At 65.4% G+C, this 53,200-nt stretch carries 59 protein-coding genes (2 of these 59 only partly in view); 32 read left to right on the forward strand and 27 right to left on the reverse strand.

Features of this window, described 5'->3' with window-relative positions; translation table 11 throughout:
• The 5 genes from ACFMBG_RS03320 to ACFMBG_RS03340 form a co-directional block, all read left to right on the forward strand.
• Window positions 1-720, forward strand: partial view of a formate dehydrogenase accessory sulfurtransferase FdhD gene (locus ACFMBG_RS03320; protein ID WP_421053367.1) — the 3' portion only. Its footprint begins 156 nt before the window's first position; 720 of the gene's 876 nt are visible here — the last part of the coding sequence; its start codon lies off the left edge, out of view; the stop codon is at window positions 718-720.
• Between the two features lie 61 nt (window positions 721-781).
• Entirely contained in the window at window positions 782-1,426 is a 645-nt protein-coding gene (mobA, locus tag ACFMBG_RS03325) for a molybdenum cofactor guanylyltransferase MobA (protein WP_421053307.1), read from the forward strand.
• On the forward strand, window positions 1,423-1,914 hold the full coding sequence (gene mobB / locus ACFMBG_RS03330) for a molybdopterin-guanine dinucleotide biosynthesis protein B (protein ID WP_421053308.1): 492 nt from the start codon (window positions 1,423-1,425) through the stop codon (window positions 1,912-1,914). The genes mobA and mobB overlap by 4 nt, the downstream gene beginning before the upstream one ends.
• Window positions 1,911-2,723: a molybdopterin guanine dinucleotide synthesis gene (locus ACFMBG_RS03335; RefSeq protein ID WP_421053309.1), complete on the forward strand. Its 813-nt coding sequence runs from the start codon at window positions 1,911-1,913 to the stop codon at window positions 2,721-2,723. Before mobB ends, ACFMBG_RS03335 begins: the two co-directional genes overlap by 4 nt.
• A complete protein-coding gene (locus ACFMBG_RS03340; RefSeq protein ID WP_421053310.1) occupies window positions 2,720-3,976 on the forward strand; it encodes a molybdopterin-binding protein in 1,257 nt (418 codons plus the stop codon). The genes ACFMBG_RS03335 and ACFMBG_RS03340 overlap by 4 nt, the downstream gene beginning before the upstream one ends.
• 151 nt (window positions 3,977-4,127) lie before the next feature.
• On the opposite strand, the gene ACFMBG_RS03345 is transcribed toward ACFMBG_RS03340, so the two are convergent.
• From ACFMBG_RS03345 to ACFMBG_RS03355, 3 genes are all read right to left on the reverse strand, one after another.
• Window positions 4,128-5,162 (reverse strand): hypothetical protein, encoded by a 1,035-nt coding sequence (locus ACFMBG_RS03345; protein WP_421053311.1) that lies wholly within the window; start codon window positions 5,160-5,162, stop codon window positions 4,128-4,130.
• A 20-nt stretch (window positions 5,163-5,182) separates the two neighbouring features.
• A complete protein-coding gene (gene greA, locus ACFMBG_RS03350; RefSeq protein ID WP_421053312.1) occupies window positions 5,183-5,653 on the reverse strand; it encodes a transcription elongation factor GreA in 471 nt (156 codons plus the stop codon).
• A gap of 250 nt (window positions 5,654-5,903) precedes the next feature.
• Complete coding sequence (locus ACFMBG_RS03355) at window positions 5,904-6,284, reverse strand: VOC family protein (RefSeq protein WP_421053313.1); 381 nt, start codon at window positions 6,282-6,284, stop codon at window positions 5,904-5,906.
• 96 nt (window positions 6,285-6,380) lie between these two features.
• Between ACFMBG_RS03355 and soxR the strand changes: the two genes are divergently transcribed.
• From soxR to ACFMBG_RS03375, 4 genes are all read left to right on the forward strand, one after another.
• Entirely contained in the window at window positions 6,381-6,848 is a 468-nt protein-coding gene (gene soxR, locus ACFMBG_RS03360) for a redox-sensitive transcriptional activator SoxR (RefSeq protein ID WP_421053314.1), read from the forward strand.
• Between the two features lie 160 nt (window positions 6,849-7,008).
• A complete protein-coding gene (locus tag ACFMBG_RS03365; RefSeq protein WP_421053315.1) occupies window positions 7,009-8,658 on the forward strand; it encodes an electron transfer flavoprotein-ubiquinone oxidoreductase in 1,650 nt (549 codons plus the stop codon).
• 135 nt (window positions 8,659-8,793) lie between these two features.
• Entirely contained in the window at window positions 8,794-10,506 is a 1,713-nt protein-coding gene (locus tag ACFMBG_RS03370; RefSeq protein WP_421053316.1) for a tetratricopeptide repeat protein, read from the forward strand.
• Complete coding sequence (locus ACFMBG_RS03375; RefSeq protein WP_421053317.1) at window positions 10,496-11,317, forward strand: 4-(cytidine 5'-diphospho)-2-C-methyl-D-erythritol kinase; 822 nt, start codon at window positions 10,496-10,498, stop codon at window positions 11,315-11,317. Before ACFMBG_RS03370 ends, ACFMBG_RS03375 begins: the two co-directional genes overlap by 11 nt.
• Window positions 11,318-11,461: 144 nt before the next feature.
• Here ACFMBG_RS03375 and ACFMBG_RS03380 read toward each other — a convergent pair whose 3' ends face one another.
• Complete coding sequence (locus ACFMBG_RS03380; protein ID WP_421053318.1) at window positions 11,462-12,460, reverse strand: polyprenyl synthetase family protein; 999 nt, start codon at window positions 12,458-12,460, stop codon at window positions 11,462-11,464.
• A 57-nt stretch (window positions 12,461-12,517) separates the two neighbouring features.
• Between ACFMBG_RS03380 and ACFMBG_RS03385 the strand changes: the two genes are divergently transcribed.
• The 3 genes from ACFMBG_RS03385 (at window position 12,518) to ACFMBG_RS03395 (ending at window position 13,905) form a co-directional block, all read left to right on the forward strand.
• Window positions 12,518-12,733, forward strand: coding sequence for a putative signal transducing protein (locus ACFMBG_RS03385; protein WP_421053319.1), 216 nt, complete (start codon window positions 12,518-12,520; stop codon window positions 12,731-12,733).
• Window positions 12,730-13,497 carry a tRNA1(Val) (adenine(37)-N6)-methyltransferase gene (locus ACFMBG_RS03390; protein WP_421053320.1) on the forward strand — a complete coding sequence of 256 codons (768 nt, stop codon included), beginning with the start codon at window positions 12,730-12,732 and terminating at the stop codon, window positions 13,495-13,497. The genes ACFMBG_RS03385 and ACFMBG_RS03390 overlap by 4 nt, the downstream gene beginning before the upstream one ends.
• Before the next feature lie 234 nt (window positions 13,498-13,731).
• A complete protein-coding gene (locus tag ACFMBG_RS03395) occupies window positions 13,732-13,905 on the forward strand; it encodes a YdcH family protein (RefSeq protein ID WP_421053321.1) in 174 nt (57 codons plus the stop codon).
• Between the two features lie 80 nt (window positions 13,906-13,985).
• Here the strand turns inward: ACFMBG_RS03395 and yddG are convergent, their stop codons facing one another.
• A complete protein-coding gene (gene yddG / locus ACFMBG_RS03400) occupies window positions 13,986-14,849 on the reverse strand; it encodes an aromatic amino acid exporter YddG (RefSeq protein ID WP_421053322.1) in 864 nt (287 codons plus the stop codon).
• Entirely contained in the window at window positions 14,846-15,793 is a 948-nt protein-coding gene (locus ACFMBG_RS03405) for a transcriptional regulator GcvA (RefSeq protein ID WP_421053323.1), read from the reverse strand. Before ACFMBG_RS03405 ends, yddG begins: the two co-directional genes overlap by 4 nt.
• Window positions 15,794-15,905: 112 nt before the next feature.
• On the opposite strand from ACFMBG_RS03405, the gene ACFMBG_RS03410 reads away from it, so the two are divergent.
• Complete coding sequence (locus ACFMBG_RS03410; RefSeq protein WP_421053324.1) at window positions 15,906-16,055, forward strand: hypothetical protein; 150 nt, start codon at window positions 15,906-15,908, stop codon at window positions 16,053-16,055.
• Between the two features lie 92 nt (window positions 16,056-16,147).
• Here ACFMBG_RS03410 and phbB read toward each other — a convergent pair whose 3' ends face one another.
• From phbB to ACFMBG_RS03450, 8 genes are all read right to left on the reverse strand, one after another.
• A complete protein-coding gene (phbB, locus tag ACFMBG_RS03415) occupies window positions 16,148-16,870 on the reverse strand; it encodes an acetoacetyl-CoA reductase (RefSeq protein WP_421053325.1) in 723 nt (240 codons plus the stop codon).
• A gap of 192 nt (window positions 16,871-17,062) precedes the next feature.
• Entirely contained in the window at window positions 17,063-18,238 is a 1,176-nt protein-coding gene (locus ACFMBG_RS03420) for an acetyl-CoA C-acetyltransferase (protein WP_421053326.1), read from the reverse strand.
• 408 nt (window positions 18,239-18,646) lie between these two features.
• A complete protein-coding gene (locus ACFMBG_RS03425) occupies window positions 18,647-19,486 on the reverse strand; it encodes an EAL domain-containing protein (protein WP_421053327.1) in 840 nt (279 codons plus the stop codon).
• A gap of 126 nt (window positions 19,487-19,612) precedes the next feature.
• Window positions 19,613-20,545, reverse strand: coding sequence for a sterol desaturase family protein (locus ACFMBG_RS03430; RefSeq protein WP_421053328.1), 933 nt, complete (start codon window positions 20,543-20,545; stop codon window positions 19,613-19,615).
• The gene (locus ACFMBG_RS03435; RefSeq protein ID WP_421053329.1) at window positions 20,542-20,940 is read right to left on the reverse strand and encodes a hypothetical protein; all 399 of its coding nucleotides are present in this window, start codon (window positions 20,938-20,940) and stop codon (window positions 20,542-20,544) included. The genes ACFMBG_RS03430 and ACFMBG_RS03435 overlap by 4 nt, the downstream gene beginning before the upstream one ends.
• A 123-nt stretch (window positions 20,941-21,063) precedes the next feature.
• Window positions 21,064-21,405 (reverse strand): hypothetical protein, encoded by a 342-nt coding sequence (locus ACFMBG_RS03440; RefSeq protein ID WP_421053330.1) that lies wholly within the window; start codon window positions 21,403-21,405, stop codon window positions 21,064-21,066.
• A gap of 94 nt (window positions 21,406-21,499) precedes the next feature.
• The gene (locus tag ACFMBG_RS03445; protein ID WP_421053331.1) at window positions 21,500-21,856 is read right to left on the reverse strand and encodes a hypothetical protein; all 357 of its coding nucleotides are present in this window, start codon (window positions 21,854-21,856) and stop codon (window positions 21,500-21,502) included.
• Between the two features lie 65 nt (window positions 21,857-21,921).
• Window positions 21,922-22,509 (reverse strand): TlpA disulfide reductase family protein, encoded by a 588-nt coding sequence (locus ACFMBG_RS03450; protein WP_421053332.1) that lies wholly within the window; start codon window positions 22,507-22,509, stop codon window positions 21,922-21,924.
• 22 nt (window positions 22,510-22,531) lie between these two features.
• On the opposite strand from ACFMBG_RS03450, the gene argH reads away from it, so the two are divergent.
• From argH to ACFMBG_RS03475, 5 genes are all read left to right on the forward strand, one after another.
• On the forward strand, window positions 22,532-23,926 hold the full coding sequence (gene argH / locus ACFMBG_RS03455) for an argininosuccinate lyase (RefSeq protein ID WP_421053333.1): 1,395 nt from the start codon (window positions 22,532-22,534) through the stop codon (window positions 23,924-23,926).
• Window positions 23,927-23,962: 36 nt separating this feature from the next.
• Window positions 23,963-24,142 (forward strand): hypothetical protein, encoded by a 180-nt coding sequence (locus tag ACFMBG_RS03460; RefSeq protein WP_421053334.1) that lies wholly within the window; start codon window positions 23,963-23,965, stop codon window positions 24,140-24,142.
• A 92-nt stretch (window positions 24,143-24,234) separates the two neighbouring features.
• Window positions 24,235-24,387 (forward strand): hypothetical protein, encoded by a 153-nt coding sequence (locus ACFMBG_RS03465; RefSeq protein ID WP_421053335.1) that lies wholly within the window; start codon window positions 24,235-24,237, stop codon window positions 24,385-24,387.
• A 549-nt stretch (window positions 24,388-24,936) separates the two neighbouring features.
• Window positions 24,937-26,202, forward strand: coding sequence for a diaminopimelate decarboxylase (gene lysA, locus ACFMBG_RS03470; protein WP_421053336.1), 1,266 nt, complete (start codon window positions 24,937-24,939; stop codon window positions 26,200-26,202).
• A 48-nt stretch (window positions 26,203-26,250) separates the two neighbouring features.
• Window positions 26,251-28,854, forward strand: coding sequence for a TIGR02302 family protein (locus ACFMBG_RS03475; protein ID WP_421053337.1), 2,604 nt, complete (start codon window positions 26,251-26,253; stop codon window positions 28,852-28,854).
• Window positions 28,855-28,922: 68 nt separating this feature from the next.
• On the opposite strand, the gene ACFMBG_RS03480 is transcribed toward ACFMBG_RS03475, so the two are convergent.
• The gene (locus ACFMBG_RS03480; protein ID WP_421053338.1) at window positions 28,923-29,864 is read right to left on the reverse strand and encodes a zinc-ribbon domain-containing protein; all 942 of its coding nucleotides are present in this window, start codon (window positions 29,862-29,864) and stop codon (window positions 28,923-28,925) included.
• Window positions 29,865-30,083: 219 nt separating this feature from the next.
• Between ACFMBG_RS03480 and ACFMBG_RS03485 the strand changes: the two genes are divergently transcribed.
• From ACFMBG_RS03485 to ACFMBG_RS03500, 4 genes are read left to right on the forward strand one after another with little or no spacing between them, the layout of a single operon-like run.
• Window positions 30,084-30,761, forward strand: a complete 678-nt coding sequence (locus ACFMBG_RS03485; protein ID WP_421053339.1) for a cell division ATP-binding protein FtsE — start codon at window positions 30,084-30,086, stop codon at window positions 30,759-30,761.
• Complete coding sequence (locus ACFMBG_RS03490; RefSeq protein ID WP_421053340.1) at window positions 30,758-31,657, forward strand: cell division protein FtsX; 900 nt, start codon at window positions 30,758-30,760, stop codon at window positions 31,655-31,657. Before ACFMBG_RS03485 ends, ACFMBG_RS03490 begins: the two co-directional genes overlap by 4 nt.
• A complete protein-coding gene (locus ACFMBG_RS03495) occupies window positions 31,654-32,403 on the forward strand; it encodes a lysophospholipid acyltransferase family protein (RefSeq protein WP_421053341.1) in 750 nt (249 codons plus the stop codon). Before ACFMBG_RS03490 ends, ACFMBG_RS03495 begins: the two co-directional genes overlap by 4 nt.
• A complete protein-coding gene (locus ACFMBG_RS03500; protein WP_421053342.1) occupies window positions 32,381-32,986 on the forward strand; it encodes a pyridoxamine 5'-phosphate oxidase family protein in 606 nt (201 codons plus the stop codon). Before ACFMBG_RS03495 ends, ACFMBG_RS03500 begins: the two co-directional genes overlap by 23 nt.
• A 117-nt stretch (window positions 32,987-33,103) precedes the next feature.
• On the opposite strand, the gene ACFMBG_RS03505 is transcribed toward ACFMBG_RS03500, so the two are convergent.
• From ACFMBG_RS03505 to mdh, 11 genes are all read right to left on the reverse strand, one after another.
• Window positions 33,104-33,412, reverse strand: coding sequence for an EthD family reductase (locus tag ACFMBG_RS03505; RefSeq protein ID WP_421053343.1), 309 nt, complete (start codon window positions 33,410-33,412; stop codon window positions 33,104-33,106).
• 117 nt (window positions 33,413-33,529) lie between these two features.
• On the reverse strand, window positions 33,530-34,921 hold the full coding sequence (gene lpdA, locus ACFMBG_RS03510; protein ID WP_421053344.1) for a dihydrolipoyl dehydrogenase: 1,392 nt from the start codon (window positions 34,919-34,921) through the stop codon (window positions 33,530-33,532).
• Between the two features lie 69 nt (window positions 34,922-34,990).
• Entirely contained in the window at window positions 34,991-35,260 is a 270-nt protein-coding gene (locus tag ACFMBG_RS03515) for a hypothetical protein (RefSeq protein WP_421053345.1), read from the reverse strand.
• A gap of 166 nt (window positions 35,261-35,426) precedes the next feature.
• A complete protein-coding gene (locus ACFMBG_RS03520) occupies window positions 35,427-35,819 on the reverse strand; it encodes an MAPEG family protein (RefSeq protein WP_421053346.1) in 393 nt (130 codons plus the stop codon).
• A gap of 70 nt (window positions 35,820-35,889) precedes the next feature.
• Window positions 35,890-36,114, reverse strand: coding sequence for a hypothetical protein (locus tag ACFMBG_RS03525; RefSeq protein ID WP_421053347.1), 225 nt, complete (start codon window positions 36,112-36,114; stop codon window positions 35,890-35,892).
• An 83-nt stretch (window positions 36,115-36,197) separates the two neighbouring features.
• Window positions 36,198-37,709 carry a 2-oxoglutarate dehydrogenase complex dihydrolipoyllysine-residue succinyltransferase gene (gene odhB / locus ACFMBG_RS03530; RefSeq protein WP_421053348.1) on the reverse strand — a complete coding sequence of 504 codons (1,512 nt, stop codon included), beginning with the start codon at window positions 37,707-37,709 and terminating at the stop codon, window positions 36,198-36,200.
• A gap of 12 nt (window positions 37,710-37,721) precedes the next feature.
• On the reverse strand, window positions 37,722-40,673 hold the full coding sequence (locus ACFMBG_RS03535; protein ID WP_421053349.1) for a 2-oxoglutarate dehydrogenase E1 component: 2,952 nt from the start codon (window positions 40,671-40,673) through the stop codon (window positions 37,722-37,724).
• Between the two features lie 238 nt (window positions 40,674-40,911).
• Window positions 40,912-41,796 carry a succinate--CoA ligase subunit alpha gene (sucD, locus tag ACFMBG_RS03540; protein WP_222503489.1) on the reverse strand — a complete coding sequence of 295 codons (885 nt, stop codon included), beginning with the start codon at window positions 41,794-41,796 and terminating at the stop codon, window positions 40,912-40,914.
• A 13-nt stretch (window positions 41,797-41,809) separates the two neighbouring features.
• Window positions 41,810-42,637, reverse strand: a complete 828-nt coding sequence (locus ACFMBG_RS03545; protein WP_421053350.1) for a glycosyltransferase family 25 protein — start codon at window positions 42,635-42,637, stop codon at window positions 41,810-41,812.
• A 12-nt stretch (window positions 42,638-42,649) separates the two neighbouring features.
• Window positions 42,650-43,843 carry an ADP-forming succinate--CoA ligase subunit beta gene (gene sucC / locus ACFMBG_RS03550; RefSeq protein WP_421053351.1) on the reverse strand — a complete coding sequence of 398 codons (1,194 nt, stop codon included), beginning with the start codon at window positions 43,841-43,843 and terminating at the stop codon, window positions 42,650-42,652.
• Window positions 43,844-44,140: 297 nt separating this feature from the next.
• Window positions 44,141-45,103 carry a malate dehydrogenase gene (gene mdh / locus ACFMBG_RS03555; protein ID WP_421053352.1) on the reverse strand — a complete coding sequence of 321 codons (963 nt, stop codon included), beginning with the start codon at window positions 45,101-45,103 and terminating at the stop codon, window positions 44,141-44,143.
• Window positions 45,104-45,261: 158 nt separating this feature from the next.
• Here mdh and ACFMBG_RS03560 point away from each other — a divergent pair, with 158 nt between their 5' ends.
• Window positions 45,262-46,017 carry a sulfite exporter TauE/SafE family protein gene (locus tag ACFMBG_RS03560; protein ID WP_421053353.1) on the forward strand — a complete coding sequence of 252 codons (756 nt, stop codon included), beginning with the start codon at window positions 45,262-45,264 and terminating at the stop codon, window positions 46,015-46,017.
• Window positions 46,018-46,094: 77 nt separating this feature from the next.
• Here the strand turns inward: ACFMBG_RS03560 and ACFMBG_RS03565 are convergent, their stop codons facing one another.
• Complete coding sequence (locus tag ACFMBG_RS03565) at window positions 46,095-46,409, reverse strand: hypothetical protein (RefSeq protein ID WP_421053354.1); 315 nt, start codon at window positions 46,407-46,409, stop codon at window positions 46,095-46,097.
• A 349-nt stretch (window positions 46,410-46,758) separates the two neighbouring features.
• Here ACFMBG_RS03565 and ACFMBG_RS03570 point away from each other — a divergent pair, with 349 nt between their 5' ends.
• The 9 genes from ACFMBG_RS03570 to ACFMBG_RS03610 form a co-directional block, all read left to right on the forward strand.
• Window positions 46,759-47,613, forward strand: coding sequence for an HpcH/HpaI aldolase/citrate lyase family protein (locus tag ACFMBG_RS03570; RefSeq protein ID WP_421053355.1), 855 nt, complete (start codon window positions 46,759-46,761; stop codon window positions 47,611-47,613).
• 34 nt (window positions 47,614-47,647) lie between these two features.
• On the forward strand, window positions 47,648-48,196 hold the full coding sequence (locus ACFMBG_RS03575; protein ID WP_421053356.1) for an NnrU family protein: 549 nt from the start codon (window positions 47,648-47,650) through the stop codon (window positions 48,194-48,196).
• 22 nt (window positions 48,197-48,218) lie between these two features.
• A complete protein-coding gene (locus tag ACFMBG_RS03580) occupies window positions 48,219-48,422 on the forward strand; it encodes a DUF1737 domain-containing protein (protein WP_019297062.1) in 204 nt (67 codons plus the stop codon).
• Window positions 48,422-49,453, forward strand: coding sequence for a MaoC family dehydratase (locus ACFMBG_RS03585; protein ID WP_421053357.1), 1,032 nt, complete (start codon window positions 48,422-48,424; stop codon window positions 49,451-49,453). The genes ACFMBG_RS03580 and ACFMBG_RS03585 overlap by 1 nt, the downstream gene beginning before the upstream one ends.
• Window positions 49,454-49,577: 124 nt before the next feature.
• Window positions 49,578-50,279, forward strand: coding sequence for a DUF1194 domain-containing protein (locus tag ACFMBG_RS03590; protein WP_421053358.1), 702 nt, complete (start codon window positions 49,578-49,580; stop codon window positions 50,277-50,279).
• Between the two features lie 194 nt (window positions 50,280-50,473).
• Window positions 50,474-50,857, forward strand: a complete 384-nt coding sequence (sdhC, locus tag ACFMBG_RS03595) for a succinate dehydrogenase, cytochrome b556 subunit (RefSeq protein ID WP_174146112.1) — start codon at window positions 50,474-50,476, stop codon at window positions 50,855-50,857.
• 16 nt (window positions 50,858-50,873) lie between these two features.
• Window positions 50,874-51,245, forward strand: a complete 372-nt coding sequence (gene sdhD, locus ACFMBG_RS03600) for a succinate dehydrogenase, hydrophobic membrane anchor protein (RefSeq protein ID WP_421053359.1) — start codon at window positions 50,874-50,876, stop codon at window positions 51,243-51,245.
• 19 nt (window positions 51,246-51,264) lie between these two features.
• A complete protein-coding gene (gene sdhA / locus ACFMBG_RS03605) occupies window positions 51,265-53,070 on the forward strand; it encodes a succinate dehydrogenase flavoprotein subunit (protein WP_421053360.1) in 1,806 nt (601 codons plus the stop codon).
• 11 nt (window positions 53,071-53,081) lie between these two features.
• Window positions 53,082-53,200: the 5' portion of a succinate dehydrogenase iron-sulfur subunit gene (locus ACFMBG_RS03610; protein WP_421053361.1), read on the forward strand. Its footprint extends 661 nt past the window's final position; only the first 119 of its 780 coding nucleotides appear in the window; its start codon is at window positions 53,082-53,084; the stop codon falls past the right edge of the window.

Below are 53,200 nucleotides of genomic sequence, written 5' to 3' on the forward strand. Positions count from 1 at the left end.
ACCGCGATGACTATCGGCGACTACCCGGAATACCTGGCGCTCGGCTTCCTGCGCAATCAGCGGATGCTGCGCGACGAGGACGAGGTGACCCGCGTCGACTATGACGAGGACCTGGAAACCGTGGTGGTGCGCACCGCGGTGGAAACCAGCCACGAGGAAAAGCTGAAGAAGAAGACCCGCACCTCCGGCTGCGCGGTCGGCACCGTCTTCGGCGACATGATGGAGGGGCTGGAGGATGTCCGCCTGCCGCAGGCCAAGGTCCGCACCTCCTGGCTTTATGCGCTGGCGCACAAGATCAACCGCACGCCCTCGCTGTATCTCGAGGCCGGCGCCATCCACGGCACCGTGCTGTGCCAGCAGGACCGCCCGCTGGTCTATATGGAAGACGTTGGCCGCCATAACGCGGTGGACAAGATCGCCGGCTGGATGCTGTCGGAGCAGGCAGAAGCCGCGGACAAGATCCTCTATACCACCGGGCGGCTGACCTCGGAGATGGTGATCAAGACCGCGATGATGGGCATCCCGGTGCTGGCGTCGCGTTCAGGCTTCACCGCCTGGGGCGTTGAGATCGCCCGCGAGGTTGGCCTCACCCTAATCGGCCGGATGCGCGGCCAGCGGTTCATCTGCCTGTCGGGCGAGGAGCGGCTGGTACGCGACATGGACCCCAAGGACGCGCCGGTTGAGGAAAAGAAGCACAGGCGGAAGAGTGCGGAGGGGTAACCGGATTTCACGTGAAATCCGGCCCGGAAAACACGTGTTTTCCGACGCAGGAGGAGAAGGCATGACAGAACAGAAGCCTTTGGGCGTAATCCTTGCAGGCGGCCTCGCTACCCGGATGGGCGGCGGCGACAAGGGGCGGCTGCAGGTCGGCGGCCAGAGCCTGCTGTCCCGCGTGATTGAGAGGCTGTCGCCTCAGGTCTCCGGACTGGCGCTCAACGCCAATGGCGACCCGGAGCGGTTCAGCGACCTCGGCCTGCCGGTGATTGCCGACTCGATCGAGGGCTTTGCCGGCCCGCTGGCAGGTGTGCTGGCCGGGCTCGACTGGGCGGCAGAGCAGGGAGCTGACACCATAGTCACTGCCGCCGCCGACACGCCGTTCTTTCCGCGGGACCTTGTGGCCCGGTTGACCGCAGCAGCCGAAGGCATGGCGCAGCCGCTGGTGCTTGCCACCACCCCGCGCACAGGCGACGAGGCGTTGAAATCCGGCGGGCGGAGCAAAGTGAACCGGCACCCGGCTTTCGGCCTTTGGCCCGTCGCCCTGCGCGATGACCTGCGGACGGCGTTGAATGACGGCTTGCGCAAGGTGGTCCTCTGGACCGACCAGCACGGCGGCCGCGAGGCGCTGTTCGAGGCAGACCCCTTCGACCCCTTCTTCAACATCAACACGCCAGAGGATCTGGCCAAGGCAGAGGCGCTGCTGACATGAAGATCTACGGCGTCACCGGCTGGAAGAACAACGGCAAGACTGGGCTGATGGAGCGGCTGGTGGCGGAGTTCTGTGCGCGCGGGCTGACAGTCTCGACCCTGAAACATGCCCATCACAGCACCGATGTGGACCAGCCCGGCACCGACAGCTACCGCCACCGCGCGGCCGGCGCGTCTGAGGTGGTGCTGGCCTCGCCCAACCGGGTTGCCATCATGCAGGAGCTGCGCGGGGCGGGGGAGCCATCCTTCACCGAACTGCTCTCCCGCCTGCGCCCCGTCGATCTGGTGCTGGTCGAAGGCTTCAAGCGCGAGGCCCACCCCAAGATCGAAGCTTACAGAACCGCCGCGGGCCAGCCGCTGATCGCGCCGGAAAATGCCACCATCCGTGCCGTGGCCAGCGACGTGCCGCTGCATCTGGACCGCCCGGTATTCGATCTGGATGACACCGCGGCTATTGCGGATTTCATCCAAAAGGACTTGGGGATGTGAGCCTCTGGCAAACCTTTGCAATGGTGGACTGGTCCGGCGGCAACGACCGCGGGCCAAAGCCTTGCAAGGATGCCATCTGGGCCTGCGTGGTGCGGGAACGGACCGCGCAGGAACCGGTTTACCTGCGCAACCGGCAGCTTGCCGAAGACTGGCTGGACAGTCTCGTGGAAGCCGAGTTGACCGCCGGCCGCCGCCTGTTTCTGGGTTTCGATTTTCCATTCGGTTATCCCGCCGGTTTCGCGCGGGCGCTGACCGGCTCAGATGAGCCGCTGAACCTTTGGGATTGGTTCGAAGACCGGATCGAGGACAGCCCGAAATCCAACAACCGCTTTGATATTGCCGGGGAAATCAACCGCAGGTTCGGCGGGCAGGGGCCTTTCTGGGCAAATGCGCTGAAGCGCGATATCAGCGGGCTGCCGCGCCGCAAGATTTCTTACGAAAACCCCTTCCCGGACCGCCGTGCGGTGGAGCATCTGGCCAAGGGCAGTTTCACCTGCTGGCAGATGGCCGGGGCAGGCGCCGTCGGCAGCCAGGTGATGATGGGGCTGCCGGTGCTGGCCCGTCTGCGCCGCCGCTTCGCCGGGCAGGCCGCGGCCTGGCCGTTTGAGCCGCTCGATAAACCTGTCGCGCTCGTTGAGATCTGGCCCTCCCTGACCGTCGGTCCGCCGCCCGCAGGGATCATCAAGGATGCCTGGCAGGTGCAACAGGTCGCACTGGAACTTTGCCGCCGCCCCGTGGCAGAACTGGAGCGGCTTTTGAACGTCCACGCGCCCGAAGAGGGCTGGATCCTGGGAGTGAAACCGCAATGACCCTGACACCGCCGCCGCTCAGCAACGACTGCTTTGCCCTTCCTGCGGGCGTGGACTGGACCCCGGTCGATGACGCGCTGGCGCTGCTCAGGGACAGGCTGGGGCCGGTCACCGGTGCCGAAACCGTGCCGCTGGCAGACGCGCTCGGCCGGGTGCTGGCAGAGGATGCCATTGCCAAACGCTCCAACCCGCCGCTGCCGAATACGGCGGTGGATGGCTATGGGTTCGCAGGCGGCAGGGCCGAGGGGCCGCATGTGCTGCCGCTGGTGCAGGGCCGCGCCGCCGCCGGAGTGCCTTATGGCGGAACCGTGCCCGAAGGCAGCGCCATCCGCGTTCTGACCGGCGCTGCGCTGCCCGATGGCGTCGACACGGTGATCCTGGAGGAAGACGTCAACACCGACGGCGCCCAGATCGCCTTCAACGGCCCGCTGAAACAGGGGGCGAACACCCGCGAGGCGGGGGAGGATGTCGCTGCGGGTGAAGTTATCCTGCCCGCGGGCCGGGTGGTGACAGCTGCCGATCTGGCACTCGCTTCCGCGACCGGGCTGGCAGAACTCACCGTAAGGCTGCCACTGCGGGTAGGGGTGCTCTCCACCGGAGATGAGCTGGTAGAGGCGGGGGAACCGGCAGGCAAGGGGCAAATCTTCGATGCCAACCGTCCGATGCTGCTGGCACTGATCCGGCAGCTTGGGTTTGTGCCTGTAGACCTGGGCAAGGCAGCGGATGATCGCGAGGCTCTGCGCGCCAGGCTGGACAGGGCGGCTGTGGAAACAGATGTGATCCTGACCTCGGGCGGCGCCTCTGCCGGTGATGAAGACCATATGTCTGCCCTGTTGCGCGAAGCTGGTGCAATGCAGGAATGGCGCATCGCGCTCAAACCCGGGCGCCCGCTGGCGCTGGGCATGTGGCAGGGCACGCCGGTCTTCGGGCTGCCGGGCAACCCGGTGGCGGCGCTGGTCTGCACGCTGATCTTTGCCCGCCCTGCGATGGGGCTGATGGCGGGCACGGGCTGGCAGGAGCCGCAGGCGTTTGAAGTCCCTGCCGCGTTTGAAAAGCGCAAGAAACCGGGCCGCCGCGAATACCTGCGGGCGCGGGTGCGGGATGGCCGGGTGGAAGTGTTCAAATCCGAAGGCTCCGGCCGCATCAGCGGCCTCAGCTGGGCCGAAGGGCTGGTGGAGCTCGGCGACGGCGCCGCAGAGATCAAACCCGGCGACCCGGTGCGTTTCATCCCCTACGGCAGTTTTGCGATGTAAGCGGAGCGCTCCCGCCGGCGGCCCGGCGCATCCAAGATGCTTGCCCGCCGTTGGGCCGGGCGCCGCGCTGGCGCGCGGCGCGCCGCCCGGCCATTTCATCTTTCCAAAAACACTCGCGCCGCAGGCAGCGCCTGAAAGGCGCTTCACATCATCAATCAAACGTCCCGGCCACCCGGCCCAGCAGCATGAAGGCGCGTGCAGTGCGGGTGTTGCCGAGCGCGGAGATTTCGCCGTCGGTGGCCTCGGCCTCGAAGTCCGCAAACATCTGGTCGAAGCGGCGCAGGAAGTGGTGCGCCGCATCGCGGAAGATCGGGTCCTGCTTCATCCGCGCCGCAGTGAGCGCCAGCGAGGTGCGGTCGCGCACGCCGCCAAGCGCAGCGACCGCGCGGCCGCGGGCGCCCTGGCCGAACTGGCGCCAGACCTCGGGCCGGGCCATGTCGGGGCGCAGGTCGTCCATGTAGATGCCGTCCTGGCTCAGGAGCGTCAGCACATCCTGCGCGGCCTGGATCACCTGCGCCGCCTTGCGGTCGCGCAGCGCCGCGCGCAGGGCGGCAAAGCCTTCCTGATCCTCGGCGGTTTCCGGGAAGTTCAGCGCCCGGATGAACTGTTCCGCAGCCAGCGGCGGCGCGGTGTCCGCGGCCTGGGTGCCGAGCGCCAGCGAGCCCTGCCCGGCGGCGGTCATCTCGGCGGCCTCGGCCGGGATTGCCGGGCGCACCGGGTTGGCACGGCGGCTGGTGTGGAAGGTGGCCAGTGCGGTTTCGGTCTTGCGGGTCGCCTCGGCGATCTCCTCCAGACGCTTTGCCATCGACGGCTCGGCCACCGCGGCATGCTGCTGGGCCTGGGTCAGATAGGTCTGGCGCAGCCCGTCGATGGCGGCCTGCAGCTGTTCGCTTTCCTCGCGCATCACCCGGGCCGAGCGCGCGGCAGAGGCGGCGACCCAGAGCATTGCCAGCGGCAGCACCAGCGCCAGGATGCCGGTGATCAAATCGGTCCACTGCGACAGCCCGGCATCCTCCGGGGCAAACAGATAGAGCCCCGCCGCCGCCAGCAGCCACAGCGCGCCCAGGCCAATGGCCAGAAGCTCGGCACCGCCCAGCCCGTTGCCCGCCGGAGCGTCAAGGCTCCGAAGCGGGCGTCCGCCTGAGGGTTTCGGGCTGGTGCCCGGGCTGCTGCTGGAGCCTGTCATGACCACTCGGCCCTCACCGGTCAGGAATAGACGATCTTGAGGATTTCATAGGCGCGCTCGCCGCCGGGGGTGCGCACTTCCACGCTGTCGCCCTCGTCCTTGCCGATCAGGGCCCGCGCGATGGGGGATTTGATGTTCAGAAGGCCGGCTTCGATGTTGGCTTCATGCTCGCCGACGATCTGCCAGGTCTTCTCCTCGTCGGTGTCCTCGTCCACCACGGTCACCTTGGCGCCGAACTTGATGGCGCCGTTCAGCTTGGCCGGGTTGATCACGTCGGCCAGCGACAGGATGCCTTCCAGCTCCTTGATGCGGCCCTCGATGAAGGACTGCTTTTCGCGGGCAGAGTGGTACTCGGCGTTTTCCGACAGGTCGCCCAGCTCGCGCGCTTCGGCGATCGCCTGGATGATGGCCGGGCGTTCGACGGATTTCAGGTTTTTCAGTTCGCTTTCCAGCGCGGCGAAGCCCGCCGGGGTCATCGGGATCTTTTCCATGTGATTGGTCCAGGTCGCTCTTTTGCTTTGTTCTTGTCACTACGAAAACCGCAGCCCCGCAGCAGGGGCTGCGGGGCGTCCGGTTCGGTTGACATTTACCTGACCCAATCCTGCGCCCGATTTCAAGTGGGCGCGGGGGCTGCTGGCGTGCAAATCCGCCTAACCGCGTGCTTTGGCCGGCTTTTCCACAGGAATGCGCAAGAAAATGCCGTGCGCGGGCATCCGGGGCAGACCCGCTTGCCAGAGGAGATCAATCATATTGCACCGCCTCGTATTCGATGCCGTCTGAATCGTGGAAGTAGAAGCGGCGGCCCGGCTCATAGTCGCCGTGGTTCATCGGTGTGAACCCGGCGGCCTTCACCGCGGCCTCGGTGGCGTCCAGATCGTCAACGATCACTGCCAGGTGGTTCAGCCCGCCGACGATGCCATAGCTTTCCGGCGCCTGGCCTGCGGGCGTGCGCGGAGTGTAGAGCGCGAGATAGCTGTTCTCCTCGCCCACATGCACGCTGTAGCCGCCATTCTTGGCCTCGCCCTCCCAGCGCACATGCCAGCCGAACACCTTCTGCATCCAGGCGGCGGTGGCATGGGGGTCGGCGACGGTGACATTTGCATGTTCCAGTACTGCGCTCATCGGAAATCTCCTTCTTGCCTGAGCAAACCTGTTGATGCGACTCACCGTAATTCCTAAACCTAACTTTAGCTCAAGAGGTTTTTGCAGGAGAGTGCCATGCCCGCATCCGCCGGAATTTCCATCGGTTACCTGGCCGAACGCACCGGCCTCGCGGTGTCCGCCATCCGCTATTACGAGGCGCAGGGCCTGGTGGAGCCCTGGCGCAATGCAGGCGGCCAGCGGCGGTTTCACCGGGCCGACATCCGGCGGCTCAGCTTTGTGATGATCGCGCAGCAGTTCGGTTTTTCCCTGCCGGAAATCCGCGGCTTCCTCAAAAGCCTGCCGGGCAGCCGGACCCCCACGAAAGAGGACTGGGCGCGGATCTCGGAGAACTTCCGCAGCCATCTGGATCAGCGAATCGAAACCCTGGTGAGGCTGCGCGACAATCTGGACGGCTGCATAGGCTGCGGCTGCCTGTCGCTTCCGAATTGCAAACTTTACAACCCCGAGGACCGGGCGGCACAGAAGGGGCAGGGACCCCGATACCTGATGGGAGACCGGCCCGAGGCGGAAAATGGTGCTTGAGTGACGAAAATGGACGCACTTTTTGTCTCAGTTGCCTGTTTTACAGGGGCCTGACGCAGAGTTTGGATTGACCAGCAGGGCTGGCAAACGCTAAGCAGCCGCGACACAAAATTGCGCCCGGTGGGGCCGGTAGCGAACAGAAAGCCAAGGAGCGCCGCAGATGGCCGAGATTGAACGCGAAGCGATGGAATACGACGTGGTGATCGTCGGGGCCGGCCCCGCCGGCCTGTCCGCGGCCATCCGCCTGAAACAGCTGGATGCCGACCTGCAGGTCGTGGTCCTGGAAAAGGGCTCCGAAGTGGGCGCGCACATCCTGTCGGGCGCGGTGCTGGACCCCTGCGGCCTGAACGCGCTGATCCCCGACTGGAAGGAAAAGGGCGCGCCGCTGAACGTGGAAGTCAAGGAAGACAACTTCCTGATGCTGGGCGAAGCCGGCCATGTCCGGATCCCCAACTTCCCGATGCCGCCGCTGATGAACAACCACGGCAACTACATCGTCTCCATGGGCAACGTCTGCCGCTGGATGGCGGAGCAGGCCGAGGAAATGGGCGTCGAGATCTTCCCGGGCATGGCATGCTCGGAACTGGTCTATGGCGACAAGGGCGAAGTGAAGGGCGTGGTTGCCGGCGAATTCGGCAAGAACCCCGACGGCACCCCCGGCCCGGCCTATGAGCCCGGCATGGAGCTGCACGGCAAATATGTCTTCCTGGGCGAAGGCGTGCGCGGCTCGCTGTCCAAGGAAGTGATCGCCAAATACGGTCTCTCCGACGGCAAAGAGCCGCAGAAATACGGCGTCGGCATGAAAGAGATCTGGGAGATCGACCCGGCCAAGCACAAGGAAGGCACCGTCACCCACACCATGGGCTGGCCGCTGGGCTCCAACGCGGGCGGCGGTTCGTTCATCTACCACTTGGACAACAACCAGGTCTACGTGGGCTTCGTGGTGCACCTGAACTACAAGAACCCGCACCTGTTCCCCTACATGGAATTCCAGCGCTTCAAGCACCACCCGGTGGTGGCCGAGCTGCTGAAGGGCGGCAAGCGCGTGGCCTATGGCGCCCGTGCCATCACCGAAGGCGGCTGGCAGTCGATGCCGAAACTGGTGGCGCCCGGCGTGGCGCTGCTGGGCTGCTCCGCGGGCATGGTCAACGTGCCGCGCATCAAGGGCAACCACAACGCGATGCTGTCGGGCAAGGCCGCAGCCGAAGCCGCCTATGACGCGATCAAGGCAGAGCGTTCCGGCGACGAACTGGCCGCCTATGAAGCCGACGTGCGCGAAGGCGCCATCGGCAAGGACCTCAAGATGGTCCGCAACGTCAAGCCGATGTGGTCCAAGTGGGGCCTCACCGCCTCGCTGGCGCTGGGCGGCCTGGACATGTGGACCAACAACCTCTTTGGCTTCTCCTTCTTCGGCACCCTGGGCCACGGCAAGAACGACGCCCAGTCGACCGAGGAAGCCTCCAAGCACAAGGTGATCGATTATCCCAAGCCCGATGGCGTGCTGTCCTTCGACCGCCTGACCAACGTCAGCTTCTCGATGACCAACCACGAGGAAAGCCAGCCCTGCCACCTGCGCCTGGGCAATGCCGACACGCCGATTGCGGTCAACCTGCCGAAATACGCGGAACCGGCGCAGCGCTACTGCCCGGCCGGCGTCTACGAGGTGGTCGAAAAGGACGGCAAGCCGGAGTTCGTGGTGAACTTCCAGAACTGCGTCCACTGCAAGACCTGCGACATCAAGGACCCGTCCCAGAACATCACCTGGACCACGCCGCAGGGCGGCGACGGGCCGAACTACCCGAACATGTAACGGGAAGTTTAAATTTTCGGCACGGTTTCGCCGGATTTTATGGGGCGGCCCTTGGGCCGCCCCATTGCGTGTTGACGGGCAGCGCACTACGCTTTCTTACAAGAGCAAGAGCAGTAAATCGTAAGGGGGTCCCGCGTGCCCGTACCCATTCTTCGCACCCTGACAAGTGCGGCCCTGGTGGCCGCTTCTGTATCAGCTGTCCAGGCGGAGGGGCTGGCCGGGTCCTATCTGGCCGGACGTGCCGCGACCTATGACAGCGATTTTGCCGCGGCGGCGCTCTATTACACCCAGGCGCTGGCGCGCGACCCGCAGAACCCGCTCCTGATGGAGAACGTGGTGTTTGCGCAGCTCGCCATGGGCAAGGCAGAGCTGGCCGTGCCGGTGGCGCAGCGCCTGCTGCAGACCGGTGCGCGCAGCCAGGTCGCCAATGTGGTGATTGCGGGCGGTCATGCGGCACAGGGCGATTTCCAGGCGATCCTGGACCGCGACCTTGAGCGCGAGGCGATCCACCCCCTGGTGGACGGGCTGCTGGAAGGCTGGGCGCATATCGGCACCGGATCGGTGTCCAGCGCGCTCAAGAGCTTTGACCGGATGGCCAAGGACGGCAGCCTGCGGCCTTTCGTGCTCTATCACCGGGCGCTGGCGCTGGCCTCCGCCGGGGATTACGGCGGTGCCGAGGCGCTGTTCGCTGCCGAGGACGGCCGCCTGGCCAGCCTCAGCCGCCGCGCCGCGGTGGCACGGGTGCAGATCCTGTCGCAGCTGGGCCGCAACGAGGAGGCCCGCGAGACGCTGCAGGCAGCCTTCGGCAGCAACCTCGACCCCGGGCTGGAAGCGCTGGATGCGCAGCTGCAGGAGGGCAAGACCCTTGCCTATACCATCGCGCCCGGCCCGCGCGAGGGGATTGCCGAGGTCTTCTACACCCTGGGCGCGGCGCTGAATGGCGATACCGCCAATGATTACGTGCTGATGTATGCCCGCATGGCTGCCTCGCTGCGCCCCGACCATGTGGATGCGATCCTGCTGAGCGCCAGCCTGCTGGACCAGCTGGGCCGTTATGAGCTGTCGGTGGCGACCTACAAGCAGGTGCCGCGCAGCCATCCTGACTACCACGCCGCCGAACTGGGCCGCGCCGAGGCGCTGCGCCGCGCGGCCAAGCCGGATGCGGCGATCGAGGTGCTGGAACAGCTGGCGCGGCAATTCCCGGACCAGCCTGGCGTCTACGTCAGCCTGGGCGACCTCTTGCGCCAGCAGGAGGATTACGCGGCGGCGGCACGGGCCTATGACAAGGCGCTGGCCAACTCACCGGAGGATTCCGGCAGCCGCTGGTTCCTGCTCTATGCCCGCGGCATCTGCCACGAGCGGCTGGACCAGTGGGAGCAGGCCGAAGCGGACTTCCGCGCCTCCCTGGCGCTGGAGCCGGACCGGCCGCAGGTGCTGAACTACCTGGGCTATTCGCTGGTTGAGAAGCGCAGCAAGCTGGATGAGGCGCTGGACATGATCGAGCGCGCCGTCGCGGCCCGGCCCGACTCCGGCTATATCGTCGATTCCCTGGGCTGGGTGCTCTACCGCCTGGGCCGCTTCGACGAGGCGGTGGCGCATATGGAGCGCGCGGTGGAGCTGATGCCGGTGGATCCGGTGGTCAATGACCACCTGGGCGATGTCTACTGGGCCGTGGGCCGGGCGCGCGAGGCGGAGTTCCAATGGAAGCGGGCGCTGTCCTTCATCGACCCGGAAGACACTGACGGCGAGGCCGACCCCGAGCGCATCCGCCGCAAGCTGGACATCGGCCTGGACGCGGTGCTGGCCGAAGAGGGCGCGAAGCCGCTGGAAGTTGCCAATGGCGGTTGAGGCCTTTGCGCCCGCCAAGATCAACCTGACCCTGCATGTGATCGGCCGCCGCGAGGACGGCTATCACCTGCTGGATTCTCTGGTGGTCTTTGCGGATACCGGCGACCGGCTGCGGCTTGACCCCAGCCCGGAGCTGGCTCTGGAAGTCTCCGGCCCCTTTGCCGAGGGGGTGCCTGCTGATCAGAGGAACCTGGTCTGGAAGGCCGCCGAGGGGGCGGGCTGGTCCGGGCGGATCAGCCTCAGCAAGCAGCTGCCGCATGGTGCCGGTATCGGCGGCGGATCCTCGGATGCCGCCGCTGTCCTGCGCGCGGTTGCCGGGCAGGGGGGCAGCATCCCCGAAGGGCTGCCCCTGTCGCTTGGCGCGGACGTGCCGGTCTGCATGGCGGCCCGGGCGTCACGGATGCAGGGCATCGGCGAGCAGGTCACTCCGGTTGAGCTGCCGGAGCTGCACGCGCTGCTGGTCAATCCGGGTGTTCACGTGCCCACCGGCCCGGTGTTTTCCGCGCTTGCCTCGCGTGACAATCCGCCGATGCCAGAAAGCATCCCGTCTTTCGTTTCCGCTGAGGACTGCGCCGCCTGGCTCGGCGAACAGCGCAACGACCTGGAAGACCCGGCGCGCAGTCTCGCCCCGGTGATCGACCGGACCCTGTCCGACCTGCGCAGCTCCCGCCAGGCGCTGCTGGCCCGGATGTCGGGCTCCGGCGCCACCTGCTTTGCGCTCTATCCCACGAAAAAGGCCGCCCATATGGCGGCCTATGAGATCGGGGCGGAGCATCCCGAATGGTGGTGCAGCGCGATCGCCTTGACCTGAACAGCCCGCGCCGAAGGCAAGCGCTCTCGCCCGCGGAGCAGCGCATCAAAGATGCTTGCCCGGCGCCTTTGGGCTTCTTTCTGGTTGAAAATACCCCGGGGGTGAGGCCGTCAGGCCGAGGGGGCAGAGCCCCCTGGCCCGGTATCAGTTCAGCCGCGACACCACGTAATCGGCCAGATCGCTCAGCATGGTGCGGATCTCGTGATCGGGCAGCACCTCCAGCGCCGCCCGCGCCTTGGCCGCCCAGCCAAGGGCATCCTCGCGGGTGGCCTCCAGCGTGCCGTATTTGGCCATCAGCGCCAGCGCCTGCTCCAGGTCGCCGTCCTGCTGCTTGCCCTTCTCGATGGTCCGGGTCCAGAAGGCGCGCTCCTCATCCGTCGCCTGCGCCACCGCCTTGATCACCGGCAGGGTCAGCTTGCGCTCGCGGAAGTCGTCGCCGACGTTCTTACCGGTGGCCTTGCTGTCGCCCTGGTAATCCAGCAGGTCATCGGCGATCTGGAAGGCAATCCCCAGCGCGTCGCCATAATCGAACAGCGCCTTCACCTGCTCTTCGGCTGCGCCGGCAATCACCCCGCCCACCTCGGTCGCGGCCGAGAACAGCGCCGCGGTCTTGCCGCGCACCACCTGCAGATAGATGTTCTCATCGGTCTTCAGGTTGGATGCTGCGGTCATCTGCAGCACCTCGCCCTCGGCAATGGTGGCAGAGGCATTCGCCAGAATGTCCAGCACCCGCAAGCTCTCCGTCTCCACCATCAGCTGGAAACTGCGGGCAAACAGGTAGTCGCCGACCAGCACCGAGCTCTTGTTGTCCCACAAGAGGTTCGCGGTGGGGCGGCCGCGCCGCTGGGCGCTTTCGTCCACCACATCGTCATGCAGCAGGGTGGCGGTGTGGATGAACTCGACCGTCGCGGCCAGTTTCAGGTGATGGTCGCCCTGATAGCCGCACAGCCGCGCCGCCGCCAGCGTCAGCATCGGCCGCAGCCGCTTGCCGCCGGCCTCGACCAGATGCGCGGTCACCTCGGGAATGCGCGGCGCATGTTCGGAGGCCATCCGGGTGCGGATCAGCGCATTCACCGCCTCCAGTTCCTGGCTCAGCGTGGCGGCCAGCATTTCGTGCGGCTTCCGGGTCATCACTTGGTCCATCACTTTCCCGCTCGCAAGGCTCGACAAGGCGCGGGCCTTGCCCTTAGATCCAATTCCATGAAAGAGCTTCTGCGCAGCACCGATCCGACGATCATCGCCTTTGCCTCCGCCCTCCTTGAGGGAGAGGATATAGACTGCTTTCAAATGGACGTAAATATGAGCGTCCTGGAAGGCAGCATCGGAATTTTCCCGCGCCGTCTGATGGTTCGCGCCGATGACTACGACGACGCGCTGGTGGTGATGCGCGACAATGAAATCCCGCTGGGCCGATGAAAACCTTCACGGAGGACGCGCTGAGCCGCAACGCATTCCTCGGCGGCAGGGTGCAGCTGTGGCAGCCGCTGAGGGGCTACCGCGCCGGAGTCGATCCGGTGCTGCTGGCGGCAGCGGTGCCCGCGCGGGCAGGGGAGGCGGTGCTGGAGCTGGGCTGCGGCGCCGGTCAGGCGCTGCTGTGCCTGGCGGCGCGGGTGCCGGGGCTTGCCCTCGCAGGGGTGGAGCTGCAGGCCCCTTATGCTGAGCTCGCGCGGCGCAACGCTGCCGCCAACGGGCAGGAAATTGAAGTGTATGAGGCCGACCTTGCGGCCTTGCCGGAGGCGCTGAAGCAGCGGCAGTTCCAGCATGTGATCGCCAACCCGCCCTATTACAAAGCCGGCGCCCACAGCCAGGCGCGCGATGCCGGGCGGAAGGTGGCGCTCGGAGAGCAGACTCCGCTGGCGGAGTGGATCACCGCGGCAGCCCGGCGGCTGGCACCCAAGGGCTACCTGCACATGATCCAGCGGGCGGACCGGCTGCCGGATATGCTGGCGGCTTGCAGTGGAGTCCTGGGCTCGCTGGAGGTGCTGCCGCTGGCCCCGCGCACCGGCCGCGCGGCGGAGCTGGTGATCCTGCGCGCACGCAAGGGCGGGCGGGCGGATTTCCGGCTTCACGCCCCGCTGATTCTGCATGAAGGCGCACGGCACGAACGCGACGGGGAAAGCTACCGGCCGGAAATCAGTGCCGTTCTGCGCGACGGTGCAGCCTTGCCCTGGCCCGCCTGAGCCAATTTCTCCGGCGGCGCAAAGTTAGGGGCGCCACGCGAAGGTTTCAACCTTTGGCGAATCCAAATCTGCGGGTTTCTGCTGGAATGCGCCACCGCCTGCGGCAAAATGCGCGGCGCATAGCCGATATGAAAATTTCATGACAAAAATACTGCGGCTGCAGCGTGACAGACGCCAAAACTTGTGGTCCACTCTTTCTGTCAAACACATCTAGCTCAAAGAAGGAGGGTTGCCATGAGCCTCAGCTCGCATCTGACCGAACTTAAGAAGAAGCACGAGCATCTGAGCATGGAAGTGGAACAGGCCCAACGACACCCCAGTACCGACGATCTGGAAATCGCAGCAATGAAAAAGCAAAAGCTCAAGCTGAAGGAAGAGATTGAGCGCCTGACTGCCGAGGCAGTCTGAAGAGTTCCCGCCGGGACGCAGCCCGGCAAGACGAGTTGGAGGGCCTGCCCGGCGTGGCGGCCCTCTTTTCATTTGGCGGGTTACTTTGCCGCGCTTGCCCGCGCCGCAATCAGCGCCCCGCCGGTGATCAGAGCCGCCGCCAGCGCCAGCCCCCAAGAGGCCGCGGCGATGCCCGCCAGCACCAGGATCAGGGTGGACAGCAAAGGCGCCGCATAGGAGCTGGTTCCCAGCATCTGGATGTCCCCCTGCTTGACGCCGATGTCCCAGACGTAAAACGCCAGCCCGACAGGGCCGAGGCCCAGCAGCAGGGTCGAGACCCAGCCCAGCGTGCCCGCGGGCCAGACCGTTTCCTCCAGCGCAAAATGCAGCCCCCAGGAAGCCACGGCGGTGGCCAGGCAGAACACCGCAACCGAACTGGTCGGCGCGCCGCCCAGCAGCCGCGACAGCACCGAATAGCCGGACCAGGTCAGCGCGCACAGCAGCGCCAGCCCATAGCCCGGCAGGTACTGCGCCTCAAACCCGCCGCCGCCGCCGGAAATGATGGTGGCCGCCCCGGCAAAGCCCAAGCCAGCCCCGATCAGATGCCCCGCCTTCAGCTTCTCGCCGGGCAGCAGGCCGGAAAACAGCACGATCAGCAGCGGCCACAGATAGGCGATCAGCCCGGCTTCGGCCGCAGGCGCCAGCCGCAGAGCGGAGAAATAGAGCGCGTGATAGCCGAACAGCCCCAGGGTGCCGAAGATGTAGACCCTGATGGGCACATGGCGCAGCTGCTTCAGCTTGCCCGCGGCGGCGGTCCAGATCATCCCCAGCGTGCCGCCGATGGTGAAACACAGCGCATTCAGCAACAGCGGCGGAGTTGGCTCGGAGCCCACCGTCAGCAGCGCCAGCAGCGACCACAACAGAACAGCGATAAAGCCGATGGCGGTCGCGCGGGTCTTGGTCATGGCGGCGGAATGTCCTCAACTGGAATGATCTCGAAAGCCTCCGAGACGTAGGCGGTTTTTTCGATCTCGGCAACAAACCAGTCGCGGAACGCCGCGATCTGCGGCCGGTTTTCGGTGCCGGGCGCACATAGAAACCGGAAATGCGCCTTGGTCTCGATCGCGGTCTTGAACGGCGCCACCAGCCGGCCTGCGTGCAGATCGGTGATCGCCATGCCGCGCCGCCCCAGTGCCACGCCGGCGCCTGCAACCGCGGCGTCAATCGCGTGGTCGGCTTGCGAAAAATGCGAGCCGTGGGTGGGGGTGAAGTTGATCCCCTGGGTGCGGAACCAGGCCGGCCAGTCGCAGGGCGGGTCCAGAAAGCCGATGGATTCGTCAAAGATCAGCGGCGCCTCCATCAGGCTTTCCGGGGTGGTGTAACGCTCGGCCAGCTCTGGCGACATCACCGGAGTCACCCATTCCGGCGCCACCGGCAGCACATAAAGCCCTTCGTCCACGCCATAGCCGAACCGGATCGCCACATCGACGTCATCGCGGACAAAATCCAGGATCCGCAGGGTGGCGGAGAACCGCAGGTCGATTTCGGGGTGGGCGCGGGCAAATTCATACAGCCGCGGCGCCAGCCATTTTGCCGTCAGCCCGGGCCCTGCGGTCACCGTCAGCGTGGTGTTGTCCTGCAGCCGCCGCACGGCACGCCAGGCGGCGGTCAGCGCCTCGAACCCTTCGGCAGTTCCCGGGGCCAGTGTCTTGCCTGCCTCGGTCAGCTCCACCGCGCGGTTCAGGCGGCGGAACAGCGGCTGGCCCAAGTGCTCCTCCAGCGACTTGATCTGAAAGGACAGCGCGGCAGGGGTGACGTTCAGCTCTTCCGCCGCCTTGGCAAAGGACATGTGGCGGGCAGCGGCATCAAAGGCGCGCAAAGCGGTGAGGGGCGGCAGGCGGTCAGTCATGGTCACATAAGTACAGCTTAACTGAAGCTCTGCAAAGTCTCGTTTGTGCGATTGACGGAACGTCTTCATATTGGATGAAGGTAAAGGATACTGATCCGAAAGGAGGCCTGAAATGCTGGAATATTCTGCTGACGCCGCCGTGAAGTCTGCCATGGCCCGTGCCCACGCCGAACGCGGCCAGGCGCTGAAACTGGCCTGGACCTGGCTGTTCGGCAAGAAGCCGCTGCCAGCCCTCCGCCCCAAGGTTTCCCGCTGGGCCTGAGCGCGCTCTGATTTCAGAAAAAGGCACTTACGGGATAGGAAAAGGGCCGGTCCAGATGGACCGGCCCTTGCCGTTCAGGCTGAGGAATCAGCTTAGACGAAGAACTGCGCGCCGTTGGCGGAGATGGTCGAGCCGTTGATGAAGCCCGCGTCGTCCGACGCCAGGAAGGCCACGCAGCGCGCGATCTCTTCCGGCTCGCCCAGGCGGCCGGCCGGGATCTGGCCGATGATCGACTCACGCACCTTCTCCGGCACCGCCATCACCATCTCGGTGGCGATATAGCCGGGGCAGACCGCGTTGGCGGTGATGCCGGCGCGGGCGCCTTCCTGGGCCAGCGACTTGATGATGCCCAGATCGCCGGCCTTGGTCGCGGCATAGTTCACCTGCGCGAACTGGCCCTTCTGGCCGTTGATCGAGGAGATCACGATGACGCGGCCGAACTTGCGCTCGCGCATGCCGGGCCAGATCGGGTGCACGGTGTTGAACACGCCGGTCAGGTTGGTGTCGATCACTTCCTGCCACTGCTGCGGCGTCATCTTGTGGAAGGGCGCGTCGCGGGTGATGCCGGCGTTGGCCACCACGATGTCGATCGGGCCCATCTCCTCTTCGACCTTGGCGATGCCCGCAGCGCTTTCCTCGTAGCTGCCAACATTCCACTTATAGGTCTTGATGCCGGTTTCGTCGGTGAATTTCGCCGCGGCTTCGTCATTGCCGGCATAGGTCGCCGCAACGTTGCAGCCCTGCGCCTTCAGCGCCTGGGAAATTGCTGCGCCGATGCCGCGGGAGCCGCCGGTGACGAGTGCAGTACGTGCCATTCAAGAATCCTCCAGATGAGTTTTTGCTTTGGTAATCTTGCTACAGTTTTGGTCGTGTGGGCGCAACAATATTGCGTCATGAAATTTCTGCATCGCCGCAAAAAATTGTCGCACCCGCGTAATACCGCTGAATTGTAAAAGAAAAAGGGCGCCCCGAAAGGGCGCCCTGCGATATCAGCGGTTTTGCGCCACTTACGGGCGCTCCACGCACATGGCAACGCCCATGCCGCCGCCGATGCACAGCGTGGCCAGGCCTTTCTTGGCGCCGCGGCGCTTCATTTCGAACAGCAGGGTGTTCAGAACCCGGCAGCCCGAAGCGCCGATCGGGTGGCCGATGGCGATGGCGCCGCCGTTCACGTTCACGATCGCCGGATCCCAGCCCATGTCCTTGTTCACCGCGCAGGCCTGGGCGGCAAAGGCTTCGTTGGCTTCGACCAGATCCAGGTCATTGACCGACCAGCCGGCCTTCTCCAGCGCCTTGCGGGAGGCATAGACCGGACCGACGCCCATGATCGACGGGTCCAGGCCCGCGGTGGCGTAGGAGGCGATGCGGGCCAGCGGCTCGATGCCGCGGCGCTCGGCTTCATCGGCGCTCATCAGCAGGGTGGCGGCGGCGCCGTCATTCAGGCCGGAGGCGTTGGCCGCAGTGACCGAGCCGTCCTTGGTGAAGGCCGGGCGCAGCTTCTGCATCGCTTCGATGGTGGCGCCGTGACGGATGTATTCGTCCTGGTCCACCACGGTCTCGCCCTTGCGGTGCTTGACGGTGAAGGCCGCGATCTCATCGGCGAACTTGCCCGCCTTCTGGGCGGCTTCGGCCTTGTTCTGCGAGGCGACGGCAAACTCGTCCTGCATGTCGCGGGAGATCTGCCACTGCTCGGCCACGTTCTCGGCGGTCTGGCCCATGTGGTAGCCGTTGAAGGCATCCCACAGGCCGTCGCGGATCATCGTGTCGATGTATTTCATGTCGCCCATCTTGTGGCCGGCGCGCAGATGCGCGGCGTGGGGGGACAGGGTCATGTTCTCCTGGCCGCCGGCGGCCACGATGGAGGCATCGCCCAGCTGGATGTGCTGCGCACCCAGGGCCACGGCACGCAGGCCGGAGCCGCAAACCTGGTTGATGCCCCAGGCGGCGCTTTCCTTGGGCAGGCCCGCGTTGATATGCGCCTGACGGGCCGGGTTCTGGCCTTGGGCAGCGGTCAGCACCTGGCCCAGGATGGTTTCCGAGACTTCGGATTTGTCCACACCGGCCCGCTCCACCACGGCTTCCAGCACCGCGGCGCCCAGATCATGGGCAGGGGTATTGGCGAACGCGCCGCCAAAGGAGCCGACGGCGGTGCGCGCGGCCGATGCGATTACAACATTGGTCATTGATTTGGGTCCTCTGCCTTCATTTTGGTCTTCCGGAAGAGCGCCGCGCAAACATTCGAGCTGCTTTTGCGCAACAATCTTTCCCGTATCCTCCGGGTATCGGCATAATCTATTGCTGCACGTGCAGCAATTGACAGGGTGTCTCAGGCGGAGCGGAAGAGTCAACCGCCAGAAACGTCCTCCGCCATAGGATTTCCGTCAGCAGGGGGAGGGGATGCTGCAAAGCAGCGGACCCGGGCGCCGGGATGCGGCAAGGGGTGGCATTAAAAGCTGCTGGAAAGACAAGGCTGTAGAGGCCGGACAAGCGGGCGGGTACCGTGCGTCTGGCCGTGGCAGCAGTGCCGGTGCCCTGCGCGGAAGGTTGCGGACCGGGCTTCTGCGGGGCAGGACCTGAGCGGGTTCCTGTTCTTATCCGGCTTGCTGGCGCTGTTTCAGGTCTTCGATCCAGGGCGGCGACACCGACGGGGCGCCATAGAGGTAGCCCTGCAGGCAATCCACCCCGTTTTCCACCAGGAAGGCCGCATCTTCCTGGCTTTCCACCGACTCGGCGACGATGAACATGTCGAACTGCTTGGCAATGCCGATCAGGGCCCGCACAACCGACTGGTTGTCATGGCTGGCGTGAATACCGCGCACGAACTGGCCGTCGATCTTGACCGCGTCAAAGAAGAACTGGCGGAAATGGCCGATTGCCGTTGTGCCGGCGCCGAAATTGTCGAGTGCAAAGGCAATCCCGTGCTGCTGCATCCGGCCCATGAAATCCAGCACAAGCTCCGGTGCGGCCATCACCGATGCCTCGGTGATTTCCAGGACCAGCCGTTCGCCCAGCGTGGCATCGCTTTTCAGAAACCGCTGCAGCACCTGCATCCAGCGCTGGTAGCCGATGGAGCGGGCCGACATGTTGATGGAGAGGCGGATCTGCGGGAATTTCGACAGCGTCCGCAAGCCATGCTGCAGCGCCAGGCAGTCCAGCTCGCGGCCGATTTCCTTGTCCTCGACCACATGCATGAACTCCCGCGCGGGAATCACCCTGCCGGTCGGGTCCAGCACCCGGATATAGCCCTCGTAAAAGGCAACGCCATGCGGTGCCATGGCCTGCATGACGGGCTGATAGGCCAATACGGTCTGATCGTGCCGGACCGCTTCGGCAACCATCTCCAGCGTGGTCCGGTCGCGGCCGGCCACCGCCGCGCTCAGCGGGTTTTCGGAGCCTTCGGGCAGATCTGCCATGGCGTTTCGTTTGTTCATGTGCTGCTGGGGCCCTGTTCCGGCATTGATGTGACACAATATGATGCTCCGGGCAGCGTCGCGCAAAAGGGTTGAGGCGGGATTAAAGTTCAAATTTGACCGATCCGCCTGACGCCCCGGCGGGCTTCAGCCGCCAAAGCCCGGGGTGCCGGCGTCTTCGGGATGGCGGGCCAGGTGCCCGGCCTTGATCCCGGCAGAGGTCTCGCGGCTGCCGTCGTGGCTGTAGCCGGGCGGTGCAAAGGCATAGAGCAGCCGCTGTTTCCAGGTCAGCCCGGGCTGGGTCATGTCCTTGAAAATGCCCGCCCATTCATGAAAGGCCACCCGCAGCGGATTGAAGGTGGCGATGTTGTGCACCAGGCCGAAATCGGGCCGGTCGTGGTCCTGTTCCGGCACGAAGGTGCCGAACAGCTTGTCCCAGATGATGAACACCCCGGCATAGTTGCAATCCAGGTAGCGCGCGTTGCGGCCGTGGTGGGCGCGGTGGTGGCTGGGGGTGTTCATCACCGCCTCGAACCAGCGCGGCAGGCGGGTGATCGCCTCGGTATGGATCCAGAACTGGTAGATCAGGTTCAGCCCGCCGCAGAACAGCACCAGCGCCGGGTGGAACCCCAAGAGCACCATCGGCGCCTTCACCACCATCATGAAGGTGAAGGTGCCGGTCCAGGTCTGCCGCAGCGCGGTGGTCAGGTTGTAGTGCTGGCTGGAGTGGTGATTCACGTGCGAGGCCCAGACCCAGCGCACCCGGTGGCCCAAGCGGTGCACCCAGTAATAGCGCAGGTCATCCAGCACAAAGCACGCCGCAACCGCCCAGAGCGAAGTGCCCATGTCCAGCGGCGTGATCTGCCACAGCATCATCAGGAAGCCCCAGGCGATGAACCCCAGGAGCAGCCCCTCGGCAACGCTGCCCGCGCCCATGATCAGCGAGGTGACGGCGTCGCGGGTCTCGTACCTGCCGCCGCGCTTTTTCAGGGCGATCCACAGGAACTCCGCCAGGATGGCAGCGATGAAGAAGGGCACCGCCAGCTGGGTGGCATCGGGATAGGAAAGGTCTCCGCTCATGCTGCCTCCCCGACGGCGGCGATCAGCGCCTGCCATCGGGCGTGCTCGGCCCCGGACAGGGCAACGGACACGCTAGGCGCGCTGAAGTCCTTGAAACCGAAATGCAACCCGCCGGGACGCTCGGAAATTTTAGCGCCATTCAGGTGCCGCGCCGCGGTATCGGCGCCAAAGGCCCAGACCAGGCCCGCACCGCTGTGCGCGGCAATCAGCGCGGCCTGGCCGGTGGCGGTAGGCCGCACTTGCAGTACGGTGTCGCCGGGACAATGCCGCAGCCAAGCGGCGCGGGCGCTGTCCGCCGTCAGAACGGCCCGGGCAGAGCGCCCGGTCAGATGCAGGATCGCGGCAATGGCGGTTATCCCGCCCGCGACCAGGACCAGCAGCAATTCAAGCGGCATGTTCTCCTCCCGCCCGGCAGACTGGCGGGCGGGCAGGCGGCTGTCAAAGGTGGCGTGGGGTCAAGCGGACCCGCCCTCCTTGCACAGCGGAGGGGCGGACCGCCGCCGGCTGGCCGCTTGGGCTCAGACCGCGGGCACCGTGCTCTGGGGATGGTTCAGCACCTCCATCTGCACCACGCGCTCGACAAAGGGCACCAGACCTTCGGGCCCCGATGCGCGGTCCTTGAGGTGGATGCAGACGTCCGGACGCAGCGACGCGATGATGCCGATCAGATCGCCGCGGATCTGGTCGTCCAGCCCGGCCCCCATGATCACGCATTCGATGCGCGGTTCGGTCTCCAGCTGGCGCACCACCTCGGAATGGTCGTGCGCGCCAAGCCATTGGATCGGCAGATGATCCAGCTGCTCGGCGACATTGCCGATCACATGCGGCAGCTTGCCGATCAGTAACACAACAGGTTTCATTTCACTCTCCACCCTACAAGCGGGCGCCTTATCTGGACGTCCCTCAAGAGTGAAATAGTGCGAATCTCCGCCGGGTCAGGTGGCGGCTGCCGGGTCAGAAGGAATAGGTAATGGACCTGCCCTTGCCCTGGTCACGGGTGAAGGTGACGGTGTTTCCATCGGTCGTGACCGTGAGGCAGTTCTGCGGCAGCTGCTTTTTCCCGATATAGACATTGCGGCAATAGAAGCGCTTGTGCCAGGCCCAAGCGCCGACGATTTTCTCGCCCTTCGGCGAGACGCCCTGCAATTTGCCATCTGCGGTAGCAAGAACCCAGTGATCGCTGGCCACCAGCTTCTTGCCGGCAATTTTGGCCAGGAAATCCTTTTCGCTCTTGATGGGACCGGCGCCGGCCGGTGCGGCGGCTGCGATGCTGAGTGCCAGGGCGCAGGCTGCCAAATGCAGAAATTTCATGGGGTCCCTCCCGGTATACTTGTTAACAGAACACCGGGAGAGTGTGTCAGATCAGTCCGGTTTTTTCAATTCCCGGCTGAGGTGATGGCGGCCTCCTCGCCTATCATTGCCGCGATGATCTGCTTGGCGCTGTCCGAGTTCCACTCGGCGTCGCCCAGCAGCCGCGCCACTTCCTTGCCGTCGCGGTCCAGCAGCACCGTGATCGGCAGGCCGATCACCGCCATCTCCCGCGCCAGCGCCTGTTTCGGGTCCTGGTGGCGGGGCAGGCTGTCGATGCCGTTCTCGTCAAAGAACTTCTGGATGCCCGCGGGCGAGTTGCGCCCGGTGGCGATGGTCAGCACCTGGAAATCCTCACCGCCGAACTCCTGCTGCAGCTCCTCCAGCTGCGGCATTTCCTTGCGGCAGGGAGCGCACCAGGTGGCCCAGAAATTGAGCAGCACAATCTTGCCCTGATAGTCGGCCAGCGTCGCGGTGCCCGCGCCATCAGCCAGGTCAAACGCGGCGGCGGACACATCGCGCGGCTCGGCATGCACCACCAGTTTCTTCATCGAACCGTCGCGCAGGGCCTCCAGCTGCGCCTGATCCGCCGCAGCCGCGGCATTTGCACCCAAGGCGAGGGCCATATAAAGGGAAAGCTGACGAAACAGACGCATTTTATCTCCGGGGTTCCACACCATGACAGATCAATCCTCGAACCAGATGTGGGGCGGCCGCTTTGCCGCTGGCCCGGACGCGATCATGGAGGCGATCAACGCCTCGATCGGGTTCGACAAGCGGATGGCAGCACAGGACATTGCCGGCTCCAGGGCCCATGCGGCGATGCTCGCCGCCACGGGCGTCATTACGGATAATGATGCCGAGGCCATTCGGGAAGGGCTGCTCACCGTTTTGTCAGAGATCGAGGGCGGAACCTTCCAGTTTTCCACCGCACTGGAAGACATCCACATGAATGTGGAGGCCCGCTTGAAGGAGATCATCGGCGAGCCCGCAGGCCGTCTGCACACCGGCCGCAGCCGCAATGACCAGGTGGCGACCGACTTCAAACTCTGGGTGCGGGACCAGCTGGACGCGGCTGAAACGGGCCTGCTGGCGCTGATCCGCGCGCTTCTGTCGCAGGCCGAGGCCGGCGCCGATTGGGTGATGCCGGGCTTCACCCACCTGCAGACCGCGCAGCCGGTGACCTGGGGCCACCACATGATGGCTTACGTCGAGATGTTCGGCCGCGACCTGAGCCGCGTGCGCGACGCCCGCGCGCGGATGAACGAATCGCCGCTGGGCGCGGCGGCGCTGGCCGGCACTTCCTTCCCGATCGACCGGGAGATGACGGCATCGGCGCTGGGCTTTGACCGCCCGGCGGCAAACTCGCTGGATGCGGTTTCCGACCGTGACTTCGCGCTGGAGTTCCTCAGCACCGCCTCGATCAGCGCTGTGCACCTTTCGCGCTTTGCCGAGGAGCTGGTGATCTGGTCCTCCGCCCAGTTCCGCTTCGTGACGCTTTCCGACCGCTTCTCCACCGGCTCCTCGATCATGCCGCAGAAGAAGAACCCGGACGCGGCTGAGCTGATCCGCGCCAAGGTGGGCCGGATCTTTGGCGCCAACACCGCGCTGATGATGGTGATGAAGGGGCTGCCGCTGGCCTATTCCAAGGACATGCAGGAAGACAAGGAACAGGTGTTTGACGCCGCCGACAACTGGATGCTGGCGCTGGCGGCGATGGAAGGGATGGTCAAGGACATGACCGGGAACCGCGAGAGCCTGGCGGCTGCCGCGGGCTCCGGCTTCTCCACCGCCACCGACCTGGCCGACTGGCTGGTGCGGGTGCTGAAGGTGCCGTTCCGCGATGCCCACCACGTGACCGGCACCCTGGTTGCCATGGCCGAAAGCCGCGGCTGCGACCTGCCGGATCTTTCGCTCGCGGACATGCAGGGCGTTCACGAAGGCATCACCGAGGACATCTTCACTGTGCTTGGCGTTGAGAATTCGGTAAACTCGCGCATGTCTTATGGCGGCACCGCACCTGCCCAGGTACGCGCGCAGATCGCCCGCTGGAAAGAGGTCCTGGCGGGCTGAGGCCAACCGGGCGGGGCTGCTGCAAGGAGGCAAACAATGCGCAAGATGATCTTTGCATTTCTTGGACTGGCGGCGCTGGCCGCCTGCGGTGTGGACGGTGAGCCGGTACAACCGACCCTGAACGCTGGCGTCGGTGTCGGCAGCGGCGGCGGAGTGCATGTCGGCGGCGCTCTCGGGCTGCATCAAGGGCCGGTCAGCGTCTATCTGGGCTTCTAGCAGACCCGCGCCCTTGATGCGGCGCTGCTGAACCACCACTTCGAAACCGCCCCGCGAAAGCGCCGGGGCGGTTTACGTTTGAGGATATTGCGATGAAAACTGTGGTTATTGTTCTGGCTCTCTTCGGGCTCGCGGCCTGCGACACCGGGGCGCCGGTATCCAGCCAGCCGCAGAAGCAGGAACCTGCCGCGACGGGGATCAAGGTTTCCGGCTACGGCCGTGCCGGCGTTTCCCACAGCTTCTGAAGACACGGGCTTGCCCCGTCCGGGTGTGCGGCCCGTCCGGTTGCTGTATGCTGCGTTGCTGTTCTGCCTGTCCTGATGTGCTGACTGTTCACACTCTGCCAGCGGTAAGGAATGGCGGCGCCGCCAAGGGGCGGAGGCGGGACGGGAGGGATCTCCCGCACGCTGAACGTTGTCTCTGCGTGCCCCTGCCAAAGGGCCCTGTTCCAAGGTGCCGGGGGTGTCAGGCCCGGCGGTGACCGCGATCAGGGGGCATCATGGCAGGCTGGGCTTAAGATCCCGTGACAGGAACGTGCCCCGGCCGCGCAACACCCCGTAGGGTGGGCGATTCCGCCCACCGTCTGCGGTAAATGGCAGACGGGGGATGGCGGGCAGATTGCCCGCCCTGCGGGGAGACACGGCCCGCCGCGCGCCAGCGCGGCGCCCGGCCCAACGGGCGCGGGCGCATCTTCGATGCGTCTGCGGCGGGCGGGAGTTTCCGGTTGCTGCCGGCAGCGGCAAAGGGCTGGAATCATTTGATCCATATGCCGCTTTTGCCCTAAACGCGGGGACATGGATCATTTTCTCTACCGCGACGGCGCGCTCTACGCCGAAGACGTTCCCATCTCCGAGATCGCCGCGGCGGTGGGCACTCCGTTTTATGTCTATTCCACCGCCACCCTGCTGCGCCATTTCCGGCTGTTCGACGAGGCGCTGGAGGGCACCGATCACCTGGTCTGCTTTGCGATGAAGGCCGCCAGCAATCAGGCGATCCTCAAGACCCTGGCGCAGGCAGGCGCCGGCATGGATGTGGTCAGCCAGGGCGAATACCTGCGGGCCAAGGCAGCGGGCGTGCCGGGGGACCGGATCGTGTTTTCCGGCGTCGGCAAGACGGCAGAGGAAATCCGCGTGGCCCTCAGTGGCGGCATCCGCCAGTTCAACGTGGAATCCGAGCCGGAGATGGAAGTGATCAGCGCCGTGGCGCAGGAGCTGGGCGCAGTGGCCCCGATCACCATCCGTGTGAACCCGGATGTCGACGCCAAGACCCATGCCAAGATCGCCACCGGCAAGTCCGAGAACAAGTTCGGTATCCCGATTGCCCGCGCCAAGGAGGTTTACGCCCGCGCCGCCGCGCTGCCGGGTCTGGAGGTGGTGGGGATCGACGTCCACATCGGCTCGCAGCTCACTGATCTGGAGCCGTTCCGGCTGGCCTATCAGAAGGTGGCGGAGCTGACGGAAACCCTACGCGCCGAGGGCCACAACATCCGCCGCCTGGACCTGGGCGGCGGTCTGGGCATTCCTTATGAGCGCTCCAACACCGCGCCGCCGCTGCCGGTGGAATACGGCCAGATGGTCAAGGAGACCCTCGGCCACCTCGGCTGCGAGATCGAGATCGAGCCGGGCCGCCTGATCGCGGGCAACGCGGGCCAGCTGGTGTCCAAGGTGATCTATGTGAAATCGGGCGAGGGGCGCGATTTCCTGATCCTGGATGCGGCGATGAACGACCTGATCCGCCCGGCGATGTATGAGGCGCACCACGACATCATCCCGGTTGAGGAGCCCGCGGCGGGAACCGAAAGCCAGCCTTACGACATCGTTGGCCCGGTCTGCGAGACCGGCGATACCTTTGCCAAGCAGCGCGACCTGCCGCCGCTGGCGGCGGGCGATCTGGTGTCTTTCCGCAGTGCGGGCGCCTATGGCGCGGTGATGGCGAGCGAGTACAATTCCCGCCCGCTGATCCCCGAAGTGCTTGTGCACGGGGATCAATTCGCGGTTATTCGCCGCCGCCCGGACTATGAAGAGATGATAAACCGCGATACCATCCCGGAGTGGCTCTGAAGCGATCCGGGCGCGATCCGGCGCGGGCCATCCTGATACGAGGCCCGAATGCCCTTTGACAGACGTGCCGATCCGGTCCTGAAACGCCTGCGCTGGCCTGTGGCTCTGACGCGGGCGGGACTCGTGGCCGAACGCGCCATGCGGGCGTTCTGGCCGCTGGTGTCGGTGCTGATGGCGGCGCTGGCGGCGCTGATGCTGGGGCTGCACCAGCTGCTGCCGGAAACCGTGGTCTGGACCGGCGCCATTGCGGCTGTTCTGGCCGCCACAACCGCCGTTGGCTGGGGTGCCTGGCGGTTCCGCTGGCCGTCCCGGGAAGAGGCGCTGGAGCGGCTCGACCAAACCTTGCCGGGCCGTCCCGTCAGCGCCTTGCTGGACACCCAGGCCATCGGCGCCGGGGACGCGGCCTCCATCGCCCTCTGGCAGGCGCACCAGCGCCGGATGGCCGAGGCCGCGGCCCATGCCCGCGCACCCGCTCCCGATCTGAACGTTGCCTCCGCCGACCCCTATGCGCTGCGCTATGTCGCGGGGCTGTTCCTGGCGGTTGCGCTGCTGTTCGGCTCGATCTGGCAGGTGGCCTCGGTCAGGGATCTGGGCACGGGCGGCCCCGCTGCCCTGAGCGGCCCTGCCTGGGAGGGCTGGGCAGAGCCGCCTGCCTATACCCGCCTGCCGGTGCTCTATCTGAACGACCTGCCCGAAGGGGTGCTGAAACTGCCGCAGGGCAGCCGTGTCACCTTGCGTTTCTACGGCGAAGTCGGGGCGTTGTCCCTGTCGGAAAGCGTCTCGGGGTCTGCCGCCGGGCAGCCGCCGGCGCCGGAGGGCGCAATGGCCTTCGATGTGACCCGCAACGGCGGCTTTGCCATCGAAGGGAACGGCGGGCGGAGCTGGCAGGTGGAGGTGATCCCGGACCATCCGCCCGGAATCGCGGTGGCCGGCCAGCCCGAGCTGGAGAACGACGGTTACACCTCGCTGGCGTTCAGCGCCCGGGATGATTACGGCGTCGCTGGCGGGCAGGTGCGGATCACCCTGGATCTGGCCGCGGTCGAGCGCCACCACGGCCTGGCGATCGACCCCGACCCGCGCGATGCGCTGATCCTGGACCTGCCGCTGCCGCTGAGCGGTTCGCGCGAGGCCTTCACCGAAAAGCTGATCGAGGATTTTGCCCGGCACCCCTGGGCCAACCTGCCGGTGGTCTTCACCTTCTCCGCAATGGATGAGGCCGGTCAATCGGCCGCGGTGGCGGGCTTTGGCGCGGATATGGTCACCCGCCGCTTCTTTGACCCGCTGGCGGCGGCGGTGATCGAACAGCGGCGCGACCTGCTGTGGGCGCGGGCCAACGCGCCGCGGGTGGCGCAGATCCTGCGCACCCTGTCGCACCGCCCGGACGGAATGTTCCGCGACTATGGCGATTATCTGCGCCTGCGCACGATCCTGCGGCGGCTGGAAGGCTACACCGTGCAAGGGGCCATTCCCGAACCGCGGCAGGCGGAAATCTCCGCCGCGCTCTGGGATCTGGCGATGCAGCTGGAAGAGGGCGATGTCGGCGATGCGCTGGAGCGGATGCGGCGGGCGCAGGAGCGCCTCAGCCAGGCGATGCGCGACGGCGCCAGCGATCAGGAGATTGCCCGGCTGATGCAGGAGCTGCGCGAGGCGACCCAGGACTATCTCCGCCAGCTCAGCCGCCAGGCTGAGGCGGACGGCGAAATGATGGACTCTGGCGACATGCCGGACAACATGATGACCCTCAGCCAGGATGACCTGCAGGCGATGATGGACCGCATCCAGGAGCTGATGGAGCAGGGCCGCATGGCCGAGGCCGAGCAGGCGCTGCGCGAGTTCCAGCAGATGATGGAAAACATGCGGATGACCCGCTCCCAGCAGGGGCAGGGCCAGGGCAATGAGGGCCGCGAGGCGATGGAGGGGCTGGCGGAAACCCTGCGCGAGCAGCAGGGGCTGTCGGACCAGGCCTTCCGCGACCTGCAGGAACAGTTCAACCCCGGCGCCCGCAGCGGCGAGAGCCAGGGCAATGAGGGCCGCGATGGCGGTCTGGGCCGCGGCCAGAGCCACCAGGGCGGCCAGGGCGGCGACCGCGGCGACGGCCAGGGCGGTGAAGGGGCCGAAAGCCGCAACCCCGATGGCCAGGGCGGCAACGGCCGCGAACAGCCGGGGCAGGGCGGATCGCTGGCGGACCGCCAGCAGGCCCTGCGCCAGCAGCTGCAGCAGCAGCGCGACGGGCTGCCTTACCTGGGCGGCGAGGCCGGCGATGCCGCGCGCGAGGCGCTGGACCGGGCAGGCCGCGCCATGGAGGGGGCCGAGGAGGCGCTGCGCGGCGGCGACAATGCCGAGGCCATCGACCGTCAGTCGGACGCCATGGAGGCGCTGCGCGAAGGGATGCGCAGCCTGGGCGAGGCGCTGGCGCAGCGTGATGACGGGCAGCGCAACGGCCAGGGCCAGCCCTCTGCCACAGCGCAGGGCGAACGGCTGGACCCGCTGGGCCGCAGCAACGGCTCGGTGAATGACGGCGGCAAGGTCGGCGAGGGCAATGCCTACCGCCGTGCCTGGGACCTGCTGGAGGACATCCGCCGCCGGGCCGGCGAGCGGCAGCGCAGCGAGCGCGAGCGCAGCTACCTGCAGCGGCTGCTGGACCGGTTCTGAGACCCCGAAGGGCGGTCGGCGCCGGGTGAGCTATTCAGTCTAGAAAGACAGAAATGGGACAGGCCGCGTTACGGCGCGCTGGTCAGGGACTTCACCTGTGCATCCAGCCACAGCCGCAGCTGATCCACCCAGCTGACATAGCTGCTGAGTGCGGAATCCGCCTGCGGCACCCTCTCGGCAATCAGGCTGGCATTGTCATAGACCATCACCATCACCAGCGCCGCAATCAACGACAGCGAAAAACCGCGGGCAAAATTGTTTTTGCGCCGCACCGGCGGCTCCTCCGACGCGGCCTGCGGAGCAGGCGCTGCGCTGCCAGCAGAGCGCAGGGTGGAGTTGATTTCTTCGATGTCCGGCAGCAGCTCCTTGCGGGAGCCGCTTTCGGCGGCGGCCAGCTGGCGCGGATCCTCTCCGCGAATGCGGGCCATCCGGTCGCGGGCCTGGCGGCTGCGGCGGGCGGCCTCGTCTTCGGGCGCGGTGGCTTCGTCCAGTCCCAGGTCGGGCTGGGTTTCCAGGCTCTGGCTTTCCGCCGCCCGCAGCGAGGCCTCGCGCTCGGCTTCCTCGCGCAGGATGTCCGTCAACGCCGGATCCAGACCGCGGGCCTTCTGCGGCTGCGGTTCAGCCTCTTCTTCCGGGTGGGCTGCAGGTTCCTGGGTGTCTGCGTGGGCTTCTGCGGAAGGCTGTTCGGCCTCTTCCTCCTCGCCGCGGTCCAGGTCCGCGGCAGCGGTTTCCGGCTCAGCGGGCTCAGCGTCCACTTCCGGTGCCGTGGACGGGGTCTCAGGTTCCGGTTCTTCAATGGCCGCGCTCGGCGCGGGGGAGGCAGCCTCAGGCGCCTGGGGCGCGTCTTCTTCCAGCGTGTCTTCCAGGGGGGGCTCTGCCGCCGCGGCGCCGGCTGCTGCCTGGAACCAGGTCTGGCCGCAGTTGGAACATTGCACATCCCGCCCTTCGGCAGGGATCACATCCTCGGGCACTTCGTACTGGGCTGCGCAATTCGGGCAGGTCAGGCGCATCATGCTCTCCTCGGCACCATCCTGCCGGGCATCTGGCGGCAGGTTGTTTTTTAAGGGATTATAGGCATCCCCCGCTGTTGGCGAAAGTGGCAATTGCCGCAACGCCCCGGCCGCGGGCTTCCGGGCAACAGAGCCCCCATTGAAACTGCGGCCCCCTTGGGGCAAAACACCGGAGCAAAATACCGGGGCGCAGTACAAAGGCGCATTCAGGGGGCGGCAGTGATCGAGCTGGAAAATGTGGGCTACAACTACGGCGGCGGCGAGCTGCTGGATGCCGTGTCGGTGCAGCTGGCGCCGGGCTCCTTCCATTTCCTGACCGGCCCGTCCGGCGCGGGCAAGACGACGCTGCTGAAACTCTGCTACGGCGCGCTGACCCCGACCTCGGGCCGGGTGCGCGCCTTCAACATGGATGTGCACGGGCTGGACCGCGACCAGATGGCCTATCTGCGCCGCCGCGTCGGCGTGGTGCATCAGGACTGCCGGTTCCTGGACCACCTGCCGGTGATCGAGAACATTGCCCTGCCACTGCTGGTCTCGGGGCGCGAGCTGGGCCACGAGGAGGCCAACCTGCAGGAGCTGCTGAACTGGGTCGGCCTGTCCGAGCGCGCCCACGCGCTGCCGCCGGAGCTGTCTGGCGGCGAGCGGCAGCGGGCGGCTTTGGCGCGCTCGGTGATCCTGTCGCCGGATGTGATCATCGCTGATGAGCCCACTGGCAACGTCGACTGGGAAATGTCGCAGCGGCTGCTGCAGCTGCTGGTCGAGCTGAACCGGATGGGCAAGACGATCCTGGTCGCCACCCATGACCTGTCGCTGATCCGAGCCGCCAAGAACCAGGTGCAGGCGCGGGTGCTGCGCATCTCCAACCGGCAATTGCAGCTTGCGGGGGCTGACCTATGACCGACGGCAAGCTGCGCAAGCTGATCCTGGGCGATGCCCAAGCCAACCGGGTGGTGCCGCCCACCGGCTTCACCGCCCAGCTGACGCTGTTCGTGGCGGGCGCAATGGCGTTTCTTGCGGTGTTTGCCCTGGCGCTGTCGATGGCCTCCGGCCGGCTGGCCGACCGCTGGGCTTCGGAACTGGCGCGCGCCGCCACGCTGCGCATCAACGCCCCGGCGGCGCAGCGCGCGGCTCAGACCGAGGCGGCGCTGGAGATCCTGCGCCAGACACCGGGCGTGGCCACCGCGCGGGCGCTCACCGGCGAGGAGCAGGCGGCGCTGCTGGCGCCCTGGTTCGGCTCCAGCCTGCCGGCGGGCAGCCTGCCGCTGCCGCAGCTGATCGAGGTGACCGCGGATGATCCCGGCTATGACCCCCAGGGGCTGCGGCTGCGGCTGCAGGCCGAGGTCCCCGGCGCGGTGCTGGACGATCACACCCGCTGGCGTGAGCCGCTGGTGGATGCCGCACGCTCGCTGCGCCGCCTGGCTTGGGTGTCGATCTTGCTGATCGGCGGCGCCACCGCGGCGATGATCACCCTGGCCGCCAACGCGGCACTGGCCGCCAATGCCCAGGTGATCGAAGTGCTGCGCCTGGTCGGCGCGCTGGACAGCTATATCGCCCAGGCCTTCATCCGCCGCTTTACCCTGCGGGCGCTGACCGGCGCCGCAGCGGGTGTGGCGCTGGGCATGATCGGGGTCTGGCTGATGCCGGAAGCCTCGGATGAGGGCGGCTTCCTCACCGGTCTTGGCTTTCAGGGCTGGGGCTGGCTGGTGCCGCTCCTGATCCCGCCGCTGGGCGCGCTGGTGGCCTTTGCCGCCACCACCCGTGCCGCCACCAAACGTTTGGGAGAACTGTCTTGAAGAACCCGGTCCAATGGCTGCGCTCGTGGGTGTTCCTGGTGCAGATGTACCTGGCAATGCTGGTTCTGGGGCTGCTGTTTGCGCCCTGGGCCGCGGTGTCGCCCAAGGGCGCGCGCCTGGCCTGCAAATCCTACGCCCGCTGGGTGCTGTGGACCGCGCGCTGGATGGTCGGCATCCGCTCCGAGGTGCGCGGCCAGGTGCCCTCCGGCGAGGTGATCATTGCGGCCAAGCACCAGAGCTTTTTGGATATCCTGATCATCTTCAACGCGGTGCCCTCCGCCCGGTTCATCATGAAGCGGGAACTGATGTGGACGCCGGTGATCGGCGTCTATGCCAAGCGCCTGGGCTGCGTGCCGGTCGACCGCGGCAAGCGCGGCGCGGCGATTGCCAAGATGGTCAAGGACGTGGCGCTGCAAAGCCATGAACCCGGCCAGCTGATCATCTACTCCCAGGGCACCCGCGTGGCGCCCGGCGCCCGCAAGCCCTACAAGATCGGCACCGCGGTGCTGTACGAGGGCCTGAGCCAGCCCTGCGTCCCGGCCGCCACCAATGTCGGCGTGTTCTGGCCGCGTACCGGGATTTACCGCAAGCCGGGCCTGGCGGTGGTGGAGTTCCTGGAGCCGATGCAGCCGGGGATCGCCCGTGACGAGTTCATGGCGCAGCTGGAAAACCGGGTTGAGCGCCGCTCGGATGAATTGATGAGAGAAGCGGGGTTTGAACCGGATGCAATACCTCAGCAGCATTGAAGACCTGGAGGCGCTTTACGGGGAACCGGGAGCGCCTTCTTTACGCAAGGTGGCGCGGCAGATGACGCCGCTGTACCGCAAGTGGATCATGGCCTCGAAACTGTGCATGCTGACGACCGTTGGCCCGGAAGGGACCGACGGCAGCCCGCGCGGCGATGACGGCCCGGTGGTGAAGGAGCTGGATCCGGGCACCCTGGCGCTGCCCGACTGGCGCGGCAACAACCGGCTGGACTCCTTGCGCAACATCGTGCGCGACGGGCGCGTTTCGCTGATGTTCCTGGTGCCGGGATCGAACAATGTGGTGCGCGTTAACGGCACCGCCCGGCTTACCGCCGACCCGGATCTGCGCGCGCGTTTCGAGAAGAAAGGCAAGCTGCCGGCCACGGTGATCGTCATCTCGATCGGTGAGATTTACACCCAATGCGCCCGGGCGTTGCTGCGGGCGGGCACTTGGAACGGAACCGGCGAAAGCATCGGCCTGCCGACCATGGGTGAGATCCTGGCCGAGCAGACGGCAGGCGAGGAAGGCGGCGCCGAATACGACAAGAGCTGGAACGCCCGCGCCGCCAAAACCATGTGGTGAGCCGACGGCGGAGCGCTCAAGGACGTTCCAACGTCCTTGGCAAAATTCTTTGAAGAATTTTGCAGCCAGCGAGGCTGCGCCTCCTGGCTGCCCGGTGCGCTGCCGGGGAATGGGCGGTCAGCTGATGACCTCGCCGATCAGCATCTGCGGCTTCACATCGGTGAAATTCGGGATGTCCTCCAGCGCGGGCCCTGCGGCCTGCATCGCGGCGTCCATGGCGGCCTGATCGGCAAATGTCATCGTGGCAATGGCGTAAAACGGTGCCGGCTTGTCCGGCCCGCCCGCCAGCCCTTTGGTGACAACAATCGTCTGGATATGCGGCCCCATGTGCTCATCCACGATCTTCATATGGGTGTCCGCATAATAGGCGTGATCGAAGTTGGTTCCTTCTGTGACGGGGTAGATGACTTGCAATGAAACGGCCATGGCGGTGCCTCCTGCGGGTTGAATTCCAGCAGCAGTAAAGAGGCAATGGCGTGGCTTGCCAAATGAAAAAGGGCAGCTGCGGCCAGCTGCCCCTACGATTAGCCCAATCAGTGCGGCTCAGCTGTGGATCGGCCCGTCGCCGCAGGCCAGCGCGGCCTCGCGCACCGCTTCGGAATAGGTCGGATGCGCGTGGCAGGTCAGCGCCACATCCTCGGCAGAAGCGCCGAACTCCATCGCCACACACAGTTCGTGGATCAGGTCACCCGCCGCCGGGCCGATGATCGCGGCGCCCAGGATGCGGTCGGTTTCCTTGTCGGCGATAATCTTGACGAAGCCGCCCTCGGCCTGGTGCACCGCCTTGGCGCGGGCGTTGCCCATGAACATGAACTTGCCGACCTTGATTTTCTTGCCGTCGGCCTTCAGCGCGTCCTCGGTTGCACCCACGGTGGCCACTTCCGGCGTGGTGTAGACGACGCCAGGGATCACGCCATAGTTCACATGGCCGTGCTTGCCCGCGATCACCTCGGCGACCGCCATGCCCTCATCCTCGGCCTTGTGCGCCAGCATCGGGCCTTCGATCACGTCGCCGATGGCATAGATGCCGGGGAGGTTGGTGCGCCAGTGGTTGTCGGTGGCGATCTGGCCGCGCTCGGTCATCTTGATGCCAAGCGCGTCCAGCCCCAGCCCTTCGCTGTAGGGTTTGCGCCCGGTGGCGACCAGCACCACGTCGGCGTCCAGCACCGCCTCGTCGCCGCCCTTCTTGGGCTGGTACTTGACCTTGGCCTTGGTCTTGGTGGTCTCGACGCCCTGCACGGCGGCGCCCAGGATGATGTTCAGGCCCTGCTTTTCCAGGATCCGCTTGAAGCTGCGCTGCACGTCTTTGTCCATGCCGGGGCAGACCGCGTCCATGTATTCCACCACGGTCACCTCGGAGCCGAGGCGGGCATAGACCGAGCCCAGCTCCAGCCCGATCACGCCTGCACCGATCACCGCCAGTTTCTTGGGGATCTTCGGCAGTTCCAGCGCGCCGGTGGAGGAGACCACGATCTTCTCGTCGATCTCCACACCCGGAATGGAAGCGGGCACCGAGCCGGAGGCGATCACGATGTTCCTGGCCTCATGCACCTCATCGCCGACCTGCACCTTGCCGGCCGCCGGGATCGAGGCCCAGCCCTTGATCCAATCGATCTTGTTCTTCTTGAACAGGAATTCGATGCCGCCGGTGTTCTGGCCGATGACCTCATCCTTGTAGGCCTTCATCTGGTCCCAATCGACCGACGGCGCTTTGCCCTTGAGGCCCATATGGGCAAAGTTGTGCTCTGCCTCATGCAGCAGGTGGGTCGAATGCAGCAGCGCCTTGGAGGGAATGCAGCCCACGTTCAGGCAGGTGCCGCCAAGGGTCTCGCGGCCTTCGACCACCGCCGTTTTCAGGCCCAGCTGGGCGCAGCGGATGGCACAGACATAGCCGCCGGGGCCGGCGCCGATTACGATGACGTCATATTGGGACATAAGTCGGTTTCCTCTTTTGGCCCCGGCTCCGTTTTCCGGAGCTCGCGCTTGGGGATAGTTAGTGTGTGATCAAACGGGGGTCAGCATTTTGATCGAGATATTGGTGACCCCGTCGCGTTCAAGGTGCATTGCCAGTTCTTCGGACCCGAAAAAGGCGCGGGCCTTCTCCAGATCGGTGATTGCGAACAGCGCAACGGCGTGGTTTTCGCGGTCCGGATCGCTCCAGACATTCATGTCGGTGATGCCCGAGGCCTGGCGGTTGCGCTTGTCCTGCCGGAAGACGGTGAGCCAGGCGTCGAAATCGGCCACGTCGGCCTGCCAAAGTACGTGAGTTGCCATCGGTGTTACTCCTTTGTCCGTAGTGGAGGCAGGATGCCCCGGATTGCCTGGAGAGCGCTTTGATTCCACTCAATAATGGCTGCGTCAGTGGCAAGGTTTGCGGAGTGGGGACGCTGCCCCCGGCCCTGGCGGGCCTCCCCCGGGATATTTTCAGCCAGAAGAAGCATCATGCGAGGAGCACCCCCGCGAGCATCGCGGCAAGGCCGCTGGTGGCGATGAGCCAGATGGCGGTGCGCAAGTAGGGCACGCCGCTGAGGTAGGCGGGCAGGTAGAGGGCGCGGCCTGCGAGGTAGGTGTACAGGCCGCCGGTGATCAGCGCGCTTTTGAGGCCACCCAGCTCTGCTACCAGCGCAAGGCTGATGAAGACCGGTGCGGTTTCCAGCAAATTGGTGAAGGCACGGCGCGCCCAGCCCGCCAGCGCGCTTCGGGTGACGGAGGTGTCGCGCGGGCCTGCGGTCCAGGCGTTGCCAGCGGAAAGCTTCAGCAGGAAGCTGTCGCAGCTCACGTGGATCAAGGCGAGGATCGAGAGGCAGACAAGGCCCCAGAGCGGGAGGGTCATTGTGCTAGTGCTCGATGCGGCTTTACAAGGTAACTATTGGCCAAGAGAAGAAACTCCGGAAATTCTGACGTCATGGGAGCTGCAACGTTTCTCTTAGCGCGTAATACAAGTGCCAAGAGTCATGAGTACGTGTTTCTGCCAGAAATAGACACGCGTTATGCTCTTGGACGCTTTCCTGATACAAATTGGGGCACAATCCTTGAGCCAGAGCGTACCTTTGATTTTCAGTGTGAATGATTGTTGCGCCGAACAGCAGTAAAAGCACAGCAAAAATGACGATCAGTGCATTCTTCATGTGCGCCTCAAGTAACCTAAGAACGGAGCATAACAGAAGCGTATCCTGAAGTTTCCACTTCAGGATACGCGTGTTGCTTGACCTTACAGATCCATCAGCAGGCGGCGCGGGTCTTCCAGCGCTTCCTTGACGCGGACCAGGAAGGTCACGGCGCCTTTGCCGTCGACGATGCGGTGGTCATAGCTGAGCGCCAGATACATCATCGGGCGGATCTTGATCTCGCCGTTCACCACCATCGGGCGGTCCTGGATCTTGTGCATGCCCAGGATGCCGGATTGCGGCGGGTTCAGGATCGGCGAGGACATCAGCGAGCCGTAGACGCCGCCGTTGGAGATGGTGAAGGTGCCGCCCTGCATCTCGGCCATCGACAGCTTGCCGTCACGGGCGCGCTTGCCCTTCTCGGAAATCGCCTTTTCGATTTCGGCAAAGGACATCCGGTCGGCGTCGCGGATCACCGGCACCACCAGGCCCTGCGGGGTGCCCGCGGCAACGCCCATGTGCACGAAGTTCTTGTAAACGATGTCGGTGCCGTCGATCTCGGCGTTGACTTCAGGCACTTCCTTCAGCGCGTGGCAGCAGGCCTTGGTGAAGAAGGACATGAAGCCCAGGCGGACGCCGTGCTTCTTCTCGAACTGGTCCTTGTACTGGTTGCGCAGCGCCATCACCTCGGTCATGTCGACCTCGTTATAGGTGGTCAGGATCGCGGCGGTGTTCTGGGCGTCCTTCAGGCGCTTGGCGATGGTCTGGCGCAGGCGGGTCATCTTGACCCGCTCCTCGCGCGCGGCGTCGTCCGCAGTGACCGGGCCGCGCACCTGGGCCGGTGCCGGGGCCGGGGCAGGGGTGGCCTTGGCGGCGGCCACGGCGGCGGCGACGTCTTCCTTCATGATGCGCCCGTCGCGCCCGGTTCCGGTGACCTGGCTGGCGTCGATGCCGGCCTCTGCCATCGCCTTCTCGGCGGAAGGCGCGTTGGCCACGTCCTTGGCGGCAGACGCGGACGCCGGGGCCGCGGCCTGGGCGGCTGCCGGAGCGGCAGATGCGCCGGCTTCGCCGCTGGCGATCACGCCCAGCTGCGCCGCGGCCTGCACGGTGTCGCCTTCATTGGCCATGATTTCGGTCAGCACGCCGGCTGCGGGGGCGGGCACCTCGACGGAGACCTTGTCGGTTTCCAGCTCGCACAGCATCTCGTCCTGCGCGACGGTGTCGCCCACTTTCTTGAACCAGGAGGAGACGGTGGCCTCGGAGACCGACTCGCCCAGGGAGGGGACCATGACCGGCACCGGGGCGCCTTCGCCGCCGGAGGGCGCAGCAGCCGGAGCCGGTGCTGCCTTGGCAGCGGCAGGGGCTGCGGCGGCGCCGTTGGCCTCGGTCAGGGTCGCCAGCAGGGCGTCAACGCCGACGGTCTCGCCTTCGCCGGCGACGATCTCGCCCAGGGTGCCGGCCGCTGGCGAGGGCACCTCGACGGTCACCTTGTCGGTTTCCAGCTCGCAGAGCATTTCATCGGCATTGACGGCGTCGCCGGGTTTCTTGAACCAGGTGGCCACGGTGGCCTCGGTCACGGATTCGCCCAGGGTGGGTACGCGGACTTCGGTTGTCATGTCTCTTTATCCTCAGATGCTCAGCGCTTCGTTCACGAGGGCTGCTTGTTGGGCTTTGTGTTCGCTGGCCAGGCCGGTTGCGGGCGAGGCCGAAGTGGCGCGGCCGGCATAGAGCGGCCGGGTGTGCTTGGCGCCGATCCGGGTCAGCACCCATTCGATGTTGGGCTCGATGAAGGTCCAGGCGCCCTGGTTCTTGGGCTCTTCCTGGCACCAGACCATCTCCGCCTGCTTGAAGCGTTCCAGCTCCTTCACCATCGAGATCGCCGGGAACGGGTAGAACTGCTCGATCCGCATCAGGTAGACATCGTCGATGCCGCGGGCGTCGCGTTCCTCCAGCAGGTCGTAATAGACCTTGCCGGAGCACATGACGACGCGCTTGATCTTGTCGTCGGCGACCAACTGGGTGTCGGAGTTGCCTTTCTGGGCGTCATCCCACAGCACCCGGTGAAAGCTGGAGCCGGTGGTGAAGTCCTCTGCGTTGCTGACCGCCAGCTTGTGGCGCAGCAGCGACTTGGGGGTCACCAGGATCAGCGGCTTGCGGAAGGTGCGGTGCAGCTGACGGCGCAGGATGTGGAAGTAGTTCGCAGGGGTGGTGCAGTTGGCGACGATCCAGTTGTCCTGGCCGCACATCTGCAGGAAGCGTTCCAGGCGGGCGGAGGAGTGCTCCGGCCCCTGGCCCTCGAAGCCGTGCGGCAGCAGGCAGACCAGGCCCGACATCCGCAGCCACTTCGATTCACCGGACGAGATGAACTGGTCGAACATGATCTGGGCGCCGTTGGCGAAGTCGCCGAACTGGGCTTCCCACAGGGTGAGCGCGTTCGGTTCGGCGAGCGAGTAGCCGTATTCAAAGCCCAGCACCGCGTATTCCGACAGTGCGGAGTCGATCACCTCGTACTGCGACTGGCCCGCGCGGATGTGGTTGAGCGGGTAGTAGCGCTCCTCGGTCTCCTGGTTGACGATGCCGGAGTGGCGCTGCGAGAAGGTGCCGCGGGTGGCATCCTGGCCCGCCAGGCGCACCGGGTAGCCTTCCAGCATCAGCGAGCCGAAGGCCAGCGCCTCGCCGGTGGCCCAGTCAAAGCCTTCGCCGTTCTCGAACATCTTGCCGCGGGCCTCCAGGAACCGGCCGACGGTGCGGTGCAGCGGGAAGCCATCCGGCACCCGGCTCAGCGCATTGCCGATCTCGGCCATGGTCTCCGGTTCGATCGCGGTGCGGCCGCGCTGGTAGTCGGCGTCCTTCTTGTCCAGATGCGACCAGCGCCCGTCCAGCCAGTCGGCCTTGTTGGGCTTGTAGTCCTTGCCGGCCTCGAACTCCTCGTTCAGGTGCGCCTGGAAGGCGGCCTTCATGTCCTCGATCTCGCCTTCGGGGATCAGCCCGTCCTTGACCAGCCGGTCGGTGTAGAGGGTCAGGGTGGTCTTGTGGCCCTTGATCTTCTTGTACATCAAGGGGTTGGTGAACATCGGCTCGTCGCCTTCGTTGTGACCGAAGCGGCGGTAGCAGAAGATGTCGATCACCACGTCCTTGTTGAATTTCTGGCGGAATTCGGTCGCCACTTTGGCGGCGTGCACCACTGCCTCCGGGTCGTCGCCGTTCACGTGGAAGATCGGCGCCTCAACCACCAGCGCGTTGTCGGTGGGGTAGGGCGAGGAGCGCGAGAAATGCGGCGCGGTGGTAAAGCCGATCTGGTTGTTCACCACGATATGCATGGTGCCGCCGGTCTTGTGGCCGCGCAGGCCCGACAGGGCAAAGCATTCCGCCACCACGCCCTGGCCGGCAAAGGCCGCATCGCCGTGCAGCAAGATCGGCAGCACCTGGGTGCGGTCGCTGTCGCCCAGCTGGTCCTGCTTGGCGCGGACCTTGCCCAGCACCACAGGGTTCACCGCCTCCAGGTGCGAGGGGTTGGCGGTCAGGCTGAGGTGCACGGTGTTGCCGTCGAATTCGCGGTCGGAGGACGCGCCGAGGTGGTATTTCACGTCGCCGGAGCCGTCCACGTCCTCAGGCTTGAAGCTGCCGCCCTGGAATTCGTTGAAGATCGCCCGGTAGGGTTTCTGCATCACGTTGGCGAGGATGTTGAGGCGACCGCGGTGCGGCATGCCGATCACGATGTCCTTGACCCCCAGCGCGCCGCCGCGCTTGATGATCTGCTCCATCGCCGGGATCAGGCTTTCGCCGCCATCGAGGCCGAACCGCTTGGTGCCGGTGTATTTGACGTGCAGGAACTTCTCGAAGCCCTCGGCCTCGACCATCTTGTTGAGGATCGCCTTGCGGCCCTCTCGGGTGAAGGTGATTTCCTTGTCGTAGCCTTCGATCCGCTCCTTCAGCCAGGCGGATTGCTCGGGGTCGGAAATGTGCATGTACTGCAGCGCGAAGGTGCCGCAATAGGTGCGCTTCACGATGTCGACGATCTGGCGCATGGTCGCGACCTGCAGGCCCAGCACGTTGTCGATGAAGATCGGCCGGTCCATGTCGGCATCGGTGAAGCCATAGGATTTCGGGTCCAGCTCCGGATGCGGGGTGGCGGCGCGCATGCCCAGCGGATCCAGATCAGCTGCCAGGTGGCCGCGGATCCGGTAGGCGCGGATCAGCATCAGGGCGCGGATCGAGTCCAGCACCGCGCGCTGCACCTGGTCGTCGGTCAGCTCGACGCCCTTGGCGGCGGCCTTGGCCTTGATCTTCTTGCCCGCCGCCTTGGCCTCGACCGGGACCGGCCACTCGCCGGTCAGCGCGCCGGTCAGGTCATCGGCGGGCATCGGCGGCCAGTCGCTGCGCGCCCAGGAGGGGCCGTTGGCGTCAGCCTTCACGTCCAGCTCGGCATCGCCCATCTGGCGGAAGAACTCGGCCCAGGCGGCATCCACCGCGTTCGGGTCATTGGCGTACTGGGCGTAAAGCTGCTCCAGATACTCCGCATTGTGCCCCTGCATGAATGAGGAGGCGTGGAAGAGGTCGTTGGGGCTTTGGTCGGTCATTTTGGTGCCTCTTGCGGGTTGGGACCGTATTCGTTCTGGCCTTAGGCCACTCCCTGCAGGGTGGTGCGCGGGAGTTTCAAATGGATGAAGGGGCCGCAGAACCTTGCGGCCAATCCGGCGGGGCGCGCCGTCTTGGCGGCAAGGTCCCTCAATGAAAGAGCTGCCTTGGCAGGAGGGGATGCCCGGCGGAGACCGCCGGGCATTGTCCGCTTTGTGGTATGCAAAGCGGAAAGCTGCATTACTTGCCGATCGCTTTCAGAACCGCTTCGCCCAGGCCGGCCGGGCTTTCGGCGACCACGATGCCTGCGGATTTCATCGCTTCGATCTTGTCCTCGGCGCCGCCCTTGCCGCCGGCGACAATCGCGCCCGCGTGGCCCATGCGGCGGCCCGGAGGGGCGGTGCGGCCGGCGATGAAGCCGGCAACCGGCTTCTTGCGGCCCTTCTTGGCCTCGTCGGCCAGGAACTGTGCTGCTTCTTCTTCGGCGGAGCCGCCGATTTCGCCGATCATGATGATGCTCTCGGTCTCGTCATCGGCCAGGAACCATTCCAGCACGTCGATGTGCTCGGTGCCCTTGATCGGGTCGCCGCCGATGCCCACGCAGGTGGACTGGCCCAGGCCAACGTCGGTTGTCTGTTTCACGGCCTCGTAGGTAAGCGTGCCGGAGCGCGATACAACCCCGACGGTGCCGCGCTTGTGGATGTGGCCGGGCATGATGCCGATCTTGCAGGCGTCCGGGGTGATCACGCCGGGGCAGTTCGGGCCGATCAGCACCGACTTGGAGTTCTCCAGCGCCCGTTTCACCTTCATCATGTCCAGCACCGGGATGCCTTCGGTGATCGCCACGATCACTTCCATCTCGGCGTCGATCGCCTCCAGGATCGAGTCGGCGGCAAACGGCGGCGGCACGTAGATGACGGAGGCGTTGGCCTCGGTCACGTGCTTGGCTTCATGCACGGAGTTGAAGACCGGCAGGTTCAGGTGGGTCTGGCCGCCTTTGCCGGGGGTCACGCCGCCGACCATCTTGGTGCCATAGGCGATGGCCTGCTCGGAGTGGAAAGTGCCCTGCGAGCCGGTGAAGCCCTGACAGATAACCTTGGTGTTTTCGTCGATGAGGACTGCCATGTTGTCGGTTCCTTCAAGCGGTATGTGTCTGTTGGTTCTGTGGGGTGGCCAAAGCGCGGCCGTCGAAGCGGATTTTTTCGAGGGTGGCCCGCCCCAAGACCACACTGGGAAGTATTCGGAAGCCGCCGCGGAACTCGTAGATCCCGCGGCGGAGTTTCTGGCGGACCAGCGGCCAGCCCTTGGGCCGGTGGCGGGCCGGGCCGATGGCGTGCTCGTCCGGGGCCTCGTTGCCCTGTTCGGCAAGCGCGGGCTGGACCTGGTAGACCTTGATGCCGCGCGCAGGCAGCGAGGCGTCAAAGTTGAACAGGAGGTTGTCCAGCGTGATTTCGAACGGGCGGCTGTCCAGCAGGTGCTGCGCCGCCCGGCGGGAGATCACATAGGCCGCACCGCCTGCATGGCGGGACAGCAGCTGGCGCACCTCGCGGCCCAGATGGGAAAAGCCGCCCTTGCCAAGCGCCACCTGCAGCTTGCGGCTGCGCCAGCGCTCGAATTTGACGATGCCGGCATCCGCAGGCCACCAGGACAGATCCGCCAGCCAGGCGCCGGTATCGGGCGACAGGAAGACGTCATCCTCCAGGATCAGCGCCGCACCGGCGTCTGACGCCAGAAATGCCTCCCAGGCCTTGGCATGGCTGAGGGTGCAGGCCATGTCCTTGGTCTGGAAGTAGCCCCAGTTGCCCTCGGGGCTGCACTGCTTGAGCATCTCCTCGCGGCTGACCTGGGTACTGTCCACCGCGTCCACCCGCGTGGCCGTGAGCCCGGCCTGATCCAGCTCCCGCTGCATCAGCTCCGCCCGGCCCGTGGCCTGCCGCAAGCCTATGAGGTAGACAGCCGCCTTCACCGGATCAGGCCCTTAGCCCTTTACCGCCTTCACGATCTTCTCGGCGCCGTCCTTGAGGTCGTCGGCGGCGATCACGTCGAGGCCGGAGGTGTTGATGATCTCCTTGCCCTTCTCGACGTTGGTGCCCTCGAGGCGGACCACCAGCGGCACCTTCAGGCCGACTTCCTTGACCGCGGCAACCACGCCCTCGGCGATCACGTCGCAGCGCATGATGCCGCCGAAGATGTTGACCAGGATGCCTTTGACGTTTTCGTCCGAGGTGATGATCTTGAACGCCTCGGTCACCTTCTCCTTGGTGGCGCCGCCGCCCACGTCGAGGAAGTTGGCAGGCTCCGCGCCGTAGAGCTTGATGATGTCCATGGTGGCCATCGCCAGGCCCGCGCCGTTCACCATGCAGCCGATCTCGCCGTCCAGCGCGATGTAGTTCAGGTCGTACTTGGAGGCTTCCAGCTCTTTCGGGTCTTCCTCGGTGGTGTCGCGCAGCTCGGCCACGTCGGGGTGGCGGTAGACCGCGTTGCCGTCAAAGCCGACCTTGGCGTCCAGCACCTTGAGGTTGCCGTCGTCGCCGATGATCAGCGGGTTGATCTCCAGCATCTCCATGTCCTTCTCGACGAAGGCCTTGTAGAGCTGGCCCATCAGCTTGACGCACTGCTTGACCTGGGCGCCTTCGAGGCCCAGCGAAAACGCGATGCGGCGGCCGTGGTAGGGTTGGTAGCCGGTGGCTGGGTCAACGGAGAAGGACAGGATCTTTTCCGGGGTGGCGGCGGCCACTTCCTCGATGTCCATGCCGCCCTCGGTGGAGCAGACAAAGGAGATGCGCGAGGTCTGGCGGTCCACCAGCAGCGCCAGGTACAGCTCGGTTTTGATGCCGGAGCCGGCCTCGATGTAGATGCGGTTCACCTGCTTGCCCGCCGGGCCGGTCTGATGGGTGACCAGGGTGCGGCCCAGCATCTTCTTGGCTTCCTCGGCGGCTTCCTCCACCGATTTGGTCAGGCGCACGCCGCCTTTCTCGCCGGCATCCGCTTCCTTGAAGGAGCCCTTGCCGCGGCCGCCCGCGTGGATCTGCGCCTTGACCACCCAGAGCGGGCCATCGAGTTCACCGGCGGCGGTTTTGGCTTCCTCGGCCTTCAGCACCACGCGTCCGTCGGACACCGGGGCACCGTAGCTGCGAAGAAGGGCTTTGGCCTGATATTCGTGGATGTTCATCTGAAACTGTCCCGTCTGGCTGCAATTGTCTGTCGTTCAATAGGCCGTGTTAAAGCCAAGTGTTAAAGGCTTATTTGACGGGAAGCAGGGAAATGGGGAAGATTTTCAAGTTTTGTGATCACAGGTTTTGGGGGTGTGATCACAATTTACCGGAGGCTTAACGGCGGTGATTCGAGGCTGACCCCAAGGGCTGCGCCCGCCGCATCATAGGCCAAAAGCGTCAGCCGCAGGAACCGCGGCAAAAGAAAAGGGCCCGCCTGAAGCGGACCCCGTTTGCAGTGCGTGGTGCTGCAGCGCTTAGGCCAGCGACGCGTCGATGCCCTTGCAGGCCTCGACCAGGCCCTTCACCGCGTTGACCGAGTTGTCGAACATGGTCTGCTCTTCTTCGGTCAGCTGGATGTCGACGATCTTCTCGATGCCGCCGGCGCCGATCACGGTGGGAACGCCCACATACATGTCCTTGACGCCGATCTCGCCGGTGCAATAGGCGGCGCAGGGCAGCACGCGCTTCTGATCTTTCAGATAGGCCTCGGCCATTTCGATGGCGCTGGTGGCCGGCGCATAGAAGGCGGAGCCGGTTTTCAGCAGGCCGACGATTTCGGCGCCGCCGTCACGGGTGCGCTGCACGATGGCGTCCAGGCGCTCCTGGGTGGTCCAGCCCATCTTGACCAGGTCGGGCAGCGGGATGCCCGCGACGGTGGAGTAGCGCACCGACGGCACCATGGTGTCGCCGTGGCCGCCCAGCACGAATGCGGTGACGTCTTTCATGGAGACGCCGAACTCCTCGGCCAGGAAGTGGCGGAAGCGGGCGGAGTCCAGCACGCCGGCCATGCCGCAGACCTTGTTGTGGGGCAGGCCGGAGAATTCGCGCAGCGCCCAGACCATCGCGTCCAGCGGGTTGGTGATGCAGATCACGAAAGCGTTCGGCGCGTGGTCGCGGATGCCTTCACCCACGGATTTCATCACCTTGAGGTTGATGCCCAGCAGGTCGTCGCGGCTCATGCCCGGCTTGCGCGGCACGCCGGCGGTCACGATGCAGACGTCGGCGCCTGCGATGTCCTCATAGGACTGGGTGCCCTTGAGGGAGGCGTCGAAACCTTCCGAGGGACCGGATTCTGCGATGTCCAGCGCCTTGCCTTCGGGGATGCCTTCGGCGATGTCAAAGAGAACAACGTCGCCCAGTTCCTTGAGGGCTGCGAGGTGCGCGAGGGTGCCGCCGATCTGACCTGCGCCGATGAGGGCGATTTTGGGTCGTGCCATTGGTAAATGTCTCCGGTCCGGTTGAAATTTCCTGATGCCTACGGCCTATCCGCCCCCCGTGCAAGGGTTCTGCGCTGCGGCATAGGGTGCGGTATACTTGCGTATGCCGCAGTGATACCGCTAAACGGTCTTTAATTCAGGGCTTTCAGGAGCGGGCAATGGCGGCATTTGATGCGATGTTTTTCGTTTTTGCCATTCCTGCGGTCGTTTTTGCGGGCGTCTCCAAGGGCGGGTTCGGTTCCGGCGCGGCCTTTGCCTCGGCGGCGATTCTGGCGCTGGTGCTGGAGCCTGGAATGGCGCTGGCGCTGATGCTGCCCTTGCTGATGCTGATCGACGTGGCCACGCTGAAACCCTATTGGGGGCGCTGGAACATGGGGGCCGCGCTGCTGCTGATCGCGGGCGGGCTGCCGGGGGTGGCGCTGGGGGCGTGGCTCTATACCTCGGTGGACGCCGATGCGATGCGGGTGCTGATCGGCGCGGTGGCGGTGGGGTTTGTGCTGTGGCAGCTGCGCGCCCGGCTGGGGCTGCGGACCGTTGCGGCGCGGCCGCTATCGCGGCTTGCGGGGCTCGCCGCCGGGCTGGCGGTGGGCTTCACCAGTTTTGTCAGCCATGCGGGCGGGCCGCCGGCCGCGGTCTATCTCCTCAGCCTCAAGTTGCGAAAGACCGAGTATCAGGCCAGCACGGTTCTGATTTTCTGGGCAATCAACATCGCCAAGGCGGTGCCCTATGCGGGGCTTGGGCTGTTCACACGTGAAACCCTGATGCTTGATCTGATGCTGGCGCCCTTTGCCCTGCTCGGGGCCTGGCTGGGCGTGAAGCTGCATCACGGCATTCCAGAGCGCTGGTTCTTTGCGCTGACCTATGTGCTGCTCATGGTGACCGGCAGCAAGCTGATCTGGGACGGGCTGGCCTGAAGCCCCCTTCGGGCGCAACCCGCCGTGGCGTCTCCGGCCACTGTAACCGCGGCCTGGAAACCTGCCTCAATAACTGCTCAGACGTCGCTGTCTGTGTTTGGCAGTGCTTCTGCGAGCACTTCGTAGGACTGGCCGGAGGCGACCAGGCAGGTCATGCCGTTGGGCGTGGTCACGGTGATGGTCCAGCTGCCGGTCTCGTCCGAGGCAAAGGTCTCCATCACCAGGCCCTGCTGGCCCATGCCGATGCTCTGGCGGCTTTCGCCGTATTTCTCGGCCAGGCGTTTCACCACAGTGTCGCGCGGGGCGCAGTTGCGGCTTTGCGCGGCGGCGGGGGCCGCGGCCAGGGTCAGGGCGGCCAGGATGGCCGGCAGTGCAAGTGTTGTCCTTTTCATCTCGTTTTACCCTTTCCGGAACGGCCGGACAGGGCAGGGTGCCGGATGGCAGCCCCCGTATCCCTGAGCGGGCCGGTGTGTGACGCAATACATGATGCAGGCCGCATGCCTGCGGGCAGCAGGGGCGGCCTGAGGAGGCGGCGGAGGTCCTGTGCCTTGGTACCCTCCACTGTGCCTGTCAGGTGCTGATAAGTGGTTAACCCTAAGTGCGCCCCAAAAGCACGCGCGTTTTCAAGGGTTTGCTGTAATTGCGGGGAAAGTTACGCTGCGCTGCGGCGGAATTGTGCTTGAAAGTATACAATCGAATCTGTACCGCTTTACGCAATAAAATAACTTTTGGAGAGCTTGCATGGACCCGCGCGCGCGCCCTTACCGTTCGGTTTTGTATATTCCCGGTTCCAAGCCGCGCGCGCTGGAAAAGGCCAAAACCCTGCCGGTGGACGCGGTGATCTTTGACCTGGAAGACGCGGTGTCGGTGGATGAAAAGCCCAATGCCCGCGCGACCTTGGCGCAAGCGCTGGAGGCAGGCGGCTTTGGCGCGCGGATGAGGATCGTGCGGATCAACGGGCTGGATACCGAATGGGGCCGCGAGGACGCCATCGCGGCGGCCAGGATGGATTGCGACGCGATTCTGCTGCCCAAGGTGAACGCGCCGGAAGATCTGGACGCGCTGGCGGAGATCACCGGGGACATCCCGCTGTGGGCGATGATGGAGACCCCGCGAGGAATGCTGAATGCCGCCGCCATTGCTGCGCACCCCAAGCTGCAGGGCATGGTGATGGGCACCAATGACCTGGCCAAGGAGCTGCAGACCCGCTACCGGCCTGACCGGATGCCGATGATGGCGGGGCTGGGCCTGTGCCTGCTGGCGGCCAAGGCCGAGGGGCTGGTGATCATTGATGGTGTTTACAACGCCTTCAAGGACGCCGAAGGCCTGGCAACCGAATGCGCGCAAGGCCGCGACATGGGCTTTGACGGAAAGACCCTGATCCACCCGGCGCAGGTGGAGGTGGCCAATGCCGCCTTTGCCCCGACCGAGCGCGAGATCGACACCTCCCGCCGCCAGATTGCCGCATTTGAAGAGGCGCAGGCCGCAGGGCAGGGTGTTGCCGTGGTCGATGGCAAGATAGTCGAGAACCTGCACGTCGTGACGGCGCGTGAGATCCTGGCAAAAGCGGATGCAATCGCCGCGCTTTCCGCCTAGCTGTTAACCCGGTTAACAGCATTGGGAGACTGATATGGCGCTTTTGATCCTGGGACTTCTGTTGTGGTGGGGCGGCCACCTGTTCAAACGGCTGGCGCCGGACATGCGCGCCTCGATGGGCAATGGCGGGCGCGGCCTGGTGGCGCTGGTGCTGATTGCCGGCGTGGTGCTGATGGTGCTGGGCTACCGCGGCATGGAGTTCATCCACGTCTGGGCGCCGCCGTCCTTCATGGTGCACATCAACAACCTGATGGTGCTGATCGCGATCTGGATGATGAGCCCGGCGCCCAAGAAAGGCGCGCTGCTGAACGGCATGCGGCATCCGATGCTGGCGGGCTTCAAGCTGTGGGCCGTGGCGCATCTGCTGGTCAATGGCGATCTGGCCTCGATCATCCTGTTCGGCGGCCTGCTGGCCTGGGCAGTGGCTGAGGTTATCGTGATCAACCGCTCCGAACCGGAGTGGCAGCCGGGTCCCAAGGGCACCATCGCCAAGGATGCGATGTTCTTTGCCGCTTCGATTGTTCTGTTGGGGGTGATCGGCTACGTCCACGGGATGATCGGGCCGTCGCCCTTTCCGGGATAGGCCCTGAGCAGGATAGGAAGCCATGAAACTGTACCGATTTTTGTCCGAAGACGACACCTCTGCCTTCTGCCACAAGGTGACCGATGCGCTGAACAAGGGCTGGGAGCTGCACGGCAGCCCGACCCAGGCCTTTGATCCAGTCAAGGGGATCATGCGCTGCGGCCAGGCGGTGGTGAAGGAAGTGGATGGAACCTACACCCCTGAGACCAAACTGGGAGAACACTGATGGCCAAGACCAATCCGGGCCGGTTTTTCGAAGACTACACCGTTGGCGAGGTGATCCGCCACGCGGTGCCCCGCACGGTGTCGGGCGGCGAGCGGGCGCTGTACCATGCGCTCTACCCGGCGCGCCACGCGCTTTATTCTTCGGATGAATTTGCCCGGGCCTCTGGTCTGCCCTCGGCGCCGCTGGATGATCTGGCGGCCTTCCACGTGGTGTTCGGCAAGACAGTGCCGGACATCTCTTTGAACGCGCTGGCGAACCTCGGCTATGCCGAGGGCCGCTGGCTGCTGCCGGTCTATCCCGGCGACACGCTGCGGTCCGAGTCCGAGGTGATCGGCCTCAAGCAGAACTCCAACGGCAAGTCCGGCGTGGTCTATGTGCGCACCCGCGGTCTGAACCAGCGCGATGAATGCGTGATGGAATACGTGCGCTGGGTGATGGTGCGCAAACGCGATCTGGATGCGCCGGCGCCGGAGACGGTGATCCCGGAGCTGAACAAGGTGATCCCGGCGGAGCAACTGGCGGTCCCTGCGGGGCTGGATTTCAGCAACTACGATTTCACCCTGGCCGGCGAGCCGCACCGCTGGGGTGACTATGAGGTGGGTGAGACCATCGACCATGTGGACGGAGTCACTATCGAGGAAGCCGAGCACATGATGGCGACCCGCCTGTGGCAGAACACCGCCAAGGTGCATTTCGACAATACCGCGCGCCCCGATGGCACCCGGCTGATCTATGGCGGCCATGTGATCTCGATGGCGCGGACGCTGAGCTTCAATGGCCTCGCCAATGCGCAGATGATCGTCGGCCTGAACGGCGGGGCGCATGCCAACCCCTGCCTGTCCGGCCTGACGGTGCGGGCCTGGTCGGAGGTGCTGGACAAGGCGGATACGTCCGCACCGGGGGTTGGCGCAATCCGGCTGCGGCTGGTGGCCACCAAGGGCGGCGAGCCGTTCCAGCTGAAGGGCGAGGACGGCAAGTACCTGCCGGATGTGCTGCTGGATCTGGATTACTGGGCGCTGATGCCGAAGTGACCGGGCAGGGGGCTTTGCCCCCTCGCGCCGCTGGCGCTCACCCCCAGGATACTTTCAGCCAGAAGAACAGGGGGCTGGCAGAAATGTGATGACCCTTGGTGCGATTGCCGCTTAAGCTGACGCCATGCGGGTTTTGCAGCTTCTGGTATTCTCCATGCTCTCCCTCTGGCCGCTGCGCACGGCGGCCTGCGATCTGGCATTGGTGCTGGCGGTGGATGTCTCCGGCTCGGTCGATGCCGATGAGTACCGCATTCAGATGGACGGGCTGGCGGCGGGGCTGCGCGACGGGGTGGTGTCCGAGGCGCTGGTCAAGGCCCGCGCCCAGGTGCTGCTGATGCAGTGGTCCGGGGAGTCGCGCCAGGAAGTGTCGCTGCCCTGGGTGGAGGTTCGGACGTTCGCTGATGTCGAGGCGCTGGCGCAGCGGATCGAGCAGGCGCCGCGGCCCTGGCGCAATTACTCAACCGCCGTGGGGGAGGCGCTGTTCCTGGCATTGGAGCAGTTTCCGGCAGTGGCGCATTGCAAGCGCCGGGTGATTGACGTCTCCGGCGACGGGTTCTCCAACGAGGGGGTCGAGCCGCGGGCGGCACATGCGGCCCTGGCGGCGGCCAATGTGACAGTGAATGCCATCGCCATCGAGCAGAGCGAGCCGGATCTGACCGCTTATTTCTTCGAGAATGTGATCCGCGGCGAGGGGGCCTTTGTGGTCTCTGCCGCGAGCTTTGCCGACTACCCGTCGCGCATTCGCAAGAAGCTGGTGCGGGAGGTTGCACGGCAGACCGCGGCGCTGCCTGCGGGCGCGGGGAGGGCGGTTGTGTCTTTGCAGTGATTTGCAGAAGGGGCCCTGATTCTGCAAAAAATTTTCAACCGGCAGATTTGTGATCACTAATTATTTGCTGTGATCACAAGCCGTGGCGTTTTAGCGCCAACAGGCCAGAAACCTGCCGTTTTTAACCGTTCCTTCGGGTGACACGCCGTAAAAATCGGCTAAAACGTCGTCAGCCAACCTGAAAAGGAGCCAACATGGCCGATGTCAATCGGGGCAACCGCCCGCTTTCGCCGCATTTGCAGGTCTACCGCCCGCAGCTGACCTCCGTGACGTCGATCCTCACGCGGATCACCGGCAACGCGCTGATCGTCTCGGCGCTTCTGATCGCCTGGTGGTTCCTGGCCGCCGCAACCTCGCCCGAATACTTCGCCACCGCCAACGGTCTGCTGACCAGCTGGTTCGGCGATCTGGTGATGACCCTGTCGGTGCTGGGCCTGTGGTATCACACGCTGGCCGGCATCCGGCACCTGATCTGGGACAACGGCTATATGCTGGACCTGGAGCAGGCCGAGAAGCTGGGCTGGATTGTCGTGATCGGCTCGGCGGTTCTGACCGTACTCACCATTATCATCGTCTAAGCTGAGGACACACGCGATGCGATATCTGACTGACCGCAAGCGCGCCGTTGGCATGGGCGCAGCAAAATCCGGAACCAGCCACCACTGGTCGATGCAGGTGAGTTCCATTGCCCTGCTGATCCTGGTGCCGCTGTTTGTTTTCACCTTTGGCTCGGCGCTGGGCGGCTCTTATGAAGAGATCACTGCCTATTACTCCCGCCCGTTCCCGGCGCTCGTGGCGGCGCTGACCATCTGGGTCGGCATGATGCACTTCAAATCCGGTGCTCAGATCATGATCGAGGACTATGTCCACGGCTTCAAAGGCCGCCTGACGATCATCCTGGTCAACTGCCTGTCCTATGCCGTCGCCGTGACCAGCGCCTATGCGCTGATCCGCCTGGCCCTGTAACGCTCCGAGGTCTTTTTCAATGGCTGCTTACGAATACGAAACACATGAATATGACGTGGTCGTGGTTGGCGCCGGCGGGGCTGGCCTCCGCGCGACGCTGGGCATGGCTGAGCAGGGGCTGCGCACCGCTTGCGTGACCAAGGTGTTCCCGACCCGCTCCCACACCGTGGCGGCGCAGGGCGGCATCGCCGCGTCCCTGGGCAACATGGGCCCGGACAGCTGGCAGTGGCACATGTATGACACCGTCAAGGGTTCCGACTGGCTGGGCGACACCGACGCGATGGAATACCTCGCGCGCGAAGCGCCCAAGGCGGTGTACGAACTGGAGCACTACGGCGTGCCGTTCTCGCGCACCGAGGAAGGCAAGATCTATCAGCGCCCGTTCGGCGGCCACACCACCGAATTCGGCGAAGGCCCCGCAGTGCAGCGCACCTGTGCCGCCGCCGACCGCACCGGCCACGCGATCCTGCACACGCTCTATGGCCAGTCGCTCAAGAACAATGCGGAATTCTATATCGAGTATTTCGCCATCGATCTGATCATGTCCGACGACGGGCAGTGCCAGGGCGTTGTATGCTGGAAGCTGGATGACGGCACCATGCATGTCTTCAACGCCAAGATGGTGGTGCTGGCGACCGGCGGGTATGGCCGGGCCTATTTCTCGGCCACCTCGGCGCATACCTGCACCGGCGACGGCGGCGGTATGGTAGCGCGCGCAGGGCTGGCGCTGCAGGACATGGAGTTCGTGCAGTTCCACCCGACCGGCATCTACGGCTCCGGTTGCCTGATCACCGAAGGCGCGCGGGGCGAGGGCGGCTACCTGACGAACTCCGAAGGCGAACGCTTCATGGAGCGCTATGCGCCCCAGTACAAGGACCTGGCGCCGCGCGACTATGTCTCGCGCTCCATGACCATGGAGATCCGTGAGGGCCGCGGCGTGGGCGCCGAGGGCGACCATATCCACCTGAACCTCAGCCACCTGCCGGCCGAGGCGCTGGCGGAGCGGCTGCCGGGCATTTCCGAGAGCGCCAAGATTTTTGCCGGCGTGGATGTCACCAAGGAGCCGATCCCGGTTCTGCCGACCGTGCACTACAACATGGGCGGCATCCCGACCAACTACTGGGGCGAGGTGCTGAACCCGACCGCGGACGATCCGACTGCTGTGGTGCCGGGCCTGATGGCCGTGGGCGAGGCCGGCTGCGCCTCGGTGCATGGCGCCAACCGGCTTGGCTCCAACTCGCTGATCGACCTGGTGGTCTTTGGCCGTGCCTCCGCCATCCGGGCGGGCAAGGTTGTGGACGCGGATGCGGCGAACCCGGTGCTGAACCAGGCCTCCGTCGACAAGGCGTTTGACCGTTTCGATACCCTGCGCAACGCCAATGGCGGCATCCCGACCGCGGATCTGCGCCTGGAAATGCAGAAGTGCATGCAGGCAGACGCGGCGGTGTTCCGCACCTCCAAGACCATGGCGGAAGGCGTCGAGAAGATGACCGCGATTGCGGCCAAGCTGGATGACCTGAAGGTGACCGACCGCTCGCTGGTCTGGAACTCCGACCTGATGGAGACGCTGGAACTGACCAACCTGATGCCGAACGCGCTGGCCACCATCGTTGGCGCCGAGGCGCGCAAGGAAAGCCGCGGTGCGCATGCGCATGAGGACTTTACTGAGCGTGACGACGAGAACTGGCGCGTCCACACCGTCTCCCGCGTGGAGGGCAACAAAGTTGAGCTCAGCTACCGTCCGGTGGTGGTCGATCCGCTGACCACCGAGGATGAAGGCGGCATCAGCCTCAAGAAAATCGCGCCCAAGGCGCGGACGTTCTAAGGAGACAGACAATGGTTCAATTCAGCCTCCCGAAGAACTCCAAGATCACCACCGGCAAGACCTGGCCCAAGCCGGAGGGCGCCAGCAATGTGCGCAAATTCAAGATCTACCGCTGGAACCCGGACGACGG

The sequence above is a fragment of the Leisingera coralii genome (assembly GCF_049056525.1).
Lineage (GTDB): Bacteria > Pseudomonadota > Alphaproteobacteria > Rhodobacterales > Rhodobacteraceae > Leisingera > Leisingera coralii.

Bases quoted from the DNA above. Each gene is read 5' to 3' on its own strand.
- ACFMBG_RS03340 (WP_421053310.1), top strand. From the start codon at position 2,720: ATGACCCTGACACCGCCGCCGCTCAGCAACGACTGCTTTGCCCTTCCT.
- ACFMBG_RS03570 (WP_421053355.1), top strand. From the start codon at position 46,759: ATGGACCCGCGCGCGCGCCCTTACCGTTCGGTTTTGTATATTCCCGGT.
- greA (WP_421053312.1), bottom strand. From the start codon at position 5,653: ATGGAAAAGATCCCGATGACCCCGGCGGGCTTCGCCGCGCTGGAAAGC.
- mdh (WP_421053352.1), bottom strand. From the start codon at position 45,103: ATGGCACGACCCAAAATCGCCCTCATCGGCGCAGGTCAGATCGGCGGC.
- sucD (WP_222503489.1), bottom strand. From the start codon at position 41,796: ATGGCAGTCCTCATCGACGAAAACACCAAGGTTATCTGTCAGGGCTTC.
- ACFMBG_RS03590 (WP_421053358.1), top strand. From the start codon at position 49,578: ATGCGGGTTTTGCAGCTTCTGGTATTCTCCATGCTCTCCCTCTGGCCG.
- ACFMBG_RS03420 (WP_421053326.1), bottom strand. From the start codon at position 18,238: ATGACCAATGTTGTAATCGCATCGGCCGCGCGCACCGCCGTCGGCTCC.
- soxR (WP_421053314.1), top strand. From the start codon at position 6,381: ATGCCCGCATCCGCCGGAATTTCCATCGGTTACCTGGCCGAACGCACC.
- ACFMBG_RS03565 (WP_421053354.1), bottom strand. From the start codon at position 46,409: ATGAAAAGGACAACACTTGCACTGCCGGCCATCCTGGCCGCCCTGACC.
- ACFMBG_RS03430 (WP_421053328.1), bottom strand. From the start codon at position 20,545: ATGAGCGGAGACCTTTCCTATCCCGATGCCACCCAGCTGGCGGTGCCC.
- sdhA (WP_421053360.1), top strand. From the start codon at position 51,265: ATGGCTGCTTACGAATACGAAACACATGAATATGACGTGGTCGTGGTT.
- mobA (WP_421053307.1), top strand. From the start codon at position 782: ATGACAGAACAGAAGCCTTTGGGCGTAATCCTTGCAGGCGGCCTCGCT.
- lysA (WP_421053336.1), top strand. From the start codon at position 24,937: ATGGATCATTTTCTCTACCGCGACGGCGCGCTCTACGCCGAAGACGTT.
- ACFMBG_RS03355 (WP_421053313.1), bottom strand. From the start codon at position 6,284: ATGAGCGCAGTACTGGAACATGCAAATGTCACCGTCGCCGACCCCCAT.
- sdhD (WP_421053359.1), top strand. From the start codon at position 50,874: ATGCGATATCTGACTGACCGCAAGCGCGCCGTTGGCATGGGCGCAGCA.
- ACFMBG_RS03480 (WP_421053338.1), bottom strand. From the start codon at position 29,864: ATGCGCCTGACCTGCCCGAATTGCGCAGCCCAGTACGAAGTGCCCGAG.
- ACFMBG_RS03390 (WP_421053320.1), top strand. From the start codon at position 12,730: ATGAAAACCTTCACGGAGGACGCGCTGAGCCGCAACGCATTCCTCGGC.
- ACFMBG_RS03505 (WP_421053343.1), bottom strand. From the start codon at position 33,412: ATGGCCGTTTCATTGCAAGTCATCTACCCCGTCACAGAAGGAACCAAC.
- ACFMBG_RS03445 (WP_421053331.1), bottom strand. From the start codon at position 21,856: ATGAAATTTCTGCATTTGGCAGCCTGCGCCCTGGCACTCAGCATCGCA.
- ACFMBG_RS03575 (WP_421053356.1), top strand. From the start codon at position 47,648: ATGGCGCTTTTGATCCTGGGACTTCTGTTGTGGTGGGGCGGCCACCTG.
- ACFMBG_RS03410 (WP_421053324.1), top strand. From the start codon at position 15,906: ATGCTGGAATATTCTGCTGACGCCGCCGTGAAGTCTGCCATGGCCCGT.
- lpdA (WP_421053344.1), bottom strand. From the start codon at position 34,921: ATGTCCCAATATGACGTCATCGTAATCGGCGCCGGCCCCGGCGGCTAT.
- ACFMBG_RS03375 (WP_421053317.1), top strand. From the start codon at position 10,496: ATGGCGGTTGAGGCCTTTGCGCCCGCCAAGATCAACCTGACCCTGCAT.
- ACFMBG_RS03460 (WP_421053334.1), top strand. From the start codon at position 23,963: ATGCGCAAGATGATCTTTGCATTTCTTGGACTGGCGGCGCTGGCCGCC.
- ACFMBG_RS03475 (WP_421053337.1), top strand. From the start codon at position 26,251: ATGCCCTTTGACAGACGTGCCGATCCGGTCCTGAAACGCCTGCGCTGG.
- ACFMBG_RS03520 (WP_421053346.1), bottom strand. From the start codon at position 35,819: ATGACCCTCCCGCTCTGGGGCCTTGTCTGCCTCTCGATCCTCGCCTTG.
- ACFMBG_RS03490 (WP_421053340.1), top strand. From the start codon at position 30,758: ATGACCGACGGCAAGCTGCGCAAGCTGATCCTGGGCGATGCCCAAGCC.
- odhB (WP_421053348.1), bottom strand. From the start codon at position 37,709: ATGACAACCGAAGTCCGCGTACCCACCCTGGGCGAATCCGTGACCGAG.
- sdhC (WP_174146112.1), top strand. From the start codon at position 50,474: ATGGCCGATGTCAATCGGGGCAACCGCCCGCTTTCGCCGCATTTGCAG.
- ACFMBG_RS03560 (WP_421053353.1), top strand. From the start codon at position 45,262: ATGGCGGCATTTGATGCGATGTTTTTCGTTTTTGCCATTCCTGCGGTC.
- ACFMBG_RS03535 (WP_421053349.1), bottom strand. From the start codon at position 40,673: ATGACCGACCAAAGCCCCAACGACCTCTTCCACGCCTCCTCATTCATG.
- ACFMBG_RS03365 (WP_421053315.1), top strand. From the start codon at position 7,009: ATGGCCGAGATTGAACGCGAAGCGATGGAATACGACGTGGTGATCGTC.
- ACFMBG_RS03580 (WP_019297062.1), top strand. From the start codon at position 48,219: ATGAAACTGTACCGATTTTTGTCCGAAGACGACACCTCTGCCTTCTGC.
- mobB (WP_421053308.1), top strand. From the start codon at position 1,423: ATGAAGATCTACGGCGTCACCGGCTGGAAGAACAACGGCAAGACTGGG.
- ACFMBG_RS03435 (WP_421053329.1), bottom strand. From the start codon at position 20,940: ATGCCGCTTGAATTGCTGCTGGTCCTGGTCGCGGGCGGGATAACCGCC.
- ACFMBG_RS03405 (WP_421053323.1), bottom strand. From the start codon at position 15,793: ATGACTGACCGCCTGCCGCCCCTCACCGCTTTGCGCGCCTTTGATGCC.
- ACFMBG_RS03450 (WP_421053332.1), bottom strand. From the start codon at position 22,509: ATGCGTCTGTTTCGTCAGCTTTCCCTTTATATGGCCCTCGCCTTGGGT.
- ACFMBG_RS03395 (WP_421053321.1), top strand. From the start codon at position 13,732: ATGAGCCTCAGCTCGCATCTGACCGAACTTAAGAAGAAGCACGAGCAT.
- sucC (WP_421053351.1), bottom strand. From the start codon at position 43,843: ATGAACATCCACGAATATCAGGCCAAAGCCCTTCTTCGCAGCTACGGT.
- ACFMBG_RS03440 (WP_421053330.1), bottom strand. From the start codon at position 21,405: ATGAAACCTGTTGTGTTACTGATCGGCAAGCTGCCGCATGTGATCGGC.
- ACFMBG_RS03585 (WP_421053357.1), top strand. From the start codon at position 48,422: ATGGCCAAGACCAATCCGGGCCGGTTTTTCGAAGACTACACCGTTGGC.
- ACFMBG_RS03500 (WP_421053342.1), top strand. From the start codon at position 32,381: ATGCAATACCTCAGCAGCATTGAAGACCTGGAGGCGCTTTACGGGGAA.
- ACFMBG_RS03345 (WP_421053311.1), bottom strand. From the start codon at position 5,162: ATGACAGGCTCCAGCAGCAGCCCGGGCACCAGCCCGAAACCCTCAGGC.
- ACFMBG_RS03525 (WP_421053347.1), bottom strand. From the start codon at position 36,114: ATGAAGAATGCACTGATCGTCATTTTTGCTGTGCTTTTACTGCTGTTC.
- ACFMBG_RS03515 (WP_421053345.1), bottom strand. From the start codon at position 35,260: ATGGCAACTCACGTACTTTGGCAGGCCGACGTGGCCGATTTCGACGCC.
- phbB (WP_421053325.1), bottom strand. From the start codon at position 16,870: ATGGCACGTACTGCACTCGTCACCGGCGGCTCCCGCGGCATCGGCGCA.
- ACFMBG_RS03425 (WP_421053327.1), bottom strand. From the start codon at position 19,486: ATGAACAAACGAAACGCCATGGCAGATCTGCCCGAAGGCTCCGAAAAC.
- ACFMBG_RS03385 (WP_421053319.1), top strand. From the start codon at position 12,518: ATGAAAGAGCTTCTGCGCAGCACCGATCCGACGATCATCGCCTTTGCC.
- yddG (WP_421053322.1), bottom strand. From the start codon at position 14,849: ATGACCAAGACCCGCGCGACCGCCATCGGCTTTATCGCTGTTCTGTTG.
- argH (WP_421053333.1), top strand. From the start codon at position 22,532: ATGACAGATCAATCCTCGAACCAGATGTGGGGCGGCCGCTTTGCCGCT.
- ACFMBG_RS03380 (WP_421053318.1), bottom strand. From the start codon at position 12,460: ATGGACCAAGTGATGACCCGGAAGCCGCACGAAATGCTGGCCGCCACG.
- ACFMBG_RS03465 (WP_421053335.1), top strand. From the start codon at position 24,235: ATGAAAACTGTGGTTATTGTTCTGGCTCTCTTCGGGCTCGCGGCCTGC.